The 56,940-nt window shown below is 56.3% G+C and carries 56 protein-coding genes and 3 tRNA genes (2 of these 59 running past the window's edge); 20 read left to right on the forward strand and 39 right to left on the reverse strand.

The window, feature by feature from the left end:
- A protein-coding gene (gene tamB, locus N5C09_RS16615) for an autotransporter assembly complex protein TamB (protein WP_279749477.1) crosses the window boundary here: on the reverse strand, positions 1-1,229 show its 5' portion. 2,548 nt of this gene lie to the left of the window's left edge; the window shows 1,229 of its 3,777 coding nt (coding positions 1-1,229); it begins with the start codon at positions 1,227-1,229; the stop codon falls past the left edge of the window.
- Positions 1,226-2,959, reverse strand: coding sequence for an autotransporter assembly complex protein TamA (gene tamA, locus N5C09_RS16620; protein WP_279749478.1), 1,734 nt, complete (start codon positions 2,957-2,959; stop codon positions 1,226-1,228). Before tamA ends, tamB begins: the two co-directional genes overlap by 4 nt.
- A 224-nt stretch (positions 2,960-3,183) precedes the next feature.
- Here tamA and msrA point away from each other — a divergent pair, with 224 nt between their 5' ends.
- On the forward strand, positions 3,184-3,825 hold the full coding sequence (msrA, locus tag N5C09_RS16625) for a peptide-methionine (S)-S-oxide reductase MsrA (RefSeq protein ID WP_063867179.1): 642 nt from the start codon (positions 3,184-3,186) through the stop codon (positions 3,823-3,825).
- A gap of 225 nt (positions 3,826-4,050) precedes the next feature.
- Positions 4,051-5,388 (forward strand): hemolysin family protein, encoded by a 1,338-nt coding sequence (locus N5C09_RS16630; RefSeq protein ID WP_006810357.1) that lies wholly within the window; start codon positions 4,051-4,053, stop codon positions 5,386-5,388.
- Positions 5,389-5,464: 76 nt separating this feature from the next.
- Here the strand turns inward: N5C09_RS16630 and N5C09_RS16635 are convergent, their stop codons facing one another.
- A complete protein-coding gene (locus N5C09_RS16635; protein ID WP_003856054.1) occupies positions 5,465-5,671 on the reverse strand; it encodes a DUF1107 domain-containing protein in 207 nt (68 codons plus the stop codon).
- Positions 5,672-5,995: 324 nt separating this feature from the next.
- Between N5C09_RS16635 and N5C09_RS16640 the strand changes: the two genes are divergently transcribed.
- Positions 5,996-6,553, forward strand: coding sequence for a YtfJ family protein (locus N5C09_RS16640; RefSeq protein ID WP_236329454.1), 558 nt, complete (start codon positions 5,996-5,998; stop codon positions 6,551-6,553).
- Here N5C09_RS16640 and cysQ read toward each other — a convergent pair.
- Positions 6,547-7,287 (reverse strand): 3'(2'),5'-bisphosphate nucleotidase CysQ, encoded by a 741-nt coding sequence (cysQ, locus tag N5C09_RS16645; protein WP_015572488.1) that lies wholly within the window; start codon positions 7,285-7,287, stop codon positions 6,547-6,549. The genes N5C09_RS16640 and cysQ overlap by 7 nt on opposite strands.
- A gap of 190 nt (positions 7,288-7,477) precedes the next feature.
- On the opposite strand from cysQ, the gene N5C09_RS16650 reads away from it, so the two are divergent.
- Positions 7,478-9,421, forward strand: coding sequence for a bifunctional 2',3'-cyclic-nucleotide 2'-phosphodiesterase/3'-nucleotidase (locus N5C09_RS16650; protein WP_279749479.1), 1,944 nt, complete (start codon positions 7,478-7,480; stop codon positions 9,419-9,421).
- Between the two features lie 68 nt (positions 9,422-9,489).
- Here the strand turns inward: N5C09_RS16650 and N5C09_RS16655 are convergent, their stop codons facing one another.
- The gene (locus N5C09_RS16655; protein WP_063867172.1) at positions 9,490-9,876 is read right to left on the reverse strand and encodes a helix-turn-helix domain-containing protein; all 387 of its coding nucleotides are present in this window, start codon (positions 9,874-9,876) and stop codon (positions 9,490-9,492) included.
- Positions 9,877-9,960: 84 nt separating this feature from the next.
- Between N5C09_RS16655 and N5C09_RS16660 the strand changes: the two genes are divergently transcribed.
- From N5C09_RS16660 to N5C09_RS16670, 3 genes are all read left to right on the forward strand, one after another.
- Positions 9,961-10,809, forward strand: coding sequence for an SDR family oxidoreductase (locus N5C09_RS16660; protein ID WP_131637444.1), 849 nt, complete (start codon positions 9,961-9,963; stop codon positions 10,807-10,809).
- A gap of 81 nt (positions 10,810-10,890) precedes the next feature.
- Complete coding sequence (locus N5C09_RS16665) at positions 10,891-11,715, forward strand: AraC family transcriptional regulator (protein WP_063867169.1); 825 nt, start codon at positions 10,891-10,893, stop codon at positions 11,713-11,715.
- Between the two features lie 75 nt (positions 11,716-11,790).
- A complete protein-coding gene (locus tag N5C09_RS16670) occupies positions 11,791-12,756 on the forward strand; it encodes a DMT family transporter (RefSeq protein ID WP_279749480.1) in 966 nt (321 codons plus the stop codon).
- Positions 12,757-12,836: 80 nt separating this feature from the next.
- Here the strand turns inward: N5C09_RS16670 and N5C09_RS16675 are convergent, their stop codons facing one another.
- Positions 12,837-14,486, reverse strand: a complete 1,650-nt coding sequence (locus N5C09_RS16675; RefSeq protein ID WP_279749482.1) for a methyl-accepting chemotaxis protein — start codon at positions 14,484-14,486, stop codon at positions 12,837-12,839.
- 244 nt (positions 14,487-14,730) lie between these two features.
- Between N5C09_RS16675 and ytfE the strand changes: the two genes are divergently transcribed.
- On the forward strand, positions 14,731-15,393 hold the full coding sequence (ytfE, locus tag N5C09_RS16680; RefSeq protein ID WP_279749483.1) for an iron-sulfur cluster repair protein YtfE: 663 nt from the start codon (positions 14,731-14,733) through the stop codon (positions 15,391-15,393).
- 86 nt (positions 15,394-15,479) lie between these two features.
- On the opposite strand, the gene cycA is transcribed toward ytfE, so the two are convergent.
- On the reverse strand, positions 15,480-16,889 hold the full coding sequence (gene cycA, locus N5C09_RS16685; RefSeq protein WP_063450909.1) for a D-serine/D-alanine/glycine transporter: 1,410 nt from the start codon (positions 16,887-16,889) through the stop codon (positions 15,480-15,482).
- Between the two features lie 314 nt (positions 16,890-17,203).
- Positions 17,204-17,824 carry an FKBP-type peptidyl-prolyl cis-trans isomerase gene (gene fklB, locus N5C09_RS16690; protein ID WP_063450910.1) on the reverse strand — a complete coding sequence of 207 codons (621 nt, stop codon included), beginning with the start codon at positions 17,822-17,824 and terminating at the stop codon, positions 17,204-17,206.
- 231 nt (positions 17,825-18,055) lie between these two features.
- Between fklB and N5C09_RS16695 the strand changes: the two genes are divergently transcribed.
- Positions 18,056-18,694 carry an OapA family protein gene (locus N5C09_RS16695; RefSeq protein ID WP_063450911.1) on the forward strand — a complete coding sequence of 213 codons (639 nt, stop codon included), beginning with the start codon at positions 18,056-18,058 and terminating at the stop codon, positions 18,692-18,694.
- A gap of 47 nt (positions 18,695-18,741) precedes the next feature.
- On the opposite strand, the gene N5C09_RS16700 is transcribed toward N5C09_RS16695, so the two are convergent.
- The 5 genes from N5C09_RS16700 to rpsF form a co-directional block, all read right to left on the reverse strand.
- The gene (locus N5C09_RS16700) at positions 18,742-19,671 is read right to left on the reverse strand and encodes a DMT family transporter (RefSeq protein WP_279749484.1); all 930 of its coding nucleotides are present in this window, start codon (positions 19,669-19,671) and stop codon (positions 18,742-18,744) included.
- Between the two features lie 152 nt (positions 19,672-19,823).
- Complete coding sequence (gene rplI / locus N5C09_RS16705) at positions 19,824-20,273, reverse strand: 50S ribosomal protein L9 (protein ID WP_006810372.1); 450 nt, start codon at positions 20,271-20,273, stop codon at positions 19,824-19,826.
- 41 nt (positions 20,274-20,314) lie between these two features.
- Entirely contained in the window at positions 20,315-20,542 is a 228-nt protein-coding gene (gene rpsR / locus N5C09_RS16710; RefSeq protein WP_000135199.1) for a 30S ribosomal protein S18, read from the reverse strand.
- 4 nt (positions 20,543-20,546) lie between these two features.
- Positions 20,547-20,861, reverse strand: coding sequence for a primosomal replication protein N (priB, locus tag N5C09_RS16715; protein WP_022646836.1), 315 nt, complete (start codon positions 20,859-20,861; stop codon positions 20,547-20,549).
- A gap of 6 nt (positions 20,862-20,867) precedes the next feature.
- Entirely contained in the window at positions 20,868-21,263 is a 396-nt protein-coding gene (gene rpsF, locus N5C09_RS16720) for a 30S ribosomal protein S6 (protein WP_003856034.1), read from the reverse strand.
- A gap of 341 nt (positions 21,264-21,604) precedes the next feature.
- On the opposite strand from rpsF, the gene yjfY reads away from it, so the two are divergent.
- Positions 21,605-21,880 (forward strand): DUF1471 family protein YjfY, encoded by a 276-nt coding sequence (yjfY, locus tag N5C09_RS16725; protein WP_279749485.1) that lies wholly within the window; start codon positions 21,605-21,607, stop codon positions 21,878-21,880.
- Between the two features lie 135 nt (positions 21,881-22,015).
- On the opposite strand, the gene N5C09_RS16730 is transcribed toward yjfY, so the two are convergent.
- Genes N5C09_RS16730 through ulaA form a run of 6 tightly spaced genes read right to left on the reverse strand, consistent with a single transcriptional unit; the run spans position 22,016 to position 26,424 of the window.
- The gene (locus tag N5C09_RS16730; RefSeq protein ID WP_279749486.1) at positions 22,016-22,702 is read right to left on the reverse strand and encodes an L-ribulose-5-phosphate 4-epimerase; all 687 of its coding nucleotides are present in this window, start codon (positions 22,700-22,702) and stop codon (positions 22,016-22,018) included.
- Entirely contained in the window at positions 22,695-23,555 is an 861-nt protein-coding gene (locus N5C09_RS16735) for an L-ribulose-5-phosphate 3-epimerase (protein ID WP_063867157.1), read from the reverse strand. The genes N5C09_RS16730 and N5C09_RS16735 overlap by 8 nt, the downstream gene beginning before the upstream one ends.
- 9 nt (positions 23,556-23,564) lie before the next feature.
- The gene (ulaD, locus tag N5C09_RS16740) at positions 23,565-24,215 is read right to left on the reverse strand and encodes a 3-keto-L-gulonate-6-phosphate decarboxylase UlaD (RefSeq protein ID WP_063867155.1); all 651 of its coding nucleotides are present in this window, start codon (positions 24,213-24,215) and stop codon (positions 23,565-23,567) included.
- A gap of 13 nt (positions 24,216-24,228) precedes the next feature.
- A complete protein-coding gene (ulaC, locus tag N5C09_RS16745; RefSeq protein WP_131637464.1) occupies positions 24,229-24,696 on the reverse strand; it encodes a PTS ascorbate transporter subunit IIA in 468 nt (155 codons plus the stop codon).
- A gap of 9 nt (positions 24,697-24,705) precedes the next feature.
- Positions 24,706-25,011 carry a PTS ascorbate transporter subunit IIB gene (gene ulaB, locus N5C09_RS16750; RefSeq protein ID WP_025758276.1) on the reverse strand — a complete coding sequence of 102 codons (306 nt, stop codon included), beginning with the start codon at positions 25,009-25,011 and terminating at the stop codon, positions 24,706-24,708.
- A gap of 12 nt (positions 25,012-25,023) precedes the next feature.
- Positions 25,024-26,424, reverse strand: coding sequence for a PTS ascorbate transporter subunit IIC (ulaA, locus tag N5C09_RS16755; RefSeq protein ID WP_279749487.1), 1,401 nt, complete (start codon positions 26,422-26,424; stop codon positions 25,024-25,026).
- A 359-nt stretch (positions 26,425-26,783) separates the two neighbouring features.
- Between ulaA and ulaG the strand changes: the two genes are divergently transcribed.
- Together ulaG and ulaR are read left to right on the forward strand one after the other, a co-directional pair.
- A complete protein-coding gene (gene ulaG / locus N5C09_RS16760; protein WP_063450919.1) occupies positions 26,784-27,848 on the forward strand; it encodes an L-ascorbate 6-phosphate lactonase in 1,065 nt (354 codons plus the stop codon).
- Positions 27,849-27,958: 110 nt separating this feature from the next.
- On the forward strand, positions 27,959-28,714 hold the full coding sequence (gene ulaR / locus N5C09_RS16765) for an HTH-type transcriptional regulator UlaR (RefSeq protein WP_063867148.1): 756 nt from the start codon (positions 27,959-27,961) through the stop codon (positions 28,712-28,714).
- Here the strand turns inward: ulaR and yjfP are convergent.
- A complete protein-coding gene (gene yjfP, locus N5C09_RS16770; protein ID WP_279749488.1) occupies positions 28,711-29,433 on the reverse strand; it encodes an esterase in 723 nt (240 codons plus the stop codon). The two genes, ulaR and yjfP, sit on opposite strands and share 4 nt — an antisense overlap.
- A 137-nt stretch (positions 29,434-29,570) precedes the next feature.
- Here yjfP and bsmA point away from each other — a divergent pair, with 137 nt between their 5' ends.
- The 3 genes from bsmA (at position 29,571) to N5C09_RS16785 (ending at position 32,426) form a co-directional block, all read left to right on the forward strand.
- Positions 29,571-29,900: a biofilm peroxide resistance protein BsmA gene (bsmA, locus tag N5C09_RS16775; RefSeq protein ID WP_063450922.1), complete on the forward strand. Its 330-nt coding sequence runs from the start codon at positions 29,571-29,573 to the stop codon at positions 29,898-29,900.
- A gap of 148 nt (positions 29,901-30,048) precedes the next feature.
- On the forward strand, positions 30,049-30,324 hold the full coding sequence (gene yjfN, locus N5C09_RS16780) for a DUF1471 family protease activator YjfN (RefSeq protein ID WP_279749489.1): 276 nt from the start codon (positions 30,049-30,051) through the stop codon (positions 30,322-30,324).
- 170 nt (positions 30,325-30,494) lie between these two features.
- Positions 30,495-32,426, forward strand: coding sequence for a methyl-accepting chemotaxis protein (locus N5C09_RS16785; protein WP_279749490.1), 1,932 nt, complete (start codon positions 30,495-30,497; stop codon positions 32,424-32,426).
- Here N5C09_RS16785 and N5C09_RS16790 read toward each other — a convergent pair.
- The gene (locus N5C09_RS16790) at positions 32,423-34,045 is read right to left on the reverse strand and encodes an isovaleryl-CoA dehydrogenase (RefSeq protein ID WP_279749491.1); all 1,623 of its coding nucleotides are present in this window, start codon (positions 34,043-34,045) and stop codon (positions 32,423-32,425) included. The two genes, N5C09_RS16785 and N5C09_RS16790, sit on opposite strands and share 4 nt — an antisense overlap.
- Before the next feature lie 195 nt (positions 34,046-34,240).
- Between N5C09_RS16790 and N5C09_RS16795 the strand changes: the two genes are divergently transcribed.
- Positions 34,241-35,515: an MFS transporter gene (locus N5C09_RS16795; protein ID WP_279749492.1), complete on the forward strand. Its 1,275-nt coding sequence runs from the start codon at positions 34,241-34,243 to the stop codon at positions 35,513-35,515.
- A gap of 91 nt (positions 35,516-35,606) precedes the next feature.
- On the opposite strand, the gene rlmB is transcribed toward N5C09_RS16795, so the two are convergent.
- The 14 genes from rlmB to nnr all read right to left on the reverse strand — a co-directional run bounded on the left by rlmB (position 35,607) and on the right by nnr (position 51,378).
- On the reverse strand, positions 35,607-36,338 hold the full coding sequence (rlmB, locus tag N5C09_RS16800) for a 23S rRNA (guanosine(2251)-2'-O)-methyltransferase RlmB (protein WP_003856001.1): 732 nt from the start codon (positions 36,336-36,338) through the stop codon (positions 35,607-35,609).
- A 63-nt stretch (positions 36,339-36,401) separates the two neighbouring features.
- The gene (gene rnr / locus N5C09_RS16805; RefSeq protein ID WP_064910249.1) at positions 36,402-38,843 is read right to left on the reverse strand and encodes a ribonuclease R; all 2,442 of its coding nucleotides are present in this window, start codon (positions 38,841-38,843) and stop codon (positions 36,402-36,404) included.
- A gap of 38 nt (positions 38,844-38,881) precedes the next feature.
- Complete coding sequence (nsrR, locus tag N5C09_RS16810; RefSeq protein WP_063450982.1) at positions 38,882-39,307, reverse strand: nitric oxide-sensing transcriptional repressor NsrR; 426 nt, start codon at positions 39,305-39,307, stop codon at positions 38,882-38,884.
- A 192-nt stretch (positions 39,308-39,499) separates the two neighbouring features.
- Positions 39,500-40,798 carry an adenylosuccinate synthase gene (locus N5C09_RS16815; RefSeq protein WP_006178975.1) on the reverse strand — a complete coding sequence of 433 codons (1,299 nt, stop codon included), beginning with the start codon at positions 40,796-40,798 and terminating at the stop codon, positions 39,500-39,502.
- 104 nt (positions 40,799-40,902) lie between these two features.
- Complete coding sequence (locus tag N5C09_RS16820; RefSeq protein WP_063450929.1) at positions 40,903-41,100, reverse strand: DUF2065 domain-containing protein; 198 nt, start codon at positions 41,098-41,100, stop codon at positions 40,903-40,905.
- A 71-nt stretch (positions 41,101-41,171) separates the two neighbouring features.
- Entirely contained in the window at positions 41,172-42,176 is a 1,005-nt protein-coding gene (gene hflC, locus N5C09_RS16825) for a protease modulator HflC (protein WP_063450930.1), read from the reverse strand.
- Between the two features lie 2 nt (positions 42,177-42,178).
- A complete protein-coding gene (gene hflK, locus N5C09_RS16830; RefSeq protein ID WP_063450931.1) occupies positions 42,179-43,438 on the reverse strand; it encodes an FtsH protease activity modulator HflK in 1,260 nt (419 codons plus the stop codon).
- A 56-nt stretch (positions 43,439-43,494) separates the two neighbouring features.
- Positions 43,495-44,775, reverse strand: coding sequence for a ribosome rescue GTPase HflX (gene hflX / locus N5C09_RS16835; RefSeq protein ID WP_003855991.1), 1,281 nt, complete (start codon positions 44,773-44,775; stop codon positions 43,495-43,497).
- A gap of 74 nt (positions 44,776-44,849) precedes the next feature.
- Positions 44,850-45,161 carry an RNA chaperone Hfq gene (hfq, locus tag N5C09_RS16840; RefSeq protein WP_006810391.1) on the reverse strand — a complete coding sequence of 104 codons (312 nt, stop codon included), beginning with the start codon at positions 45,159-45,161 and terminating at the stop codon, positions 44,850-44,852.
- 85 nt (positions 45,162-45,246) lie between these two features.
- The gene (gene miaA / locus N5C09_RS16845) at positions 45,247-46,197 is read right to left on the reverse strand and encodes a tRNA (adenosine(37)-N6)-dimethylallyltransferase MiaA (RefSeq protein WP_063450932.1); all 951 of its coding nucleotides are present in this window, start codon (positions 46,195-46,197) and stop codon (positions 45,247-45,249) included.
- Positions 46,190-48,034 (reverse strand): DNA mismatch repair endonuclease MutL, encoded by a 1,845-nt coding sequence (gene mutL / locus N5C09_RS16850; protein ID WP_279749493.1) that lies wholly within the window; start codon positions 48,032-48,034, stop codon positions 46,190-46,192. Before mutL ends, miaA begins: the two co-directional genes overlap by 8 nt.
- A 9-nt stretch (positions 48,035-48,043) precedes the next feature.
- A complete protein-coding gene (amiB, locus tag N5C09_RS16855) occupies positions 48,044-49,384 on the reverse strand; it encodes an N-acetylmuramoyl-L-alanine amidase AmiB (RefSeq protein ID WP_112792416.1) in 1,341 nt (446 codons plus the stop codon).
- A 16-nt stretch (positions 49,385-49,400) separates the two neighbouring features.
- Positions 49,401-49,862, reverse strand: a complete 462-nt coding sequence (gene tsaE, locus N5C09_RS16860) for a tRNA (adenosine(37)-N6)-threonylcarbamoyltransferase complex ATPase subunit type 1 TsaE (protein ID WP_063450935.1) — start codon at positions 49,860-49,862, stop codon at positions 49,401-49,403.
- The gene (gene nnr, locus N5C09_RS16865) at positions 49,855-51,378 is read right to left on the reverse strand and encodes a bifunctional ADP-dependent NAD(P)H-hydrate dehydratase/NAD(P)H-hydrate epimerase (protein WP_279749494.1); all 1,524 of its coding nucleotides are present in this window, start codon (positions 51,376-51,378) and stop codon (positions 49,855-49,857) included. The genes tsaE and nnr overlap by 8 nt, the downstream gene beginning before the upstream one ends.
- Here nnr and queG point away from each other — a divergent pair.
- Entirely contained in the window at positions 51,377-52,516 is a 1,140-nt protein-coding gene (gene queG, locus N5C09_RS16870; protein ID WP_279749495.1) for a tRNA epoxyqueuosine(34) reductase QueG, read from the forward strand. The two genes, nnr and queG, sit on opposite strands and share 2 nt — an antisense overlap.
- 270 nt (positions 52,517-52,786) lie before the next feature.
- Here queG and N5C09_RS16875 read toward each other — a convergent pair.
- The 4 genes from N5C09_RS16875 to orn form a co-directional block, all read right to left on the reverse strand.
- Positions 52,787-52,862: transfer RNA gene (locus tag N5C09_RS16875), tRNA-Gly, on the reverse strand.
- Between the two features lie 45 nt (positions 52,863-52,907).
- Positions 52,908-52,983: transfer RNA gene (locus tag N5C09_RS16880), tRNA-Gly, on the reverse strand.
- 45 nt (positions 52,984-53,028) lie between these two features.
- A tRNA-Gly gene (locus tag N5C09_RS16885) sits at positions 53,029-53,104 on the reverse strand.
- A 196-nt stretch (positions 53,105-53,300) separates the two neighbouring features.
- Positions 53,301-53,846 carry an oligoribonuclease gene (gene orn, locus N5C09_RS16890; protein ID WP_003855965.1) on the reverse strand — a complete coding sequence of 182 codons (546 nt, stop codon included), beginning with the start codon at positions 53,844-53,846 and terminating at the stop codon, positions 53,301-53,303.
- 107 nt (positions 53,847-53,953) lie between these two features.
- Between orn and rsgA the strand changes: the two genes are divergently transcribed.
- From rsgA to mscM, 3 genes are all read left to right on the forward strand, one after another.
- Complete coding sequence (gene rsgA, locus N5C09_RS16895) at positions 53,954-55,006, forward strand: small ribosomal subunit biogenesis GTPase RsgA (protein ID WP_003855964.1); 1,053 nt, start codon at positions 53,954-53,956, stop codon at positions 55,004-55,006.
- 97 nt (positions 55,007-55,103) lie between these two features.
- Complete coding sequence (gene asd / locus N5C09_RS16900) at positions 55,104-56,072, forward strand: archaetidylserine decarboxylase (RefSeq protein ID WP_279749497.1); 969 nt, start codon at positions 55,104-55,106, stop codon at positions 56,070-56,072.
- Positions 56,073-56,091: 19 nt separating this feature from the next.
- Positions 56,092-56,940, forward strand: partial view of a miniconductance mechanosensitive channel MscM gene (gene mscM / locus N5C09_RS16905; protein ID WP_279749498.1) — the 5' end (the start) only. It continues 2,475 nt past the right edge of the window; only the first 849 of its 3,324 coding nucleotides appear in the window; it begins with the start codon at positions 56,092-56,094; its stop codon lies beyond the right edge, outside the window.

Below are 56,940 nucleotides of genomic sequence, written 5' to 3' on the forward strand. Positions count from 1 at the left end.
CCCTTCGCATCCAGGGTGATATCGGCGGGCGGTACCCCCTGCCCCTTCACTGCCGTGCGGAACGACAGCGTGTAATCGGTCATTTTGCCACTCAGCTTCAGCTTCAGATCGTCGGCCTGGAACTGCTTTTCCCCGGTGAATGGCCAGTAAAGCTGCTTGCTGACAATCTCAAGGTTGAGCGGTAAACCGGCCTCTGCCAGCTGGGTTTGCCCGCGCAGCACCATATCCACCGGGCCGGACAGGTTCACGCCGAACTCAAGCTTCTCGCGCAGCGCACCGCCGACCTTCACCTTCACCTTTTCGCCCTTCAGCGGATCGATGTTCAGGGCGCTGTTCAGCGTAATATCTACCGGCCAGTTGTCGCGCAGCTGCGCGTTGCCTGAGGCGTTCACCGAGCCCTGACTGGAGTCGATATCCAGCGCGTCGAGCTTCATGTTGCCGTCGATGCTGCTGACTTTAAGCAGCATGTTGTAGACCGTCAGATCGGTGTCACCCGTCAGACGCAGCTGCTCGCCCTTAAACTCTTCGATATTGAGGTTCAGCGGCAGATGCACGTCGGTCATCTCCGGCAGCACCGGTTTCGAGAAGAGATGTTTCAGCGTTTCACCCAGCGGTTTTTCTTCCGGCTGCGGGTTCTGGATCTTCGGCTCGACGATCTCTTCCTGCGCCACGTCGGCCACCTTCGGCAGCGCAATCAGCAGCCCTTGCAGGGAGGTTGGGGTCAGGGTGAGGTTTTTCTCCTGCCAGCGCAGACCGGAGGTGAAATCCATCACCGATACCGTCGTATCGTCGATTTTGATGTTGACGTTATCCAGTGCAACCCGGTAGAGCGCAATCGGGTACGGCGTGGAGAGGTTAAGCGGGCCGCTATCCTCTTCCTCGACGGGCTCAGACTTCGGCATTTTTTTGGAATCTATCGCCACGTTTACGTCTTTTAACGACAGATCGTTTACGCACAGCCTGCTGTCCCGCAGGCAGCCCAGCTTCACCGCCAGATGAAACTCGCCCGCGTTCACCGCCACGCCGGGCTGTTCATAGCGGATATTTTTCAGGCGCAGATCGCGCCATCCGCCCGTCACCTGGCCGATTTCCAGCCCCGGCACCCAGCGGTTCGCGGCGTTAAACAGCAGATGCAGGCCCGTGGTGGTGCCCACCAGAAACGACACCGTGCCCAGCAGCAATACGATAAAAATCAGCACTCCGAGGCTTATCTTCTTCCATAAACTCATAATTCAGGCCCCAGACCGATGTAAAACTGTAAACCGTGTTCTTCTTTGTCACCCACCGGAACGGCGAAATCGAGCTTGATCGGCCCGACCGGTGACTGCCAGCGCACGCCTACGCCCGCGCCGGTTTTGAAATCGCTGCGGCGGATGTCGTTTACCGCTTCCCCGCTGTCGACAAACATGGCGCCCCACCATTTGCCGCTGACGTTGTACTGGTATTCCAGCGAGCCGGTCGCCAGTTTGGATGCCCCGGTCAGCTGGCCTTTTTCGTTTTCAGGTGAGATCGATTTGTACTTATACCCGCGAATGCTGCGGTCGCCCCCGGCGAAGAAGCGCAGGTCCGGCGGAACGCGCTCGAAATCACCCGTCTCAATCCAGCCGAGATTGCCGCGCATCACAAAGCGGTGTTTGTCATACAGCGTGCGGATCCAGACGTTTTGCGCCTGAAAGACGGAGAAGTCCACGTCGGATCCCCAGGCGGTGTTGGAATAATCGATGGAGTAGCGCTGGGAATCGCCCCAGGTTGGCATCAGGCCGCCGCGCGAGCGGGTGCGGCTGATCATCACCCCCGGATAAAGCAGCATGGTGGTGTTGGTGACGTTGGCCTGGGTAAAGTGATCGAGGCTCCAGCGCAGGTTAATGGCGCGCTGCCAGCCGCTGGAGAGATCCCAGAAGCGTGAGACCGCAAGCGTTGTCGAGTCCTGCTCGGTATCGTTCAAATCGGTACGCTTAAAGCCGCCCTGCACCAGGTAATATTGCTCAAGCGGGTTTTTCAGGAGCGGCATTTTGTAGCTGAAGTCCAGCTGCTGTTCAGGCGCAGAGAGGCTGACGCTGGTGGTCAGGCTGTGGCCGTAGGAGTTCATCCACGGTTTTCTCCACGAGGCCTTCACGCGCGGGCCGACGTCCGTGGAGTAGCCGACACCGGTCTCAATGGTGTTCTCGGTGCGCGGAGAGACTACGCCATGCAGCGGTAATACCTTCGTTTTACGGGATTTTTCAAATTCAGGCGCCACCACCACGGAGTTAAACCAGCCGGTAGCGGACAAACGACGGTTCAGCTCGCCGAGGTCGCTGGACTGGTAGTAGTCGCCCTTTTTGAACGGCACCAGGTTTTGCAGATACTCGTCACGGATCTGCGATCCTTCGAAGGTTACTTCGCCAAACCGATAGCGTTCGCCGCTGTCGTAGTCGATATCCCAGAATGCCTGACGTCGCTCAAGCGCAACGCCCAGCTGGCTTTTGTTGAACTTGCTGTCGAAATAGCCTTTACGCAGGGAAACGTTGGTCAACGACTTTTTAAAGCGATCGTAATCCCCGTGATTGAGCACGGTGCCCACTTTCGGGCGGTTGCTGAGCAGATCCAGGTAGTCCCGATCCGTGCGCGCACCGCCGCGCAGCACCACGTTCGTGCCGCCAATCAGAACGGGTTCGCCCGGCGAAACGCGGGCAATCAATACCTGACGCCCCTTCGCCGGCGGCGGGCGTAAGTCGAAATCGATGGTGGGTTCGTAGTAACCCAACGCCTTTAAGCCTTCGCGAATGGAGTCATCCACGCGCGCGCGAAAACGCCGATCCGGCGTCACTTCATCGCTCTGGATGGTAGAAAGCTGCGCACGCACGTTTTTTTCCAGCGCCCCGGATAACCCCTCAACCTGCAAACGGACATTCGCCGCGCTGGCAATCCCGCTTGTCAGCATTAAACTGACTAAACATAACTGGCGGATCTTTGTCACGTTTTCTCCTGAATATCCCTGTTTCCACCCTGGAAGCAAATGCAGTGCCGCTCCGCGGCAAAATACGGCCTGCTGGCCAAAAACCCAAATTACGGGTTGAAAAAGGGTGCAACACCCAAATATTTCTTATGATTAAATCTAGACTCATTCATCGCATTTATTGTGTTCAATTAAACGCTTCGTGACAACCTTAACCGAAACAACGCTACCCGGGAGGCCCCACCGTGAGTTTATTCGATAAAAAGCATCTGGTATCACAAGCCGATGCGTTACCGGGACGCAACACCCCTATGCCAGTGGCGACATTACACGCCGTAAACAACCATTCAATGACAAATGTTCCTGATGGAATGGAGATCGCCCTGTTTGCCATGGGCTGCTTCTGGGGCGTAGAGCGCCTGTTCTGGCAGCTGCCGGGCGTTTACAGTACCGCTGCGGGCTACACCGGAGGGTATACGCCTAACCCAACCTACCGCGAAGTCTGTTCCGGCGAAACCGGGCATGCCGAGGCGGTCCGTGTGGTGTATGACCCGAGCGTTATCAGCTATGAACAGCTGCTCCAGGTGTTCTGGGAAAACCATGACCCGGCGCAGGGCATGCGTCAGGGTAACGATCACGGCACCCAATACCGTTCGGCTATTTATCCGCTCACCCCAGAGCAGGAGGCCGCGGCCCACGCCAGCCTGACGCGTTTCCAGGAAGCAATGCAGGCGGCCGGCGATAAACGCCAGGTGACGACCGAAATCGCTACCGCGAAACCGTTCTACTATGCCGAAGACGATCACCAGCAGTATCTGCATAAAAATCCGTACGGCTACTGCGGGATTGGCGGCATCGGCGTTTGCCTGCCTCCACAGCACGCCTGATTACTGCATCAGCGCCACGCGAGCCGCGTGGCGCATAACTCAACCACACTCCCCGCCGCAGGCCCACCTTATTTGTCGAAAACGTGACCTCTGGCAGATTTACACGCCTTTACGCTATACTACCGCTGAAATAATCGGCTCAACGCTACGAGCTGACTTCAATGTGTCTTCACACGAATGGTATCAACTCCCCTTCTGAGGATCTGGCGAGAAGCCGGATAAACTATGTTAAACAGTATTTTAGTAATACTTTGTCTTATTGCCGTCAGTGCATTTTTCTCGATATCGGAGATCTCGCTGGCTGCCTCCCGTAAAATCAAACTGAAGCTGCTTGCCGACGAGGGCAACATCAACGCATCACGCATTTTGAAAATGCAGGAAAATCCCGGCATGTTCTTTACCGTGGTGCAGATTGGCCTGAACGCGGTCGCCATTCTTGGCGGTATCGTGGGCGATGCAGCGTTTTCTCCGGCGTTTTATAGCCTCTTTGTAAAGTACATGTCCGTAGAGCTGGCCGAGCAGTTGAGCTTCATCCTCTCCTTCTCGCTGGTCACCGGTTTGTTCATTTTATTCGCGGACCTGACCCCGAAACGCATCGGTATGATTGCGCCAGAAGCTGTGGCTTTGCGTATCATCAACCCGATGCGCTTCTGTCTGTACGTCTTCCGCCCGCTGGTGTGGTTCTTTAACGGCCTGGCGAACGTCATTTTCCGCATCTTCAAGCTGCCGATGGTGCGTAAAGACGACATCACATCCGATGATATTTACGCCGTGGTGGAAGCCGGGGCGCTGGCAGGCGTGCTGCGCAAGCAGGAACACGAGCTGATTGAAAACGTTTTCGAACTGGAATCCCGTACCGTTCCCTCTTCCATGACCGGCCGTGAGAACATCATTTGGTTCGATCTGCATGAAGATGAGCAGAGCCTGAAGACCAAAGTGGCGCAGCATCCGCACTCCAAATTCCTGGTCTGTAACGAAGATATCGACCATATCATCGGCTATGTGGACTCCAAAGACCTGCTGAACCGCGTGCTGGCAAACCAGAGCCTGGCGCTGAACAGCGGCGTACAGATCCGCAACACCCTGATTGTGCCGGACACCCTGACGCTCTCCGAAGCGCTGGAAAGCTTCAAAACTGCGGGTGAAGACTTCGCGGTGATCATGAACGAATATGCGCTGGTGGTGGGGATTATCACCCTCAACGACGTCATGACGACGCTGATGGGCGACCTGGTCGGCCAGGGGCTGGAAGAGCAAATTGTGCAGCGTGACGAGAACTCATGGCTGATTGACGGCGGTACACCTATTGAGGACGTGATGCGCGTGCTGGATATCGACGAGTTCCCGCAGTCCGGAAACTACGAGACCATCGGCGGCTTTATGATGTTTATGCTGCGTAAGATCCCGAAACGTACCGACTCGGTGAAGTTCTCCGGCTTCAAGTTTGAAGTGGTGGATATTGATAACTACCGCATCGACCAGCTGCTGGTGACACGCATTGATAGTAAACCGACCGTGCTGGTACCGAAACTGCCAGATGCGGAAGAGAAGGTGTCGGCGTAATCCTTCGCCTGCCCCACAAACATCAACGGCTCCCATCGGGAGCCGTCTTTTTAACGACTACTGCATAGCACGTTGGTTAAGCCATCTCAGTTTGCAGACGCATAACCTGACGGTTGACTTCGGACATCACAGACAAGTGCTGTTTGTCCTTCACTTTTGGGATAAGTATTTTGCCCTTATCGAACTCAAAAGCGCCAACATCCTTGATATACAACCGTCCACGGAACAGGATCTTCACGTACTTCGCCACCTGAAGCGGGTTGTAGCGTTGGAAAATTTTCATTCTTGTATCTCCTGCGAATCATACGCCCTTGCGGTGCCACAATCGGCCCGACTGTCCTGAGCGCAAATTTTGATGCCCAATGACTATAGACCAGAACCTCGTACTTACCCAGTGTGCATAAGTTTATTTACCGTTTGATTACAATTATTCAGAATAATCTTTGCAAAGCGTGATGCAGAGCAGTATATGCCGTCGTTTTTGCGTGGATATGTGCGTTCGCCCGCAAACTGGCATCGGGATTGCGGGAAAAGCCCATTGATCGCACTTATGATTAAAAGCGCATGACCAAGTGGTCGGATCACCTGCTCACAATAAGGAAACACCATGACCCTACGTAATCTCCTGGCAGCAGCTTGCCTGTTCCTGCCGCTGATGGCTTCCGCACACAACATTGAAAAAGGAGAACGTGTTCCGCCGGTCGGTATTGCTGACCGGGGAGAATTGATTCTCGACAATGATAAGTTTAGCTATAAAGCCTGGAATAGCGCGCAGCTCGCGGGCAAAGTGAGAGTTGTACAACATATTGCCGGACGTACATCCGCAAAAGAGAAAAACGCGACCCTTGTGGAGGCGATCAAGACCGCAAAACTCCCGCACGATCGCTACCAGACCACCACCATCGTGAATACCGACGATGCGATTCCCGGCTCCGGGATGTTTGTGCGCTCAAGCCTTGAGAGCAATAAGAAGCTCTATCCGTGGTCGCAGTTTATTGTCGACAGCAACGGCGTGACGCGTAAGGCGTGGCAGCTGGAAGAGGAGAGCTCAGCGATTATCGTGCTGGATAAAGCGGGCCGCGTGCAGTGGGTTAAAGACGGGGCGCTGACGCAGGATGAGGTGCAGCAGGTGGTTGCCCTGCTGCACAAGCTGCTGGATCAGTAGAGTGACACCCGGAAGCCCGGGTTCAGGAATGACTCGCGCGGGGTATAGTCCAGCGGCTTACCCTGCCAGTCATGCACATGCGCGCCCGCCGCTGCGGCAACGGCGTGGCCTGCTGCGGTATCCCAGACGTTAGTCGGCCCAAAACGGGGGTACAGCTGCGCCTGCCCTTCTGCCACCAGGCAGAACTTCAGCGACGATCCGATCGACGTCGTCTGGTGTTCGCCCAGCTGTTGCAGGTACTCTTCCAGCTCGCTGTCGCTATGCGAGCGGCTGATCACCACCAGCGGAGGACGGGCATCGCGCACCTGGATCTGCTTACGTACGCCGCACTCTTCCTTCCAGGCTTTGCCTTCCGCCGCGCTGTACATCACCTTCATCACCGGGGCGTAGACCACGCCGAGCACCGCCTTTCCTTTTTCAATCAGGGCGATGTTGACGGTGAACTCACCGTTACGCTTGATGAACTCTTTCGTGCCGTCCAGCGGATCGACCAGCCAGTAACGCTGCCAGTGCTGACGTTCGTCCCAGCTCTGGGGCGCTTCTTCAGAAAGAACCGGAATATCCGGCGTCAGGGCCTGCAAGCCTTTCAGGATCACCGCATGCGCCGCGATATCCGCCGCCGTCACCGGAGAGTCGTCCGCTTTGCTGACAACGTCCATCGGTTTTGCACCGTCGTACACCTGCATAATGGCATCACCCGCATCCCGTGCAAGCTGACAAATTTTATCTAACATTCTCCACCTCTTCGTTAACGCAGTGGGCATAACTTATTGTTTTAGTTATATCGTAATGTGAACAATTCCGCTATCTGTGAAGCAATTCTGGTTTCAGCGCTCTTTTTTCTGGCAGCATTCACACTTCTGTAAGCAACAAATACTACATACATATTCTTTTGTGGCTTGGATCGAAAAAAGGACTCCTCAGATGATTAAGTTTAGCGCAACGCTCCTGGCAACGCTGATTGCGGCCAGCGTTCAGGCAGCGACGGTGGATCTCCGTATTCTGGAAACGACCGATCTGCACGGCAACATGATGGACTTCGATTACTACAAAGATACGCCTGTCGAAAAATTCGGACTGGTACGTACGGCAAGTTTAATCAACGCCGCCCGCGGTGAAGTAAAAAACAGCGTGCTGGTGGACAACGGCGATCTCATTCAGGGCAGCCCGCTCGGCGACTATATGGCGGCGAAGGGGCTGAAGAAAGGCGAGATCCATCCTGTTTATAAGGCAATGAATACGCTGGACTATGCCGTCGGCAACCTCGGCAATCACGAATTTAACTACGGTCTGAAATACCTGCACGACGCGCTGGCAGGCGCAACGTTCCCGTACGTTAACGCCAATATCATCGACGTTAAGACGGAGAAGCCGCTTTTTACCCCTTACGTGATTAAAGAGACCGAGGTGGTCGATAAGGACGGTAAAAAACAGACGCTGAAAATAGGCTATATCGGCTTTGTACCGCCGCAAATCATGACGTGGGATAAAGCCAACCTCGACGGGAAAGTGACCGTCAACGACATTACCGAAACGGCGCGCAAGTACGTGCCGGAAATGCGTGCGAAAGGCGCGGACGTGGTGGTGGTGGTGGCCCACTCAGGCCTGTCGGCAGATCCGTATCGGGCGATGGCTGAGAACTCGGTGTATTACCTCAGCCAGGTACCGGGCGTCGATGCGATCCTGTTCGGCCACGCCCACGCCGTCTTCCCGGGTAAAGACTTCGCCAGCATCAAAGGCGCAGATATTGAAAAAGGCACGCTCAACGGCGTGCCAGCGGTGATGCCGGGGATGTGGGGCGATCACCTCGGGGTGGTGGATCTGGTGTTGAACAACGACAGCGGAAGCTGGAAAGTCACCCAGTCGAAGGCGGAAGCGCGCCCGATCTACGACGCGGTGGCCAAAAAATCACTCGCGAATGAAGACAAAGCGCTGGTCGACGTCCTGAAGCACGATCACGACGCCACGCGTGAATTTGTCAGCAAGCCGATCGGTAAATCCGCCGACAACATGTATAGCTTCCTGGCGCTGGTACAGGACGATCCGACCGTGCAGGTAGTCAACATGGCGCAGAAAGCCTACGTCGAGGACTATATTCAGGGCGATCCGGACCTGGCCAATCTGCCGGTACTGTCTGCCGCGGCGCCATTCAAAGTGGGCGGACGTAAGAACGATCCGGCCAGCTACGTTGAGGTGGAAAAAGGCCAGCTGACCTTCCGTAATGCCGCGGATCTCTACCTCTATCCCAACACCCTCGTGGTGGTGAAAGCCACGGGAAAAGAGGTGAAGGAGTGGCTGGAGTGCTCTGCCGGGCAGTTCAATCAGATCGATCCGCACAGCAGCAAGCCGCAGTCGCTGATTAACTGGGACGGTTTTCGCACCTACAACTTCGACGTGATCGACGGCGTGAAGTATCAGATTGATGTTACCCAGCCCGCGAAATATGACGGCGAATGCCAGGCCATTGATCCGCAGGCGGAGCGCATTAAAAACCTGACCTTCAACGGCAAGGCCATTGACCCGAATGCCACCTTCCTGGTGGTGACCAACAACTACCGTGCCTACGGCGGTAAGTTTGCCGGTACGGGTGACAGCCACATCGCCTTTGCCTCGCCGGACGAGAACCGCTCGGTGCTGGCGGCGTGGATTAGCGCAGAGTCGAAAAAGGCGGGTGAAATTCATCCGGCGGTGGACAACAACTGGCGTCTGGCGCCAATCCACAGCGACACGACGCTGGATATTCGCTTTGAGACATCACCGTCCGATAAAGCAGCCGCATTTATCAGGGATAACGCGCAGTATCCGATGAAAAAGGTCGCGACGGATGATATTGGGTTCGCGATTTATCAGGTGGATTTGAGCAAGTAGCGAAATTGCCGGGTGGCCGCTTCGCCTTACCCGGCCTACGGGATCGAGGTTTGCGCGCCACCCGGCTTTTACGCCGCACGCTCATCCCGATTCGCCATCACCTGCGGCGTATTCACCTCAATCCAGTCCGCCAGCGCGGCGACTTTCTCGCTGACCTCGATACCCATCGGGGTCAGACTATACTCCACGTGCGGCGGCACAACCGGATAAGAAACGCGGTTAACAAACCCGTCCTGCTCCAGCGCCTGGAGCGACTGGGCCAGCATTTTCTCGCTGACGCCGCCCATCTTGCGGCGCAGGTCGCTGAAGCGATGCGTGCCCTGACGCAATGCCACCAGGATCAGCACGCCCCAGCGGCTGGTAACGTGTTTGAGCACCTCCCTTGACGGACACTGTTCCGCAAAGAGATTGCCATCACGCATTTGCTCGCTGAGCGTCGGTACCGTTGTTTTCATACTTACCTTTTTGTACGTACTTACTAAAAGTTAGTGATGGTGATAGTGTGCCACAACACCAGACAAACACGAAGGAGATTCATCATGATCGCGATTACCGGCGCAACCGGCCAGCTTGGCCAACTCGTTATTGAAGAACTGCTGAAAACCGTTCCGGCCAGCCAGATCGTGGCTATTGTGCGTAACCCGGCAAAAGCCGACGCCTTAAGCCAGCGGGGAATGGTGGTACGTCAGGCGGACTATACCGACCAGGCCGCGTTCACCACCGCCCTGAACGGCGTGGATAAGCTGCTGCTTATCTCCTCCAGCGAAGTGGGCCAGCGCGCCGCACAGCATCAGAACGTGATTAACGCCGCCAAAGCCGCTGGGGTGAAACTTATCGCCTACACCAGCCTGCTGCATGCGGATACCTCCCCGCTGGGTCTACACGTTGAGCACGTAGAAACCGAGAAAGCGCTGGCTGAATCCGGCGTGCCTTATACCCTGCTGCGCAACGGCTGGTATACCGAAAACTATCTTGCGAGCGTGCCGCCTGCCCTGGAGCACGGCGTATTTATTGGTGCCGCAGGTGAAGGCAAAATTGCCTCGGCGACCCGTGCGGATTACGCGGCGGCGGCAGCGAAAGTGATTTCTGAAGAGGGTCATGCCGGCAAGGTGTATGAACTGGCGGGCGACAGTGCCTGGACGCTGAGCGAACTGACGGCGGAGCTGAGCAGACTGAGCGGCAAGCCGGTGGCGTATCAGAACCTGAGCGAAGCGGATTTCGCCGCCGCGCTGAAGGGCGCAGGCCTGCCTGCCGGGCTGGCGGATATGCTGGCGGATTCCGATACCGGCGCGTCCAAAGGCGGCCTGTTTGACGACAGCCGTACCCTGAGCAAACTGATCGGTCGCCCGACCACGCCGCTGGCGGAGAGCATCAAAGCGATTCTGTAATTGTTAAGAATTGGTTATTTTTGGTGGCATCCCTTCGGGTCATCTCTGATAATGAGGCGATGACCCACGAGGAGGCTCACCGTGCAAGGCGTACCGGAACAGTTTACTGATGAGAGAGACAGCGCGCGCTTTCGCCATCTGGCGCAGCTGCCGGGTCTGGAGCTTTATCACGCCCATATCTCTGACTACGCCTTCGAGCCGCACACTCACGAAGCGTTTGGCATCGGCACCATTGAAACCGGCGCCGAACGCTTCCGCTATCGCGGTACCCAGCATCTTGCCGCGGAAAAATCCGTCGTGACCATGAACCCGGACGAGATCCACACCGGAGAATCCGCCACCGAAGGCGGCTGGCGCTACCGGATGGTCTATATCGAACCCGACCTGCTGGAAGAAGTCACCGGCCTGCGCCACTGGTGGTTTAGCGACGTCACGCGTCACGATCCGCTGCGCTCGCAACAGATAGGCCAGTTGATTTATGGCCTGTGGCACACGGACGATCCGCTGGCACAGAAAGGATTGCTGCTGGATCTGATTGAGACGTTCCAGCCGCTGGCCCGTCATGCGCCGGTAGCCCGGGAGGGCGCGCACCGCTTCGAGCGCGTTCGCGACTATCTGCATGACAACTATATGCGCGCGCTCACCCTGGACGAGCTGGCGAGCGTCGTTTCGCTCAGTCCGTACCATTTCCAGCGCCAGTTTAAGGCCCATTTTCACGTCACCCCACATCAGATGCTGATGGCCATCCGACTATGGCGCGCAAAGGCGTTTCTCACTCACGGCATGCCTGCCGCCGAAGTCGCCGCCGCAACGGGGCTGACCGATCAGTCTCACCTGACCCGCGCCTTTACCCACCGCTACGGCATTACGCCCGTGCGTTACCAGAAGCAGGTTTCGCCGCGCTAATGCGCAACCTCATACAATACGCACGCATCTGTGCCTCCTACACTGGCTACAACATGTATTACTGTGGATGGAAAGATGATTAGCGGCGTGTTGTATGCCCTGCTTGCAGGGTTGATGTGGGGGCTGATTTTCGTCGGCCCGCTGATAGTGCCGGAGTACCCGGCGATATTGCAGTCGACCGGACGCTATCTGGCGCTGGGGCTGATTGCCGTGCCGCTGGCGTGGCTGGGGCGTGCGCGCCTGCGCCAGCTGAGTCGCCAGGACTGGCTCACCGCGCTGGCGCTGACGATGATGGGCAACCTGATCTACTACGTCTGCCTGGCCAGCGCCATTCAGCGCACCGGCGCGCCGGTTTCCACCATGATTATCGGCACGCTGCCGGTCGTCATTCCTGTGTTCGCGAACCTGCTGTACAGCCAGCGTGACGGCAAACTGGCGTGGTCAAAAATGGTGCCCGCGCTGGTATGCATCGCCGTGGGGCTGGCTTGCGTGAATATTGCCGAACTACGCCGTGGTCTGGAAAATTTCAGCATGTGGCGTTACGGTTCAGGGATCTTTCTGGCGGTTATTTCGGTGGTCTGCTGGGCCTGGTATGCCCTGCGCAACGCACGCTGGCTGCGGGAAAACCCGGATAAGCATCCAATGATGTGGGCCACGGCGCAGGCGCTGGTCACGCTTCCCGTCTCGCTGCTGGGCTATGCGGGTGCGTGTGTCTGGCTGGGTAGCGAGCATCCGGATTTCGCCCTGCCCTTCGGACCGCGCCCGTGGGTATACGTCGGGTTAATGGTTGCGATTGCTGTGCTGTGTTCGTGGGTGGGCGCGCTGTGCTGGAACATTGCCAGCCAGAAGCTGCCGACGGTGATATTAGGGCCGCTGATTGTCTTTGAGACGCTGGCCGGGCTGCTCTATACCTTCCTGATGCGCCAGAGCGTGCCGCCGCTATTAACGGCCTGCGGGATCGCGCTGCTGGTCGTTGGGGTAGTGATTGCGGTGAGAGCGAAGCCGGAAAAACCGAGGGTTGTTCCAGCGTCGGAGGGGTGAGCTTTTCGCCCAGCGGCGCTTCGCTTGCAGGGCCTACAAAACCGTAGGCCGGGTAAGCGTCAGCGCCACCCGGCACAATGTCAGAACGTTTCCCAGTTCGCTTCAGACGCCGTTGCTACGGGCTGCGCCTTAGCCGCGTAAGCCTTCACGGGCGCGGCTTTAACCGCCTGGTTGCGGGTGATCTTAAATACCGCCACCGCTTCGTTCAGGCGCGCGGCCTGATCTTCCAGCGCCGCTGCCGCTGCCGCAGACTCTTCCACCAGCGAAGCGTTCTGCTGGGTAACGCGATCCATCTCCGCTACCGCCTGGCCCACCTGATCGATACCGCGGCTCTGCTCGTCGGAGGCTGAGGCAATCTCGCCCATGATGTCCGTCACGTGCGTAACCGCATTGACGATTTCCGCCATCGTCGCCCCCGCTTCATTCACCAACTGAGAGCCCGCGTTAACGCGCTCGCCGGAATCATCGATCAGCGCTTTGATCTCTTTCGCCGCCTGCGCGCTGCGCTGAGCAAGGGTTCGCACTTCGCCCGCGACAACCGCGAAGCCCCGCCCCTGCTCGCCCGCACGCGCCGCTTCGACCGCCGCGTTCAGCGCCAGAATGTTGGTCTGGAAGGCGATACCGTCAATCACGTTGGTGATCTGCGCAATCTTGCTGGAGCTGGTGGCGATTTCATCCATCGTGCGCACTACGCCCTCGACCACGTTTCCGCCCTTCTTCGCGGTGGAAGAGGCATCCAGCGCCAAACGCGACGCCTGACGCGCGTTATCGGCGTTTTGCTTCACGGTAGCGGTTAGCTGCTCCATGCTGGCTGCCGTCTCTTCCAGGGAGGCGGCCTGCTGCTCGGTACGGGACGAGAGATCATTACTGCCCGCCGAGATTTCACCCGCGCCGGTGTAGATTGTATCTGCGCCTTCGCGCACCACGCCCACCGTATTCGCCAGCGCGGTTTGCATCTCCTGAACGTTACGCGCCAGGATCGCCATTTCGTTTTTACCCTCAGCGTGAATCGGCTGGGTTAAATCGCCTGCCGCAATGGCGCGGATGTGGTTGATCACCTCTTCCAGCGGCAGCAGCAGCACGCGGCGCATGGCAATCCAGCTGGAGATAATGACGGCTACCACCAGCAGCATGACCGCAGAAAGGATCCACAGAATTCGCTTGTAGTCGCTTTCATTGTCCTTGATGCCTTTGTCGGTGAGCGCGGCCTGCGCCTCGCGCCATTCGCGGTAGACCTTTTGCATCGCGGTCTGCTTGTGTTCGGCATTTTGTTTGAACATCTCTTCCAGGTTGCCCTGACTCAGCAGAACGTTCATCTGCGTCAGCGTGGCGGAGTAGATGCGATACTGCTCTTCAAGCCTGTCGGCCAGGTGCTCGTCCATGCCCGGCGTTTCCGGCAGCGCGTAGTATTTATCGTAATGGGTCTGGGCATCGGCCAGCAGGTTTTTCGCGGTATTGACCAGCTCGTTCAGCTGCCCGCCGTTAATCTGAGATGCCATGCTGCTTTGCAGACGCAGCATGCCGCGGTTGAGGGTAACGCGCGCCTGGTTAAGGCTGATCCAGGCGTCGGTCAACTCCGCGACGTTCTGGCTGGAAAGCTGAGAAACGGTGAAGTTCTCTTTATCGTTATTGAGCGCATTAATGAAAATGCCGGCTGAGATCAGCTGCATGATGCCGAGCACGAGCAGCACCGAGATGAGAAGAGTAATGACTTTTATACGTTTGAACATGCGTTGCCTTTTGATATGCAGGTATTGTCTGACCTGTATCTATCGGCACGTGCGGCAGGTTGTTTACTGTTTCTCCACCTTTAAAAACTTTCGAAAGCTTTTTTCTGCATTCAATCAGCAGGTTAAAAGCACGCTTTTTTTGTGATCGCCCTCTCACTTTTACCCTTGCCTCTAAAGGGTTATAGTATCGTCTTAAAGATGCATTTAAAATGCATCTTATATTTCTGATGATGAGGTAACTCCTATGGCCTTCCGCGACCAACCCCTGGGCGAGCTGGCGCTCTCCATCCCTCGCGCTTCTGCGCTGTTCCGTAAATACGATATGGATTACTGCTGCGGCGGTAAGCAAACGCTGGCGCGCGCAGCGTCGCGTAAAGAGCTGGATGTAGAAGCTATCGAAGCGGAGCTGGCTAAGCTGGCAGAACAGCCTGTCGACAAAGACTGGCGCACCGCGCCGCTGGCTGAAATCATCGACCACATCATCGTACGTTACCACGACCGTCACCGTGAACAGCTGCCGGAGCTGATTTTACAGGCCACCAAAGTAGAGCGCGTTCACGCCGATAAACCTTCCGTACCGCGCGGCCTGGCGAAATACCTGACCATGCTGCACGAAGAACTTTCCAGCCACATGATGAAAGAAGAGCAGATCCTCTTCCCGATGATTAAACAGGGCATGGGGAGCCAGGCGATGGGGCCCATCAGCGTGATGGAAAGCGAACATGATGACGCCGGCGAACTGCTGGAGGTGATCAAACACACCACCAACAACGTCACGCCGCCGCCTGAGGCGTGCACCACCTGGAAAGCCATGTACAACGGCATTAATGAGATGATTGACGATCTGATGGAGCACATCAGTCTTGAGAATAACGTGCTGTTCCCGCGGGCATTGGCTGATAGATAAAAAAGCCCGGTAGCGCTAGCGCTTACCGGGCCTACAACGTCCTCGAACGTAGGCCGGGTAAGCGTCAGCGCCACCCGGCAACATGCTTAACGCATGCCTGCCATACGTTTCTTACCGATAAACAGCCAGCCCAGCCCCAGCGCGATAAACCACAATGGCGTGACGATCAGCGCCTGACGGGTATCGTCTTCCAGCGTCAGCAACACCAGCACAAAGACGAAGAACGCCATGCACACCCAGCACATCAGCTTGCCCAGCGGCATCTTGTAGATCGACTTCTCGTGCAGGTGTGGACGCTGCTTGCGGTACACCAGGTACGAGCAGAGGATGATGGTCCAGACGAACATGAACAGGATCGCCGACACCGTGGTGATCATGGTGAACGCGCCGATTACGCTCGGGTTGACGTAAAGCATCACCACGCCGCCCAGCAGGCAGATACAGGAGAAGGTCAGCCCTTTTGCCGGCACCGCGCGTTTTGAGAGTTTGGCAAACGCGCTCGGGGCAACGCCCTCCTGCGCCAGTCCGAACAGCATACGGCTGGTGGAGAACACGCCGCTGTTCGCAGACGACGCCGCAGAGGTAAGCACCACGAAGTTAATCAGGCTTGCCGCCGCCGGCAGACCGACCAGCACAAACAGCTCAACGAACGGGCTCTTGGTTGGCACCACCGAGCTCCACGGCGTCACGGACATAATGATAATCAACGCGAATACGTAGAACATAATGATACGCAACGGGATGGAGTTAATCGCGCGCGGCAGGGATTTCTCCGGATCTTTGGTTTCCGCCGCCGTAGTGCCGACCAGCTCAATCCCCACGAATGCGAACACCGCAATCTGGAAGCCGGCAAAGAAGCCGCTGATGCCTTTCGGGAACCAGCCGCCGTCATTCCACAGGTGGGCAAACGACGCCTGAACGCCGGTTGGCGACTGGAAGTGCGTCAGCACCATCACCAGCCCGACGACAATCAGCGCGATGATGGCAACGATTTTGATCATCGCGAACCAGAACTCCATCTCACCGAACATTTTTACGGTGGCGAGGTTAAGGCTCAGCAGCAGGATAATCACCGCCAGCGAGGCCACCCAGTCCGACAGCCCGGGGAACCAGAACTGCGCGTAGGCCGTGATGGCGACAACGTCCGCCATACCGGTGACCACCCAGCAGAACCAGTAGGTCCAGCCGGTGAAATAGCCTGCCCAAGGACCGAGCAGGTCGGACGCGAAATCGCTGAAGGATTTATATTCGAGGTTCGAGAGCAGCAGTTCACCCATTGCACGCATCACGAAGAAGAGCATAAAACCGATGATCATATAAACGAAGATGATCGACGGGCCGGCAAGACTGATGGTTTTGCCCGATCCCATAAACAGCCCGGTGCCGATGGCGCCCCCAATGGCAATGAGCTGAATGTGACGGTTTGTGAGATTTCGCCGTAGCGACTGTTCAGACGTCGCCTCTTCCGCGGCGGCGACTTTGACCTGATCTACCATGTGATATTTTCCTGTTTATGCCTGTCTGTGTTGTTACGGCTCTTCTGGCCTTTAAATACGCCAAATAAATGACGGTCCCTTTGTAAGGACTAATCGATAGTAGGTAAGAATCGGCGGGATGAATACTATGATTTGGATATTATGTTAATAATATGTTGAAAGTGAGTGTCATATCACTCATACAGCGCGAAACAGCTCACAAAAATACACGTAACAGTTTCGTTTGCAATACAAAATATTGATTCTGTCGTAACTCCAGGTTTTATCGCTATTTTCCCCTCCCCGACTGGAGAGAGGAAAATAAGAAAAACCGATTACAGGATTTCCAGCAGCTCGACTTCAAACACCAGGGTGCTGAATGGCGGAATGGATGCGCCAGCGCCGCGCTCGCCGTAAGCCAGGTTGTGCGGGATGGTCAGTTCCCACTTTGAGCCTACCGGCATCAGGGTCAGGGCTTCTATCCAGCCTGGGATAACGCCGTTAACCGGGAACTCAGCCGGTTCGCCACGCGCAACGGAGCTGTCAAACACGGTACCGTCGATCAGCTTACCGGTGTAGTGCACGCGAACGTGGTCGGTACGCGCCGGGATGGCACCATCTCCCTGATTGATTACGCGGAACTGCAAGCCGGACTCGGTGCTGTTCACGCCTTCACGCTCGCGGTTCTCTTCCAGATATTTAACGCCTTCTGCCGCCATCTCTTCGAAACGCGCGCGACGCACGGCGTCAGCACGTTCGTGAATTTCACGCAGCGCACGGTGCACAACGTCAACCGGCACGGCGGGTTGCTTGCCTTCCAGCGCATCAGCGATACCCGCCACCAGCGCTTCCGGTAACAGACCTTCCAGGCCGGATTCGCTCAGCTGCTGTCCTACCTGCAAGCCGATGCCGTAGCTTGCCTGCGCTTCGATAGTGTCAAAAGTCGGGGTGGTCATGGGTTTTCCTTCCATCACATTTAAAGTAGCGGGCAGCATATCAGCCATGCCCTTATGGGTAAAACTTTGTCTTAAGTAAAGGTGACAAACAGCGGCGAAACGGAAACAATAGTAGCCGTCAGGATTTTCCCAAATATATGTCACGAAAGCTGGCTTTGTTACGCCCATCAGGCAGTTAGCAAACTACACTTCTCAGGACAGGATAAAAAGACGCGGAGCAGGAGGAGAGCCATGCCCGGGCGATTTGAACTGAAACCTACCCTGGCGAAAATCTGGCATGCGCCGGATAACTTTCGCATCATGGACCCGCTGCCGCCTTTGCACCGCAGAGGCATTATCATTGGCGCGCTGCTGATCGTCATCGGCTTCCTGCTTCCTTCCGGCAGTGACAACGTTGATACCGCGCCGGTCAGCCGGAATGCGGAGCTGGATATCCAGTCGCAAAGCCAGCCGCAGCCGGATTCACAGCCGATGCAGACGCAGCTGGTCACGCCCTCTAACGATCCGGGCCAGGTTGCGCCGGTTGAACCTGAACCCGTTCAGGAAGATCAGGAGCAGGCCGCCGCTCCTTCAGAGCCGCAGGCGCAACAGCCGACCGGCATTGAGCAGCAGTGGCGTTCGTATCGCGTAGAGTCAGGGAAAACCCTTGCCCAGCTGTTCCGCGACCACAATCTGCCGGCAACGGATGTGTATGCCATGGCGCAGGTTGAAGGGGCAGGCAAACCGCTCAGCAACCTGCAAAATGGTCAGATGGTGCAGATCCGCCAGAATGCCAGCGGCGTAGTGACGGGGCTGACCATTGACACGGGGAATGGTCAGCAGGTGCTGTTTACCCGTCAGCCGGACGGCAGTTTTATCCGGGCACGCTAGTTCCCGTAGGCCGGGTCAGGCGAAGCCGCCTCCCGGCACGTCATTTCTCAGGCGCTCCGCTTGTTCACCCACCCGATCCCCGAACAGACCAGCACCAGGGCAATCGCGTATTTGATGTCCAGAATGTTTTCGCCGAGGAAGATGGCGGAAAGCACCGTCCCTGCAACAGGAATGACAAAGTTGAACGGAGCAATCATGCTCACGCGGTTCACCTTCAGCAGCGCGCTCCACAGGGCGAACGCCACGGATGAGAGCAGGGTCAGGTAACCCAGCACGGCGACGGCCTTCATGCTGTGCACCTCCAGCGTCCCGCCCGTGATATAGCCTCCCGCAACCAGTGCCGCCCCGCCTATCGCCAGCTGCCAGCCCGTCATCACCGTCGGGTCAACGGTCTGGGAAATGCGTTTCCCGTAAAGCGTGGCGGCAGAGAGAATAAAGGCCGCCAGCACGACAAATCCGTCACCCTGCCAGACAAACTGGAAATCACGTAACCCGCCGTGGAAATTCACCAGCATCACCCCGGCGAAGCCCAGAACGCAGCCCAGCGTTTTGTTGTAGCTGAGTTTGTCATTGTGGTAGATAAAGTGCGCCAGCAGCACGCTGAAGAAGGTGCCGGTGGCATTCATGATCGAGCCGTTCACCCCGGTGGTGTAGGCCAGGCCGATATAAAAGAAGGTGTACTGGATGGTGGTCTGGGTAAGCCCGAGGATCGTGAGCTGGCCAAACTGCGTGGGCGTGAGCCTGCCAATCGGTTTTCGCTGGGCCAGGGCAAAGAGCAGCAGCAGCGCACCGGCAAACAGAAAACGGTATCCGGCAAAGACGACTTTGGACGGGATATCATCGGTCGCGATCTGAAAGAGTTCGTAGCCGCTTTTAATGGCCGGGTAAGAGCTTCCCCAAAGCAGACAGCAGAGCGTGGCGCAGGCATAGGCCACATTTCGACGGGCAAAGACGGGCGTGGGCAGAGCGGTATCCATGACAAATCTCATAAATAAAATTGCGTTTCAATTTATTATCAGAAAATGCGTCAGGAATAGCGACCTTACAATAGCAAAACATGACGTAGGGTCACGCTAAAAAGCAAAACGCCGGCACAAGGCCGGCGCTTCGACGTGAGCAGAGTAAAAAATTACTCAGCTACTACGTTAACAACCAGTTTAGCGAACACTTCGCTGTGAACCTGGAAGTCAACTTCGTGCTCACCAGTGGTACGCAGAACGCCGTTCGGCATGCGAACTTCGCTCTTAGCCACTTTAACGCCTGCCGCAGTGACTGCATCAGCGATATCGCGGGTACCGATGGAACCGAACAGTTTACCTTCGTCGCCAGCTTTAGACGCGATGGTAACGGTGCCCAGTGCGTTGATTGCTTCAGCGCGAGCGTTAGCAGCCGCCAGAACGTCAGCCAGTTTGGCTTCCAGTTCAGCACGACGTGCTTCGAAAAACTCTACGTTTTTCTTAGTAGCTGGAACAGCTTTACCCTGTGGTACCAGGAAGTTACGAGCGTAACCCGCTTTAACGTTTACCTGATCACCCAGGCTGCCCAGGTTTGCTACTTTATCAAGCAGAATAACTTGCATTACCTTATCCTCTTAAAGTCGTATTAATGGACCGTGCCCGATTACTGATGACGATCAGTGTACGGCAGCAGAGACAGGTAGCGAGCGCGTTTGATAGCGCGAGCCAGCTGACGCTGATATTTTGCACGAGTACCGGTGATACGGCTTGGGACAATCTTACCGCTTTCGGTGATGTAGTTTTTCAGCGTTGCGATATCTTTATAGTCGATCTCTTGAACGCCTTCCGCGGTGAAACGGCAGAACTTGCGACGACGGAAATAACGTGCCATTTGGCTAGTCTCCAGTATCTATCAAATCAATCTGCTCGGCATGCAGAACCATTTTGCTCAGGCCGTTCTTTGCCTTGTGGCAAGAGATGAACCCCTGAACGATTACTGCGCTACCGACCGTTAAACTGTGAGTAATGGCCTGGTTTTCGTGTCCGCTAATAATAACGGGCATTTGGCACCACGCCTGCCGGTGAAACCCGGCTTCCTCTTGCACAGAACGATGCTCAAGCACGAACTGGCAATGCGGAATTCCTGATGGGCTGACCTTTCGAAGGGGGGTCCTGCACACGGTGCCGGACAACACCAGACGGTTGGTCATCAGAAATTACTCTTCAGAATCCCCAGCATCAGAATCATCTGCGGTTTCGTTTGCGAAATCATCGCGACGCTCACGGCGCTCGTCTTTCGCTTTAACCATCGGAGATGCTTCGGTCACTGCGTGTTTGGTACGCATAACCATGCTGCGGATAACGGCATCGTTGAAGCGGAAGGTAGTTTCCAGCTCATCAATCACTTCCTGCGGCGCTTCAACGTTCATCAGAACGTAGTGAGCTTTGTGCAGTTTGTTGATTGGGTAAGCCAGCTGACGGCGGCCCCAGTCTTCCAGACGGTGGATCGTGCCTTCTGCACCAGTGATGGCAGCAGAGTAACGCTCGATCATACCCGGAACCTGTTCGCTCTGGTCAGGATGGACCATAAAAACGATTTCGTAATGACGCATCGAATTGCTCCTTACGGATTATTCAGCCTCCTGTCTGGGTCAGCCGAGGCCCGGGGAGGCAAGGAACGTGTTAAAGGTCGGCTGAAAAATTGACGCGTCATAATACTTGCGCCCCCCGCTAAACACAAGGTGATTGCACAAATAATTCGCACAAAGCGTAAAGCTGATCTAAGTGGGTGATTTAAAATCACTCGCATCAGAAGCGCTGTTTTTTTGAACAACACCATCAGAAATGGTCACCCATCGCAACCAGAGGAGCGATTACACTTTAATCAGAATCCCTTAAACAGAGAAGGAGCGCATTACCCCGTATCACCGCACGCAGTCGTGGAGCGCATATCATGAAAAGAATCGCAATCGCCATTTTGGCTGCGCTTTTGCTCAGTGCAAACGCAATGGCAGCCATCAGGATAGACAGCCGACAGGCCAGAAACATGGATAATGTGCACAGCTTAGGCGTAATTTACATCAATCATAACTTCGCCACTGAAAGTGAAGCAGATCGGGCGCTGAATGAAGAAACCGACGCGCGGGGCGCAAAATACTATCACGTCATCCTGACACGTGAGCCCGGCAGCAACGGCAATATGCACGCCAGTGCAGATATTTACCAGTAACGCTTTATCGCCAGCACCAGGAAAGCCAACCAAAATCAAAGCAATATATGACTTGCCCCCTGCGCGGGGGCTTTTTTTATGAATGGCCCCGGAATACCACCGGTTACAGCTGTTTCGGTATTCCAGAGCACATATTCACTTCTGCCCGTAATAAGCATTGGGTCCGTGCTTACGCATGAAATGCTTGTTCATCAGGTAATCATCAATGCCCTGAAGCTGCGGGTTAATGCCGCGCGCAATCCACGCCATTCGAGCCACTTCTTCCATGACCACCGCGTTATGCACGGCGTCATGCGCATCTTTACCCCACGAGAACGGACCATGCTGGTACACCACAATCCCCGGCGTGTGCAGTGGTTCCGTCTCACCCAGCGTGTCGATAATGACCCTGCCGGTGTTGAGTTCGTACTCACCTTCGACTTCAGCCTGCGTTAACGCGCGCGTGCAGGGAATATCACCGAAGAAGTAGTCCGCATGGGTTGTGCCCAGCGCCGGAATTGCCAGCCCAGCCTGCGCCCAGGCGGTCGCGTGCGTGGAGTGGGTGTGAACAACGCCCCCCAGAGACGGATAACGCTGGTACAGCGCCAGATGGGTTGCCGTATCTGAAGAAGGACGCCATTTGCCCTCAACGACGTGTCCTTCGAGGTCAACCACCACCATATCTTCAGCGCGCATGGCGTCATAGGCTACGCCGCTCGGCTTAATCACCACCAGCCCCTGCTCGCGATCGATGGCGCTCACGTTGCCCCAGGTGAACGTCACCAGGCCATAGCGCGGCAGATCCATATTGGCCTCAAAGACCTGCTGTTTTAGCTTAAGCATGTTCCGCCTCCAGCAGGCCTGCCCGCGCCATCCGCTCGCGCACCCAGTCCCTGGCTTTCGCCACTTCTGCCGCCGGGTCGTCCGCAGTTTCGCTCCACATCTCAATCAGATAAGGCCCACAATAGCCGGTCTGTTTGAGCGTCTGGAAGCACCGTTCGAAATCCACCACCCCGGTGCCGAACGGCACGTTTTTAAACACGCCGGGACGGGTATCTTTAACGTGCACCGCCACGATATGCCCGATGCCCGCCTGAAGCTCCATCTGTACGTCGTTATCCCATGCCGACAGGTTGCCGATATCCGGATACAGCTGGAACCACGGGTTGTTCAGGTAGTGTGCATAGCCCAGCGCCTTGCTGATGGAGTTCATCAACGGGTAGTCCATGATCTCCATCGCCAGCGTCACCTGCGCGCGGCTTGCCATCTCAACGCTCTCTTTCAGGCCGTCCCGGAAACGACGGCGCGTTTCATCGTTGGCGTCCTGATAGTAAACGTCGTAACCCGCCAGCTGGATCACGCGGATGCCGACATCCTGCGCAAAACGAATGGCTTTGCGCATGATCTCCAGCCCTTCAGCGCGCACGGCATCGTCTTCACTGCCAAGCGGAAAACGACGGTGCGCGCTCAGGCACATGGATGGCACCCGCACGCCGGTTTCGGCAATGGCGCTCACCAGCGCCAGACGCTGCTCGCGGGTCCAGTCCAGGCGAGAAAGGCGCTCGTCCGTCTCATCTACCGACATTTCGACAAAATCAAAACCCAGCTGCTTCGCCAGCTGTAACCGCTCCAGCCAGCACTCCCCCGCAGGGAGTGCCTTTTCATAGATGCCAAGCGGGACCTGTTTTGACAACATACCCGCTCCTTAGCCCCAAAGCTGAGCGATGGAGCGTTTGAACTGACGCGCCGCTTCCACCGGAGATGCCGCGTCGCGAATGCTGCGGCCGGCAATAAAGACGTGGATTGGAATACCCTTGAACAGCGGCAGATCTTCCAGCGCCAGGCCACCGGTAACGGTGACTTTGAAGCCCATATCGGCCAGGCGTTTGATCGCGCTGATATCGGCCTCGCCCCACGCCACGCCTGCGGCCTGCGCATCGCGGCTGCGGTGATACACCACCTGCTGAATACCCGCGTCGCGCCACGCCTGCGCCTGCTCCCAGGTCCAGAAACCGGTCAGCTCTATCTGCACGTCGCCGTTAAACTCTTTTGCCACATCCAGGGCACCTTTCGCGGTGTTGATATCCGCACAGCAAATCACGGTGACCCAGTCAGCGTTGGCTTCGAAGCACATGCGAGAGAGAATTTTGCCCGCATCGGCGATTTTGGCATCTGCGAGCACGATTTTATGCGGGTAGAGCGCTTTCAGGTCACGAACGGCGCGCACGCCTTCGCCTACGCACAGAATGGTGCCCACTTCGATGATGTCGACTTCTTCCGCAATCAGGCGGGTGGTTTCGTAGGCGTGAGACAGCGTCTGGTTATCCAGCGCGACCTGCAACATTGGTAATGACATATTCAATTCCCTCTTAAACTGCCGCCGCAGTGGCGTGATCAATTAAATCCAGTACTTCCTGCGCGGTACGGCAGGCGCGTAAACGGTCGAAATTGGCTTCGTCCTCAAACAGATTGACGATTTGCATGATTCCCACCTCCTGGTGGGTGTTGGCATCGACAGCCGCCATGGTGATGAGGATATCGACCGGGTCGTTATCTTCGTGGTTGAACACCAGCGGCGTTTTCAGCGTCACCAGCGAAAAACCGGTTTTCCTGACGCCCTCTTCCGGACGTCCATGCGGCATGGCCAGCCCCGGGGCAATCACAAAATAGGGGCCGTGCTGCGCCACGCCGTCCAGAATGGCCTGGTAATAACGCGGCTCGACAACGTCCGCCTTAACCAGCAGATCCACGCTCAGCTTCACCGCGTCCTGCCAGGTGCTGGCGTCGGCCTGTAGAAGGATGGAGTTATTCTCTGCCAGCGAATCACGTAGTTTCATGTGGCGTCCTTACTTCACGTCCTGTGGGAAGTGTTCTTTGATCACGTCCAGCAGTTTTGGTCCAAAATCCGCAGGCGACAGCATGTTGCGCACGCCTACCACGTATTTGTTACCCGAGACGCTAATCTCACCGGCAATGTGCGTTGAGGCGATGATGATGTCCGCGCCGTTCAGTTCACTTTTGTATTCACCCACTGCGCAGCTGTTCACCGTGTGGTCAATGTTTGACTGGGTTAAAAACTGGTCCACTTTCATTTTCATGATCATGGAGCTTCCTTGCCCATTGCCACACACAGCCAGGATACGTACGGTCATAATCGAAACTCCTTAGTGAGCAGAAACTTCTGCTGTTTGTTTTTCCGCATCTTCTTCAGCCCGCAGCGAACGGCCAGCGAAGAACATATAAGTCAATGCAATCAGGATGATGACGGCCATAAAGACCAGCCCGACGGAGGCAAAGCCCTGCATCATCGGCGGTGCCAGAATTGACCAGTCCGCCATGCCCATCCAGGCGCTCATACCGGTGAGCTTGACCGCCCACACGCAGCCGAAGATTTCAACCATGCCCATCGTCAGGCAGATCTTGAGCGCGGCGCGCCATCCGCCGAAGTGGTTCGCAAACACGCCGATGGTGGCGTTGGAGAAGAACATCGGGATAAAGCCGGGAATAATCAGGATGGAGGAGCCACAGCCCACCAGGATGCCGACCGCAATCAGCTGGCCGATGGTGCCCCACATAAAGCCCCAGACCACGGCGTTTGGCGCAAAGCTATAGATAGCCGCACAGTCAATCGCCAGTACCGCGCCAGGGATCAGGCGCTGGGAGATACCGTTGAACGCCTCAGAGAGTTCGGCGACGAACATGCGCACGCCCTGGGTGATGATGAAAATGGCCACGGCGAAAGAGAAGCCGGTTTGCAGGATATAGACCGTCCAGTGGGTTTTAACCGCCATGGCCTGCACCACGTCAATGCCGAAGGAGAGCAGAATGGCACCGAAGAAAAGGGTCATCACAATCGCCGTTGAGACGATGTTGTCGTGGAAGATATTCAACCAGCCAGGCAGCTTGAGGTCTTCGACACTCTCCTCTTTTTTGCCCAGATAAGGCGCAACTTTGTAGGCAATCCAGGAGGCGAACTGCTGCTGGTGACCGATGGAAAAGCCGCAGCCATCCGTGACGTCCTGCGTGGGCTTGTACATCATGTTGGAGGTGATGCCCCAGTAAAGCGAGACCAGCACTGCCGTGCAGATGACCGTGGTCCACATTGGGTAGCCAAAGATATAGAGAGAAACGGCAATCAGCCCCGCCTGCTGGAACATGATGTGCCCGGTAAGCATGATGGTTCGAATGCCGGTGATGCGACGCAGGAGCACGTAAATGATGTTCAGCGCCAGCGCGAGCAGTACCGCATACCCAACCCAACTGTACGCATCACCCATGCGATCGATAGTGGCCATCATGGACGCGTAAGTGTCAGAGATGGCGCCGTTAATGCCGTACACCTCGGACATTTTGGCAACGACCGGCTTAAACGTGCTGGTCAGAATGCCAGACCCCGCCTGCAACAGCATAAAACCAATGATGGTTTTGATGGTGCCTTTGATAATCACGCTGACGCTTTTGCGCAGCAGGATGTAACCCAGGCACGTCACGATACCCAGCAACAGCGGGGCGTTGGTCATTACCTGATTAAAGAACACGGTAAAGACGTTGTAGAGGATCTCCATAACTCTCTCCAGAAAGTGAGAACACAAGGGGTAATCCCTGTGTGGTTGGTGCCATCACTCTATTAATCACAAATAATCATCACAAGATTGAATTTGATTATTTGTGACGGATCACGCAATTTATTTCCATAGCTTTTGTAATGATTTTCACTACCGATGAAACACAGCAAATTAATTCTTAAAATTCATCATGTTAATGATATATAGCGGTTATCTTAACAACGAACAGACGGTTTTTCTGTGATGTGATGAGGGGAATTTTCCGCACACCAGCCATTGCAAATCGATGCAAACAGTGCCAGCATTAATCACAACAAATCACATAATGATTATTTTTGATTAAAAGCAGGAGTCAAACGATGAGTAAAGTGGAAACCATCACCCGTGAATCATGGATCCTGAGCACCTTTCCAGAGTGGGGTAGCTGGCTGAACGAAGAGATCGAGCAGGAACAGGTTGCTCCTGGCACCTTTGCGATGTGGTGGCTGGGCTGCACCGGCATCTGGCTGAAGTCAGAAGGCGGCGCCAACATTTGCGTCGATTTCTGGTGCGGCACCGGCAAGCAGAGCCACGGCAATCCGCTGATGAAAAAAGGCCACCAGATGCAGCGTATGGCCGGGGTGGAAAAACTTCAGCCGAACCTGCGCACCACGCCTTTTGTGCTTGATCCTTTTGCCATTCGCCAGATCGACGCCGTGCTCTCTACCCACGATCACAACGATCACATTGACGTAAACGTGGCGGCCGCGGTGATGCAAAACTGCGCGGACGACGTACCGTTCATCGGGCCGCAGACCTGCGTGGATTTGTGGATCGGCTGGGGCGTACCAAAAGAGCGCTGCATCGTGATGAAGCCGGGCGACGTAGTGAAAATCAAAGACATTGAAATTCACGCGCTGGATGCTTTTGACCGCACCGCGCTGATTACCCTGCCTGCCGACCAGAAAGCCGCAGGCGTACTGCCAGACGGGATGGACGAGCGCGCGGTGAATTACCTGTTCAAAACGCCTGGCGGCTCCCTGTATCACAGCGGAGATTCCCACTACTCTAACTACTACGCGAAGCACGGCAACGAGCATCAGATTGACGTGGCGCTCGGCTCCTACGGGGAAAACCCGCGCGGTATCACGGACAAAATGACCAGCGCGGATATGCTGCGCATGGCGGAAGCGCTGAACACCAAAGTGGTGATCCCGTTCCATCACGATATCTGGTCAAACTTCCAGGCCGATCCGCAAGAGATCCGCGTCCTGTGGGAGATGAAAAAAGACCGCCTCAAGTATGGCTTCAAGCCTTTCATCTGGCAGGTTGGCGGCAAATTCACCTGGCCGCTGGATAAAGACAATCTTGAGTACCACTACCCGCGTGGCTTCGATGATTGCTTTACTATTGAGCCAGACCTGCCGTTTAAATCCTTCCTCTGATTGTGAAGCCCAGTCGCCAGACCCTGCGTCTGGCGATGTCATTTTTATTTTAGTAATTTCACGCTATTTCAAATATTATCTTTTCAAATCAATTCTTATCGGAATAGCTCATGACGGAAGCGCAACGGCATCAAATTTTACTGGAACTCCTGGCGCAAACAGGGTTTATCACCGTCGAGAAAGTGATCGAACGTTTAGGGATCTCACCCGCCACCGCGCGGCGGGACATCAACAAGCTGGATGAGAGCGGCAAGCTGAAAAAAGTCCGCAACGGCGCAGAGGCCATCAGCCAGCAGCGTCCACGCTGGACGCCAATGAACATCCACCAGGCGCAGAATCACGATGAAAAGGTGCGGATTGCCCGAGCGGCGTCACAGCTGGTGAATCCCGGCGAGAGCGTGGTGATCAACTGCGGCTCGACGGCGTTTCTGCTGGGCCGCGAGATGTGCGGCAAACCGGTGCAAATCATTACTAACTACCTGCCGCTGGCCAACTATCTCATTGACCAGGAACATGAAAGCGTGGTGATCATGGGCGGCCAGTACAACAAGAGCCAGTCCATTACCCTCAGCCCGCAGGACAGTGAAAATAGCCTTTATGCCGGGCACTGGATGTTTACCAGCGGCAAGGGCCTGACGGCGGATGGCCTGTATAAAACCGATATGCTCACCGCAATGGCGGAACAAAACATGCTTAACGTGGTAGGCAAGCTGGTGGTGCTGGTCGACAGCAGCAAGGTCGGTGAACGCGCCGGCATGCTTTTCAGCCGCGCCGAGCAAATCAGCATGGTGATCACCGGCAAAAACGCCAACCCTGAGATCCTCAGCAAGCTTGAGGATCAGGGTGTTAAGGTGCTCCGCGTTTAAAGATGCTGGCGGAAAAACGCCACCGTTGCCTCCAGTGCTGCCGGGGTAATGCGGTGCCGGACGCCGGCTCCCCACTGGCAGGTCAGATTGCTGTCCAGCCCTTCGCGCTGTAGCGCCTGTTGCAGACGGAACGTTTCACCGGGCGGTACAACGTCGTCGGCATCTCCATGCCAGAGCAGCAGCGGACGATCGGCCAGCCGCGAAAGCGCGTGGCTGACGTCCCATTCAGACAACAGAGCCTCAATCTCCTGAGGTGCCTGCGGCGGAAACAGCGTCTTTGCCAGTGACGTAAAGTAGCCCGACCCCATCAGGCAAGCCACGGACGCTACCTCAGGATGCCTGGCCATGATCCCCAGCGCCGTCATTCCGCCCATTGATGCGCCTGCGACCGCCAGCCGTTTCCCCTCCACCAGCCCCGCCTGTAAGAGCGCGTCACGCAGCCCGGCGAACTCGGTCAGATTGCCGTGCAGCGTTTGCCAGAACAGCCCCAGCCGCGCCTGCTCATCGCCATTAAAGCGTGCACCATGGTTCGGGGCATCAGGCATGACGACGCGAAAACCGGCCTGCGCCAGCGCGACGGCAAAATAGCTGTAGACCAGCTTCGAGGAGAGAAAGCCATGATAGAAAACCACCGCTGGCAGCGGTTGTTCACCTTTACCTGCCGGAAAAGCATGGAGGATTTCATGGTCATTCAGGCGGCGCGTTTCAATTTCAATCATTGTCGATCCTGTGCTGATGAATGATTCATAATGTTGAGAGCTGGATTACGGTTTCACGATATTTTCATTCGAAATCTACGTTCCAGATAACACTTCGGGAACATTCCCCCAAAACTAAATTCACAGACAACTACACTATGGCTATCAGGAAAAGAGACAGGGCTATGCGCAGGCTTACCGCTTTATTGCTGGTCACACTGCTCGGCGGATGTTCCGTATTGCAGGGTACGCCAGAACCGGCACCGCCGGTTACCGATCATCCCCAGGAAATACGTCGTAATCAGACGGAAGGATTACAACGCCTGGGAACCGTATCCGCGATGGTTCGCGGTTCACCGGATGATGCAGAAGACGCAATTGAAGCGCAGGCCGTTGCCGCAAAAGCAGATTATTACGTCATCATTATGATTGATGAAACCATTATTACGGGACAGTGGTACGCGCAGGGAATTTTGTACCGTAAGTAGGCATCATCATTTGAACGACCTTTACACTGCTTTTCGTCCGTAGACATTTTCCTGTCCACAATAAACTGCATGCCAGCAACAATGGAAATGCGTTTATTCGCGAAGGATTGCCCGGCGGATACCGGAGACACGTGAAAAGGAGCTGACGATGAAACGAACCCTTGCTTTAACGACGCTATTACTTTCAGCAGGCCTGCTGAGCACCACGGCGCAGTCAGCCGAATTTGCCAGCGCGGATTGCGTCACGGGCCTGAACGAGATTGGTCAGATCTCCGTTAGCAATATAACGGGGAGTCCGCAAGACGTGGAACGTGTCGTCGCCCTGAAGGCTGATGAACAGGGTGCCTCCTGGTATCGCATCGTCCAGATGCAGGAAGATCACCATGTTAATCTCTGGCGCGTGCAGGCCATTCTTTATGCATAATCCCTTCCGATAAAAGCCACTTAATTTTAGTGGCTTTTCACTTTTGCAAATTTTTTATCTCTCCAGAAACGCAATAAAAACAATTCTGTAACATTCGGTTACAGTAAAAAGATAAACGTTCTCTCCGCTCTGCCGTTGAACAGCCATACCTTTTCAATGATGAGCAATTTATGATCACTTTTTTCCGTCGGGCAGGTCTGGGCACGAAGCTATCGCTGCTTACAGGTGCAAGTGTCGCCACGCTTTTTTTGCTGTTCACTTTCCTGTTGAGCCACAACGCCAGCCAGCAGCTTGAAGATCTTGCGGTTGAAGACCTGCATAACCAGTCTACCGGCATGGTGGATATGGTAGAGATGTTCAACACCAGCCTGAGCGAAGAGGTCGAGAGCTATACCCGTCTGTTCACCACCTTTTTGCCACAGCCACTGAACAGCGACAGCAGCCAGAGCCGGACCATTAACGGCCTTACCGTTCCTCTGCTGAAGGGCGGTGAAACGGAGTTGCATGAAAACAATACGCTTTCTGATGACTTCCTGAGCCGAACGGGGGCTATCTCGACGCTGTTTGTCCGCAGCGGTAACGATTTTATTCGCGTGGCAACGTCGCTGCGCAAAGAGAACGGTGACCGCGCGATCGGAACCGTTCTGGATACCACCAGCCCGGCATTTGCCGCCGTCACGAAAGGGGAAGTCTATCGTGGTCTCGCTCTGCTGTTCGGCAAGCGTTACATCACGCAATATCAGCCTGTTAAGAACGCGGAAGGTCAGGTTATCGGGATTATCTTTGTCGGCGTGGACATCACCCATTCGTGGAACGTCATGCGCGAGAAAATCCTTAACCGTCGTCTGGGCGAGAGCGGTCATTTCTACGTGCTGGACCGCAGCAGCGGTAAAACGCGCGGACAGTACCTGTTCCACGCCAGCGAAGAGGGCAAACTGCCCGCCTGGGACGCCGCGACGCAGCAGCAGCTTCTGAGTGATAAACCCGGCACGCTGGAACGCGTGAGCGCGGATGGCCGTACGCTCAAAGTCGCCTACACGCCGCTGGCGGGCTGGAACTGGACCATCGTGGGTGAAGTGGACAAGGCCTTACTGCTTTCAAGCGTCACCACCCTGCGCGATCGCTTCCTGATGGCGGGCGTGGTGTTATCCGCGCTCTTCGCGGGCCTGTTCGTTATCCTCATTCGCCGGATGCTGACCCGCCCGCTGCGCGCGGTAATCGAGCTTGCCCGGCAGTATGCCGCAGGCGATCTGCGTGCCAGCCTGCCGGTCACGCGACAGGATGAAGTCGGCCAGCTGGTTGACGCCATTAACGGCATCGGCGGCGGTCTGCAAAAAATCGTGTTGCAGGTCCGCGAGGCCGCAGGCGAGATCCATCTGGGAACTAACGCGCTGGCTTCAGACACCGGCGAGATCTCTGAGCAGATCAACAAGCAGGCCAGCAGCGTTGAGGAGACATCCGCCAGCATGGAGCAGTTAGCCGCGACCGTGCAGCAAAACGCCGCTAACATGGAACAAACGCAGCAGCTGGTGGGTGAAACCTCGCGCGCGGTGCATCAGGGTGGAGAGACGGTGACCCACGCGGTATCCACCATGGATGATATTCGCGACGCATCAAAACGCATTGAAGACATCACCCGCGTGATTGAGTCCATCGCTTTCCAGACCAATATTCTGGCGCTCAATGCGGCGGTAGAAGCGGCGCGGGCGGGCGAACACGGCAAAGGTTTCGCCGTGGTGGCGCAGGAAGTGCGCGCCCTGGCGGCACGCAGCGCCAACGCGGTTAAAGAGATTGAACAGCTGATTGGCGACACGCTGAACAAGGTAAGCGAAGGCCACGCGCTGTCTGAAAAAACGCGCCTGGCGATGGACTCCATCATTGTTCATATCGATAACATCAGCCAGCTTGTCACCGAGATCAATCACGCGTCCCGCGAGCAGTCTGCGGGGATTCGCCAGGTGAATCTGGCGATGACGCACATCGGTGAGGCATCGCATATTAATGCCGATCGTATCTCACGCAGCGAGCAGACGGCACAGACGCTGCGCGAGAAGGGGTCGCACCTCACCCGGCTGGTGAGCCTGTTCCAGCTGAAGGCTTAACCGACCCGGCCCGTGGCGCGCAGCAGCAGGTCGTTTTGCACCTGCTCGCTCATCAGCGTGCCGCCCCGGGCATCCAGCATCATGCGGCACCACGCCTGCGCCACGGGCGGCGATGCGTGCCGCAGCATCTGGCTTCCGGCGCCCAGTAAAAAGAGCTGCTGCGCGATCTCCCTGCCCTGCGCTTCCTGTGGTTTGCGTAGCTTCTGCTGTAGCTGCCGCCAGCTGCGATCGAAGTGCCTGTCCTGGCCTTTTACCTGCGCAAAATCATCGGCGAGCAGGTCGAGAATGCCTGGCTGCTTCGCCAGCACGCGCAGGACATCGAGGCACATAATATTGCCAGAGCCTTCCCAGATGCTGTTAACGGGCATTTCACGGTACAACCGCGGAAGCTCACTCTCTTCGCAATAGCCTGCGCCACCCAGCACCTCCATTGCCTCTGCCACAAACGGTATGCCCGCTTTGCAGACGCTGTATTTTGCCGCCGGCGTGAAAAGCCGCGCCCATGCGGCTTCCTGCGGATCGGTACGGTTGTCCCACGCCCGGGCGAGTCGGAACAGCAGCGCCGTCTGCCCTTCCAGTACCAGCGCCATCCGGCTTAGCACCTCGCGCATTAACGGTTGGTCGATCAGATTCTTGCCGAAGGTCTGCCGCTGATGGGCATGATAAAGCGCCACCGAGAGCGCACGGCGCATCAGTCCGTGGCTGCCAAGCGCGCAGTCGACGCGCGTCAGCCCGCCCATCTTCAGAATTTGCCGGACGCCTTCTCCCTCTTCGCCCAGCAGCCAGCCGGAAGCATCGAGAAACTCAGCCTCACTGCTGGCATTCGAGCGGTTGCCGAGCTTGTCCTTCAGACGCTCCAGACGCACCGCGTTGCGCTGCCCGTCGGGCAGGAAACGCGGGACAAAAAAGCAGGACAATCCGCCTTTCGCCTGTGCCAGCACCAGATGCGCATCGCTCTGCGGTACGGAGAAAAACCATTTGTGCCCCACCAGCCGGTAACTGCCATCGCTGCATTTTTCTGCTCTGGTGGTGTTGCTGAGCACGTCCGAACCGCCCTGCTTTTCCGTCATCCCCATGCCGATCAGCAGGCCGCGCTTTTGCGCGCCCGGGGCGAGATGGGGATCGTAACGATCGCTCATCAGCGGGGTTAACCAGTCCTGAAAGGGGTTGGGCAGCAACTGTTGCAGCAGCGGCGTGGCGGCAAAGGTCATGGTCACCGGGCATAGCGTTCCCGCCTCCACCTGAGCATGCAGCACGAAACGCGCGGCCCGGGCGACGAACGATCCTTTTCGCGCCGCCTCTTCCCACGCCAGGTTGTGTACCCGGTTGGCGCAAAGCCCCTGCATCAGAAGATGCCATGCCGGATGAAAGCGGACGTCATCCAGCCGCGCTCCCGTGGCGTCATAACGCAGCAGTTCCGGCGGGTTAACGTTCGCCAGCCTGCCCAGTTCCAGCGACTCCGCCGTGCCCAACTGCTGTCCGATGCTGGCAAGAAGATCCAGATCCCACTCAGCCCCTTCACGCGCTACCGCATCGCGCAGGGCGCAATCAGAGAGGAAAAGGTTGCTGTTCGATAGCGGTGCAGGTTGATTAAAAACGGTATGCGTCTGCCAGTGCATGCTGTCTCCCTCCTTTCATTGGCAATAAAGGTAAGTATGGACAGAGGGCAAACACGCTGCATGGGAGTGGAGTCACACGATGGCGATCGTGTTGATATCATCCGTGAAATAGCTCACAGAACATAAGAATAAACTATTTCATTACTTCGCTAATGCTGAATAATTTATTCTTACCCCGTTTTTGTGAGGATCGTTATGCAACAGGATGCGCACAAGCGTGCATTAATTGCAGGCTCCATCGGCAACTTCATTGAGTGGTATGAATTTGCGGTTTACGGTTTTATGGCAACCGTCATTGCCAGAAACTTCTTCCAGCTTGAAGGGGAAGCGGAGCTGACCAGCCTGATCTTCACCTGGGCCTCGTTCGCCATCGCCTTCTTCTTCCGCCCGCTGGGTGCGGTGGTCTTTGGCCGCATTGGCGACAGGATTGGCCGCAAGCCGACGCTGATTATTGTGCTGATACTGATGACGCTCGCCACCGCCGCTATTGGCATTGTACCGGTCTACGCCAGCATCGGCATTGCCGCGCCGCTGATCGTCACGCTCCTGCGTATTCTCCAGGGACTGTTCGCGGGCGGAGAGTACGGCGGTGCGGTTTCGTTAATGACAGAGTTCGCCCCGCGCGGCAAGCGCGGCCTTTACGGGGCATGGCAGTCCTTCACCGTGGCGCTCGGGCTGTTAGCGGGCGCAGGCATTGTAGCGTTGCTCTCTGCCCTTCTCTCTCCTGACGCCCTGCACGACTGGGGCTGGCGCATTCCGTTCTTCCTGGCGTTGCCGATGGGTGCGGTCGCGCTATGGCTGCGGGTGAGCATGGAAGAGACGCCGAGCTTTGTGCAGCAACGGGAAAACCCGGTTATGACTCAGGCCAGCACCGCCGCCACGTTCAAAACCATTCTGATGGGCATTGGCCGGGTGATGGTCTGGTCTGCGGCGGGGTATACCTATCTGGTGATTATGCCGACCTATCTGCAATCTGCGCTGCACACCGGTTTTAACCAGGCGCTGCTGATTGCGGTGATTTCTAACATTGGATTTGCGCTTACTATCATTCCGTCGGGCATGCTGAGCGACAGGATCGGGCGGCGAACGGTGATGATTATCGCCACCGTGCTCCTGCTGATCCTCGCCCTGCCGCTGCTGAAAATTTTGCAGGCAGAATCGAGTACGCTGGCAGTTAAAGCGATGGTGGTACTGATTGCGGGCGGTCTGGTGGGGATGCTGGCAGGGCCGGGACCGGCAATGCTGTCTGAGATGTTCCCCACGCGCGTGCGTTATACCGGGCTGGGGCTGGCCTATTCGTTATCGAACGCGATTTTTTCGGGCTGTGCGGGGTTAATCATTACCGGGCTGATTAAGCAGACGGGCAACCTGGACATTCCGGCCTACTACGTGATGGCAACGGCGGTGGTGAGTATTTTCGCGCTGATGACGCTGAGGAAGGATGACCATTTGCGGTCGTTAGAGGAGTGAGGTAAATGCCCGGTGGCGCTGCGCTTACCGGGCCTACGGTACCGTGCCTTTGTAGGCCGGGTAAGGCGAAGCCGCCACCCGGCATAACAGGCTATCCGCGCTGGCGCACCGCTTCAAACAGGCAGATGCCCGTTGCAACGGAAACGTTCAGGGATGACACGCTGCCCGCCATCGGAATGCTGATCAGCTCGTCGCAGTGCTCGCGGGTCAGGCGACGCATGCCTTCACCTTCTGCCCCCATCACCAGCGCCATGCGGCCGGTCATTTTGCTCTGATACAGGGTGTGATCCGCTTCACCGGCCGTGCCGACGATCCAGATATTCTCTTCCTGCAACAGACGCATGGTGCGCGCCAGGTTAGTCACGCGGATCAGCGGAACGTTTTCCGCCGCGCCGCAGGCCACTTTTTTAGCGGTCGCGTTAAGCTGCGCGGAACGATCTCTTGGCACAATCACCGCATGCACGCCTGCTGCATCGGCGCTACGCAGGCACGCGCCCAGGTTGTGCGGGTCGGTTACGCCATCAAGGATCAGGAAGAACGGGTTATCCAGCTCAGCGATCAGATCCGGCAGATCGTTTTCCTGATACTGACGGCCCGGCTTCACGCGGGCAATGATCCCCTGGTGCACCGCGCCTTCGCTTTTCTCATCCAGATACTGGCGGTTCGCCAGCTGGATCACGACGCCCTGCGCTTCCAGCGCGTGGATCAGCGGCATCAGACGTTTGTCCTCGCGCCCTTTCAGAATAAAGACTTCCTGAAAACGCTCCGGTGCGCGCTCCAGCAGGGCCTGCACCGCGTGGATGCCGTAAATCATTTCACTCATTGATGGTTCTCGTAATAAATATTTCCCCTCTCCCGTTGGGGAGAGGGTCAGGGTGAGGGGAAATTACTCCGCCTGCTGTTTCTTCGCCGCGCGCTTCGCTTTGGTCGCGGCCGCTATTTTCTGGGTTTTAGTCGACGGCTTTTTCGCTTTTCGGGCGTCTTTTTTTGCCGCCTTGGGCTTCTGCTTCTTTTCACCACGGAAGGCGCTGTCTGGCTCAAAGTTTACTCTTTTACCTGCCTGACGTCGCTTGCCGCCCGCTTTACCGTTGCCGCCTTTTTTCGCTTTCTCACGCTCGGTTTTGCCGACGTTACGCGGAGCACGCTCGCTGGAGATGAGGCTGAAGTCGATCTTACGGTCGTCCATATTTACGGCTTCAACCTTCACTTCCACCCGATCGCCCAGACGGTAGGTCTGGCCGCCGGATTCGCCGATCAGACGTTGACCGACCTGATCGAAACGGTAGTAATCATTATCGAGGCTGGAAACGTGCACCAGACCGTCGATAAACAGCTCATCCAGACGCACGAAGAAACCAAAGCCGGTGACGCTGGCAATCACGCCTTTAAAGACGTTACCAACCTGATCCAGCATAAAGTCACACTTCAGCCAGTCCGCCACGTCGCGCGTCGCTTCATCCGCACGGCGCTCGGTCATGGAACAGTGCTGACCCAGTTGCAGCATCTCTTCCATGGAGTAGTGATACCCACCGGTTTCAGTCGTGTTGCCTTTATGCCCCTGCTCATGCGCCAGCAGATACTTGATCGCACGGTGCAGCGACAGATCCGGATAACGGCGGATCGGCGAGGTAAAGTGCGCGTAAGACTGCAACGCCAGGCCAAAGTGGCCCCGATTTTCCGGATCGTAAATCGCCTGCTTCATGGAGCGCAGCAGCATGGTTTGCAGCATTTCCGCGTCAGGTCGATCGCTGATGGATTCCAGCAGCTCGGCGTAATCGCGTGGCTCAGGCTTATTGCCGCCAGGCAGCTCCAGGCCGAGTTCAGCCAGTACGGAGCGGAATGAGGTCACGGCTTCCGTGGTTGGCTTGTCGTGGATACGGAACAGCGCAGGCTCTTTGGCTTTCTCAACGAAACGGGCCGCCGAGATGTTCGCCAGGATCATACACTCTTCAATCAGCTTGTGAGCATCGTTACGCTGGGTCTGCTCGATACGCTCGATGCGACGCTCGGCGTTAAAGATGAACTTGGCCTCTTCACTCTCAAACGAGATCCCACCGCGCTCTTCGCGCGCCTGATCCAGCGTTTTATAGAGGTTGTGCAGTTCTTCAATGTGTTTGACCAGCGGCGCGTACTGTTCGCGCAGATCCTGATCGCCCTGCAACATATGCCAGACCTTGGTGTAGGTCAGGCGCGCATGGGAGCTCATCACCGCTTCGTAGAACTTGTAGCCCGTCAGCCGACCTTTGCTGGAGATGGTCATTTCGCAGACCATACACAGGCGGTCCACCTGCGGGTTGAGGGAACAGAGGCCGTTAGAGAGCACTTCCGGTAGCATCGGTACCACCTGCGACGGGAAGTACACCGACGTTCCGCGGCTGCGCGCCTCGTTATCCAGCGGCGTGTGCGGACGCACGTAATAGCTTACGTCAGCGATAGCCACCCACAGACGCCAGCCACCACCGCGTTTTTTCTCACAGTACACGGCGTCATCGAAGTCGCGGGCGTCTTCACCATCAATGGTGACCAGCGGCAGGGAGCGCAGATCGACGCGGCCAGCTTTGGACTCTTCCGGCACTTCTTCACGCAAGTTTTCAATCTGATCTTCAACCGCTTTCGGCCAGACGTACGGAATTTCATGGGTACGCAGCGCCATATCGACGGCCATGCCGGTGCCCATATTATCGCCCAGCACTTCGACGATTTTACCCACCGCTTTGGTGCGACGGGTTGGGCGCTGGGTGAGTTCTACCACCACCACAAAGCCCATGCGCGCGCCCATCACCTCTTCAGGTGGGATCAGAATATCGAAGCTCAGACGGCTGTCGTCCGGCACCACAAAGCCGACGCCCGCATCGGTAAAATAGCGGCCCACAATCTGGCTGGTTTTTGGCACCAGCACGCGCACCACGCGCGCTTCGCGGCGGCCTTTACGGTCAGCGCCCAGCGGCTGCGCCAGGATCTGGTCGCCGTGGATACACATCTTCATCTGTTCAGATGAGAGGTACAGATCGTCTTTACGGCCTTCCACGCGCAGGAAGCCAAAGCCGTCGCGGTGACCAATAACGGTGCCTTTCAGCAGGTCGAGGCGTTCCGGCAGCGCGTAGCACTGGCGGCGGGTAAAGACCAGTTGGCCGTCGCGCTCCATGGCGCGCAGGCGGCGGCGAAGGGCTTCAATTTGCTCTTCACCTTCAATGTTTAATTCAACGGCAAGTTCTTCACGATTGGCGGGTTTTTCGCGTTTTGTTAAGTGTTCAATGATGAACTCGCGGCTGGGGATAGGATTCGCGTATTTTTCGGCTTCGCGTTCCTGGAAAGGATCTTGTGACATGTCGGTTCCTCCGTTGTCAGCTCCGGTGGAAATTTTCTTCATTCCACCAGCAATAATTTATAAAGTGGTTGATTCTCTTCAACCAAATCAGCCAGCGTGTAGTTATCCAGTTCCATGAGAAAACTTTGCACGGCCTTTGAAAGCGCCTGTTTCAGGCGGCAAGCGGGCGTAATGTGGCAGAACGCGCTGCTACAGTTCACCAGAGATAGTGGCTCCAGTTCACGTACCACATCGCCAATACGGATACTCTGTGCCGGTTTACCGAGACGGATCCCTCCATTCTTCCCGCGGACGGCAGCAACGTATCCGGCACGACTAAGTTGATTGATTATTTTGACCATATGATTACGGGACACACCGTATACCTCTGTGACTTCAGAGATACTGGTCATCTTCCCATCGGGTAACGACGCCATATAAATCAGCGCGCGTAAGCCGTAATCGGTGAAACTTGTTAACTGCACATCAACCTCAGGAAAAAGGGAAAACGCGGTTAAACCGCAGAGATATTCATTAATGATGATAAACCAGCCAGATAGTTAGCGGCTAATTTATTTGACAGACGGGGCGAAAAAGCGGAGATCCAGGAGCGGTCGCCGGATGGCGCTGCGCTTATCCGGCCTACGGGTCTCCCCGCAGGCCAGCAGTCACGAAGATTATGCGTCGAACGGGTCGCGCAGGATCATCGTTTCAGTACGATCCGGGCCGGTAGAAATAATATCGATCGGCACTTCGGTCAGTTCTTCAATACGCTTGATGTAATCCAGCGCAGCTTGTGGCAGGCCGCTACGCTCTTTCACACCGAAGGTGGTCTCAGACCAGCCCGGCATGGTTTCGTAGATTGGCTCAATGCCTTCCCAGTCGTCAGCGGCCAGCGGCGTGGTGGTCACTTCGCGGCCATCCGGCATACGGTAGCCTACGCAGATTTTCACTTCTTTCAGGCCGTCCAGTACGTCCAGCTTGGTCAGGCAGAAGCCAGACAGGGAGTTGATCTGCACGGCGCGACGCACAGCAACCGCGTCCAGCCAGCCGGTACGACGACGACGACCGGTAGTCGCGCCAAACTCGTTACCCTGCTTGCACAGGAACTCGCCGGTTTCATCAAACAGCTCGGTCGGGAATGGACCCGCACCCACGCGAGTGGAGTACGCTTTGATGATGCCCAGAACGTAATCCACATAACGTGGGCCCAGGCCGGAGCCGGTTGCCACGCCACCCGCGGTGGTATTAGAGGACGTTACGTACGGATAGGTACCGTGGTCGATGTCCAGCAGCGTACCCTGCGCACCTTCAAACATGACGAAATCGCCACGCTTGCGCGCCTGGTCCAGCAGATCGGACACATCAACAACCATACCGGTCAGAATGTCTGCGATCGCCATGACGTCATCCAGCACTTTCTGGTAGTCAACAGCGTCAGCTTTGTAGAAGTTCACCAGCTGGAAGTTGTGATATTCCATCACTTCTTTCAGTTTTTCAGCGAAGGTCGCTTTGTCGAAGAGGTCGCCCACGCGCAGACCGCGACGTGCAACTTTGTCTTCGTAAGCCGGGCCGATACCACGACCGGTGGTGCCGATGGCTTTCGCGCCACGCGCTTTTTCACGCGCCACGTCCAGCGCCACATGATAGTCCAGGATCAGCGGGCAGGCTTCGGAGAGCAGCAGACGCTCACGAACAGGGATACCACGGTCTTCCAGACCTTTCATCTCTTTCATCAGCGCAGCGGGAGACAGCACAACGCCGTTACCGATGATGCTGGTGACGTTTTCGCGAAGAATGCCTGATGGAATAAGATGGAGGACGGTTTTTTCACCGTTGATTACGAGAGTATGGCCTGCGTTGTGACCGCCCTGGTAGCGTACAACATATTTAGCCCGTTCAGTCAGAAGATCGACAATCTTCCCTTTACCTTCGTCACCCCATTGGGTGCCCAGTACGACGACGTTGTTACCCATTTTTTTCAAAATCACCGTTTGCTTAAAAATGGATTCTACCATCGCTTTTTCAGATATACAGCACTTTTTGACCCTAAAATATGCCAATTGCGGTTAGTTTTTGATCAGCCAATCGTTTTCCTCAACATGTAGTAGATAACGATACCGGCAACCACAAGACCGCCGCCGAAACGACGCAAAATAGTGTCCGGCAGTTGGCTCATTGTCGCGATCATCCGACGCCAGGCGCGCGGATAGAGCATCGGGCCGAGGCCTTCCAGCACCAAAACCAGAGCCAGCGCGAGCCAGATCGTAGAATTCATTTTTCATCCTCATAAAAGAAAACCACCGCTCCGTGAAGAGCGGTGGTTTGAATACTCAAACGAGCCTGAGTTTATCGCGTTGCGTTGGCCGGCGTCTTCATATAACGGAAGAAATCGCTGTCCGGGCTGAGCACCATCACATCCTGGTTGCTCTTGAAGCTATTCTCGTAAGCACGCAGGCTACGGATAAAGGCGTAGAAGTCTGGATCCTGACTGAATGCATCGGCAAACAGCTTCGCCGCTTCGGCATCACCTTCACCGCGCAGGATACGACCCTGACGCTCAGATTCCGCCAGCGTCTTGGTGACTTCATAGTCCGCTGCCGCGCGCAGTTTTTCCGCTTCTTCCTGACCCTGTGAACGGTGACGACGGGCTACCGCTTCACGCTCGGCGCGCATACGGTTGTAGATCGCCTCGGATACTTCCGCTGGCAGGTTGATCTGCTTGATACGCACGTCAACCACTTCGATACCCAGTGCCGCCATACTGTTCGGGTTGATCACCGGCACTTTACCGTTGGTTTCAGCCTGAACGCGTTCAGCCGCTTTGGCAATCGCATCATCAGCCGCCGGGGTTTCGACTTCATCTTCAGTGCCCGCAGAACCGGAGTTCAGCGCATCACGCACTTCCAGCGTCAGACGACCGCGAGAGTCTGTCACGATGTCTTTCACATCCAGACGACCAATCTCAGAACGCAGACGGTCAGAGAACTTACGTTTCAGCAGCACTTCTGCCTGAGAAACGTCACCACCGCCCGTTGCCAGGAAGTAGCGGCTGAAATCGCTGATGCGCCATTTGATGTAGGAATCAACGATCAGGTCTTTTTTCTCTTTGGTCACGAAACGGTCGGCCTGGTTATCCATGGTCTGGATACGCGCATCGAGCGTTTTCACTGACTGAATGAACGGGATCTTGAAGTGCAGACCCGGCTCATAAATCACCGGACGCTTGTCACCGTCACGCACGACGCTGCTGAACTGGAACTTGATCCCACGCTCGCCCTCTTTCACCACAAAGATTGAGGTGTAGAGCACGACCAGTGCGATGATGATGATCGCAATAACTGACTTACGCATCCTTATTCCCCCTGACGCTGGTAGTCGTTACGCTGCGCGTTAGCGCGGCGTTGGTCCATAATGTCACCATCGTTCGAAGAAGGCGTTGTGTTCGCGCTGGTGCTGCCAGACGAGGCTGGCGGCAGACGCAGCAGGTTGTTCGCACCGCTGTTGTCTTTCGCTGCCGGTGCAGAACCGCCTTTCAGCATCTGATCCAGCGGCAGAACCATCAGGTTTCCGCCCTTGCTGTCATTAACCAGCACTTTGCGGGTGTGGCTCAGCACTTTTTCCATGGTCTCGATATAGAGACGCTCACGGGTAATTTCCGGAGCCGCTTTATATTCCGGCAGGATGCGCGCGAAGCGAGCCACTTCACCCTGTGCTTCCAGGATGGTCTGGGTCTTATACGCACGCGCTTCTTCCAGAATACGCTGCGCCTGACCGTTAGCACGCGGCTGAACTTCGTTGGTGTACGCTTCCGCTTCACGGATGTACTGCTGTTCGTTTTCACGTGCTGCAATCGCATCGTCAAACGCGGCCTTCACCTCTTCCGGCGGACGTGCAGCCTGGAAGTTGACGTCCAGCAGAGTAATACCCATGTTGTACGGACGGATGGTCTCTTCCAGCTCGCGCTGGGTATCGCTACGAATAACGGTACGACCTTCGGTCAGAATACGGTCCATGGTGTATTTACCGATCACACCGCGCAGGGCGCTGTCGGTCGCCTGACGCAGGCTGTCATCCGCGCTGGTCACGCTAAACAGATAACGTTCTGGATCGGTCACGCGGTACTGCACGTTCATTTCAACGCGCACCACGTTCTCGTCAGACGTCAGCATCACGCCGGAGGCGGCCAGTTCACGGACGGACTCCACGTTAACCGCGGTCACGTCATCAATGAAGGTCGGCTTCCAGTTCAGGCCCGGCTCAACCAGATGGCTGAACTTACCGAAACGGGTTACCACGCCGCGTTCTGCTTCTTTAATGGTGTAGAACCCGCTGGCTGCCCAGATGATTACCACCGCAGCGGCGACAATGCCCACCACGCGGCCACCCATCGGCGGGCGCGGACTCTGAGTGGAATTACCACCCGAGCCAGAACCTTTTCCTCCGCCAAGGCCACCAAGCTTTTTGCTCAGTTTGCGGAAGATATCATCCAGATCCGGCGGCCCCTGCTCGCGACCACCTTTGTTGCCATTTCCCCCAGAGTTGCCGCCTTGATTATTGCTGCTTCCCCACGGGTCGCGGTCTTGTCCGTTATTACCGGGCTGATTCCACGCCATGTATATGCTCCATATTTGTTATGCAAGGGCGAATTTTTCAGGCTTCCCCTTTCTGATCAGACGATATAGTCCGCCAGCGCAGGTTCTTGTTTACAGAGGCGACGCCAGTCAACGATCGGCATACGCACCTGCATCCCCACGCTGCCGTCATCCTCCATCCACTCTTTTTCTATCGCCTGAAGCTGATAAAACCGGCTGCGCAGCCTGCCTTCCTGTGGCGGCAGGCGCAGCGTGTGCTGAGCTACCTCACCGGAAAGACGTTCTGTCAAAGCCTGGAAAAGCAGTGGCACACCAATCCCGGCCTGAGCAGACAGCCAGACCCGAATCGGTTTGTTCTCTTCATCTCGGTCGATACGCGGCTCGAAATCGTCCAGCATATCGATCTTGTTCATCACCAACAGGGTGGGAATTTCGTGGGCGTCGATCTCTTCGAGCACCACGTTCACCGCGTCGATGTTTTCCTGCACGCGTACGTCAGCCGCATCAATCACGTGCAGCAGCAGGGTCGCCTGGCGCGTCTCCTGCAACGTCGCTTTAAACGCCGCAACCAGATCGTGCGGCAGATGGCGGATAAACCCGACGGTATCCGCCAGCACCGTTTCACCGACGTCTGCAACGTCAATACGGCGCAGCGTTGGGTCCAGGGTCGCAAACAACTGGTCTGCGGCATACACCTGGGCCTCGGTTATCTGGTTAAACAGGGTGGATTTACCGGCGTTGGTATAGCCCACCAGCGACACCGTTGGAATGTCGGCTTTGGTTCGCGCCCGACGCCCCTGCTCGCGCTGTTTCTCTACACGTTCCAGACGTGAAAGGATCTGGGTAATACGCCCACGCAGTAAACGGCGGTCGGTTTCGAGCTGGGTTTCACCCGGGCCGCGCAAACCAATCCCGCCTTTTTGTCTTTCAAGGTGTGTCCAGCCACGCACCAGACGCGTCGCCAGATGGCGCAACTGCGCCAGCTCAACCTGCAACTTACCCTCGTGGGTACGCGCACGCTGAGCAAAAATATCTAAGATCAACCCCGTGCGATCGATAACACGGCATTCGCAGAGAGCTTCCAGGTTACGTTCCTGAGCCGGAGACAGCGCATGATCAAACAGCACAACAGATGCGCCGGTTGCTTTTACGGCATCCGCAATTTCTACTGCTTTACCTTCACCAACAAAATACTTCGGGTGCGGCGCTTTACGGCTACCGGTAATCACCTGCATTGCTTCGACACCGGCGGAAGAGACCAGAGATTCAAACTCCTGGAGGTCTTCCATATCTTTGTCTTGCGAAAAATAGATGTGTACCAGCACCGCCTGCTCACCGGCGTCATAACGGTCAAACAAGCGTAAACCTCTCTAAAAAGATCAGCGGGGAACGCAGGATCCCTGGCTCCCCGTGTGGAAAACAGCCCAAAACCTTATTCGGTTTCTTCGCTGTCCTGCGCAGGAGCAGATGAACCCTGCGCGTTGCTGCCATGATGGTAGTTACTGCCAGTGCCGCCGCCAGCGTTATTGCTGTGATGAGATACCGGACGGGACGGAACAACAGTAGAAATCGCGTGCTTGTAGACCATCTGGCTGACCGTGTTTTTCAACAGGATCACGAACTGATCGAAAGACTCAATCTGACCTTGCAGCTTAATACCATTCACCAAATAAATAGAAACTGGAACACGTTCCCGACGCAATGCGTTCAGGAACGGATCTTGTAAAGATTGCCCCTTAGCCATTCTATCTTTTCCTTATATGCTTGTTTTGTACTTAGAACCTTGCGATTCTGAAAAATTGCGCACGATACGGCTTAATTGTACACATTCAGTCAGCGATATCACCAATAACCTCAATCACTTCGTTTAACGCCTGTTGTGGTTTTTCACTGTCTAACCAGTGAACGCCCTCCCAACCGCGCAACCAGGTGATCTGGCGCTTCGCTAACTGTCTCGTGGCGCAAACACCTCGATAAACCATTTCATCGTATGAAATCTCGCCTTCAAGGTACGACCACATCTGGCGGTATCCCACACAACGAATGGAAGGCATGTCCGTATGCAAATCTCCACGGGCAAAAAGCGCCCGCACTTCTGCTTCAAAATCTGAAGCCAACATCTGATGAAAACGCTGCTCAATTCGTTGATGGAGCAGTTCACGGCTCGCCGGGGCGATGGCGAACTGATGCACCTGATACGGCAGAGCGTCTCCTGACGTTTGCGTCAGTTCCGTTAAAGTTTTACCCGAAATGAAAAAAACTTCCAGTGCCCGGGAAAGCCTTTGCGGATCGTTTGGGTGGATCCGCGCTGCGGCAACCGGGTCAATCTCTTCCAGTTGCTTGTGCAAAACGTCCCACCCCTGCTCAGCCGCCTGCTGCTCAATCTTCGCTCTTACTTCCGGATCGGCCGATGGCAGAGGCGATAACCCCTCCAGCAGCGCCTTGAAGTAGAGCATCGTGCCGCCCACCAGCAGCGGTATGCGTCCCGCAGCGGTAATCTCGGCCATCTCGGCCAGGGCGTCGCGGCGAAAATCTGCTGCGGAATACGCCTGTGCCGGGTCGAGAATATCCAGTAAACGGTGCGGCGCCGCACGCAGTTCGTCTGCGTTGGGCTTCGCCGTGCCGATGTCCATCCCTCGGTAAATGAGGGCTGAATCTACGCTAATCAACTCTACTGGCAAAACTTTACGTAACTCAATGGCTAACGCCGTTTTGCCGGAGGCCGTTGGCCCCATCAAAAAAATCGCCTTTGGCAGGCTCGCCTTACTTACGTCAGTCATGTTTCAGGGCGGTCATCGCCGTTTGTAAATCAACAGGTTGTAACAAACCACCCGGCGGCGCTTTCACCAGCTGCGGGCAGAGGCGTTCTACCTCCGCCAGCACGGTAATCGCCTGCGCCATACTCCACGGTGAATGTTCGCTGGCCAAATGGCGGGAGATCCACTGCGCGGTGTCGGCGGCATCAAACGTCGTTTGCTGCGCCAGGTAGCCTATCAGTTCAGGAATCAAGTTTTGTAAATTTTGTTGGCGTAAGGGTAAAGGCACTGCGCGAATTGTCACATGCTGCGCGTCCAGTACGATTTCTATCCCCATTTCAGCCAGCTGAGACTGTACGCGCCGCAAAACCCCTGTTTCTTCAGGGGATACTTTCAGGCGCACGGGGATCAGCAGCGGCTGCGCGCAGGCGGCATTGACCCCCGGGGTTAGCTGCGCCTGTTTGAGCCAGCGCTCCGCCACGGAAAGCGCCAGCAGCAGCAGTTTGCCCTCGCGTTCAAGCAGCGCCATGTCGGGAGCAACAATGGTCAGAACCCGACCAAAACTCTGGCTATGTCCATCCAGCGAAGGCGTTGAAACTGTAATGTGCTCTTTATGCTCAACGGACGGGGTATCCAGCAGCTTGCGGTACAGCGCCCCCTGCTGTTTTTGATAGCCCGGCTGGGCGTTGGGATAGTTAGCGCCGGTCGGTCGCGGCGCGTTGCCCGTCGAGGCTAAACGCGGCGCAGCCGGCTCGCGCGCTACCGCCGGTTCGGCAAAATGGTTACGTCCCGCCGCCACGCGGTTTTCCGGCAACGGACGCGGCGCGGGCGCTTCTTCTGCCAGCGGCAACGCCGGCTCGCCCCGCTGCTGCAATACCGCAGCAACGCCCTGATAGATAAAATCGTGCACCAGGCGCGACTGGTGGAAGCGCACCTCATGCTTGGCGGGGTGTACGTTCACGTCGACCTGATGCGGGTCGATCTCCAGATAAAGCACAAAGGCGGGCTGCTGATCGGCGCCAAGCTTGTCTTCGCAGGCCTGGCGAATGGCGTGGTTAATCAGGCGGTCTCGCATCATGCGACCGTTGACGTAGCAATACTGGATCTCAGCAAAGGCGGCGCTGTTGGCGTTCGGATCGGCAACCCAGCCGCGAAGAGCCAGATCGCCATGCTGCCACTCAATGGCCAGCGCTTTTTCCAGGAACGGTGCGCCGCAGATAGCGCCCAGCCGACGCTCTTTTTGCCCGCCTTCCGCCACCGCGCGATACTGGCGCATCACCTTGCCGTTATGGCTAAGGTTGATCGTGACATCAAAGCGCGCCAGCGCGATGCGGCGGATGATCTCGTCGATATGTCCGAATTCGGTCTTCTCGGTTCGCATAAACTTGCGGCGAGCGGGCGTGTTATAGAAGAGATCCAGCACTTCCAGCGTGGTGCCGACCGGGTGCGCCGCAGGTTTAACCGTGACGTCCATATCGCGCCCTTCGGCGTAGGCCTGCCAGGCTTCCTGCTGGTCGGCCGTGCGGGAGGTCAACGTTAAGCGAGAAACGGAGCTGATACTGGCCAGCGCTTCGCCGCGAAAACCCAGGCTGATAATCGCTTCCAGATCGTCAAGGGAAGCAATTTTGCTGGTGGCATGACGCGCCAGCGCCAGCGCCAGCTCGTCCTTTTTGATGCCACAGCCGTTATCACGAATGCGGATGAGCTTAGCGCCCCCGCGTTCAATATCGATATCAATGCGGGTCGCCCCGGCATCAAGGCTGTTTTCTACCAGCTCTTTCACCACCGATGCAGGGCGTTCAACCACCTCACCGGCGGCGATTTGGTTCGCGAGCTGCGGCGGTAGAACCTGAATCGGCATGAACTCTCCTTAATTAGTCGCGGTCATCTCACCCGGCAGCGCGGCGCTCGCCGTCTGGGCTGCCCCACCCTGCGGCGCAGACTGAAGCGGATGCGCGTCAAAGTATTTACGCAGACCGTTGTAAATCGCTTCGGCAATTTGCTGCTGATAGCTGTCGCTGCCCAGTAAACGCTCTTCACCGTGATTACTGATAAAGCCCGTCTCGACCAGGATCGACGGAATATCCGGGGAGCGCAGCACGCCGAGGCTTGCATGTTCCGGACGACGCTTATGTAGCGATCCGACGCTTTGCAGCTGGTTCAGTACGTTAGTGGCGACATCATACCCGACGCGCTGAGAATGACCGAACTGTAAATCCAGTACCGCCTGGCTGAGATACGGATCGGCCTGGCTGTTTGCCAGCACATCGCCCGCCCCGCCTAACAGTTCTGACTGCTTCTCGTGCTCTTCAAGCCAGTTCGCCATTTCACTGTTGGCGCGGCGGTTGGACAGCACCCAGACCGACGCGCCGGTGGCGTTACGGTTCGGCGCAGCATCCGCATGAATCGAGACCAGGAAGTTGGCGTTTTGCTTACGCGCCACATCCGAGCGTCCCATCACCGAAATAAAGTAATCTCCATCGCGGGTCATCACCCCTTTAAACATCGGATCGTCATTCAGAAGCGCACGCAGCTTACGGGCAATGGCGATGGTGACATTTTTCTCCCGCGTACCGCCCGGGCCAATCGCGCCAGGATCTTGCCCGCCGTGTCCGGCATCGATGGCGATAATCACCTTATCGCCACTCACCGGCGTACGCCGCGCGCTAACCGCCGGACGCGTCACCGTGTTGCTGCTGGTCACCGCGGTAAGACGATCATTCTGTGATTTGAACGGATTACGGGCCGGCTCAGACGGCCTTGGGGTATAAACCGGCGCTTCCACGCGTTTTGCCACAACGGGTGCAGGCGGAGGCGGCGGCGGAACGTCAGCATTAATGGTAAAGACCACCGTATAATTCGCGCCGTTTTGCTGCTTAACCGCCTTCGTTTTGCCTTTTTCGGTGAGATCGACCACCAGCCGCAGAGACTGCGCATCTTTCGGCGTTCCCGAACGGATGCTTTTCACCAGATTGTTGCCGCTGAACTGGAGCGGCAGCCCCTGGATCACCCCGGACTGTTTAATATCGAGCGCCACGCTGCGGCTGTCGATTTGTGAGAAAGCATATTCAGGATCGCCCATAAAGCTGAACGTAATGCGGGCCTGGCTATCGCCGTTCGACACCTGAATATCCGAGAGGCTGGCCGCCCCGGCCTGCGCGCACAGCAGGACCGTGGCAGCAAACACCCAACCTTTAACGCGATTAATCATCCCGTTATCCCTACGCTCAACCGGCTAAACGCGCCAGTAAGGAACAGCCTGATGAGGAAACCGCACTGATGCGCGCCTCACGCCCTTGTGCCTGGTAATCTAAGTGAATTTCGACATCCGGGTCAGGCAGCACACCCGCACCTTGTTGCGGCCACTCCACCAGGCAAATGGCGTCGTTGGCAAAGTAATCGCGGATCCCCATAAATTCCAGCTCCTCCGGGTCCGCAAGACGATATAAATCAAAGTGGTACACCATGATATTTTCAAGCGTGTACGGTTCTACCAGCGTATAGGTCGGGCTTTTTACGTTCCCGTTATGGCCTAACGCCTGCAAAAAGCCACGGCTGAAGGTTGTTTTACCCGCGCCTAAATCTCCATACAGATAAATGACGGTCGCCCCCTGACAGGCCTGCGCCACGCGCGTGCCGAGATCTAAAGTGGCTTGTTCATCAGGTAAAGGAATCGCTCGATTAGTCATTTTCTACGTCAATCACATCCGGGTTAACAACACGCCGCAGCGTGCAAAAAAGATCGGTGGCCAGCATACCGCGCGTTCCATAACGAGCAGCCAGGCCGTCAGCCGCCGCACCATGGGCCACGCAGCCAGCACAGGCTGCATCATAAAGGGGAAGTTTCTGTCCGAGCAATGCGCCAATGATGCCGGAGAGCACATCGCCCATGCCACCGCTCGCCATGCCTGCATTACCGGCATCAATAATGCCCATGGCATCATCGCTGGCGATAACGGTCCCCGCCCCTTTCAAAACGGCAACACCTCCGTAACGTTTTACCAGACGTTGGGCAGAAAGTAAGCGATCGCTTTCAATTTCTGCCACGCTACAGTTAAGCAGCCGTGCGGCTTCGCCGGGGTGCGGCGTCAGAATGCGATTGTGACGCTTATCCGGATTTATTGCCAGAAGGTTAAGCGCGTCGGCATCCCATAACATCGGTTTACGAAAATTCTCGGCCTTTTGCAGGGCCTGTTTACCCCAGCTCTGTTGCCCAAGCCCCGGACCAATCACCACCACGTCCGCCCACTCCAGGCCCTCTTCAATCGCCTGCGGGGTAAGCTCGTGGACCATCAGCTCCGGCCGCGCAGTAATAATGGGGGGAATGTTTTCGCTGCGGGTCAGCACGCGCACTAATCCGGCGCCGCTGCGCAACGCGGCCTCTCCTGTCATACGAATCGCACCCGCCGTACCATGATCGCCACCAATAATCAGCAGTCGGCCATGGTCACCCTTATGGGAGGTAGGACGACGCGGCGGTAGCCACTGTGCAAGCTGAGACGCATCAAAGCGGGTGATGCGGGTATCCTGTCCCGCCAGCCAGTTTTCAAGCCCCAGGGCGTTGTGGTGTAACGTGCCCACGACATCCCGCGCTTTTCCGGTAAGCAGCCCCGGCTTCAGGGCGATAAAGGTCACGGTGCGCGCAGCCTCAATCGACACGCCCGGCGTCGCGCCGGTTTGCGCCATCAGGCCGGAGGGAATATCCAGCGCCACCACCGGTGCGGGGTGCGCGTTGGCGCGCGTAATCAGCGCGGCGACGTCATCGCGAGGCGCGCGCATCAGTCCCGTCCCCAGCAGACCATCAACAATCACGTCTACGTCATCGGGCCAGACGATATCAGGCGCATGGATAACGCCTCCCGCATTCAGCCAGGCTTCTCTCGCCATGCCTGCTTCTTCCGGTAGCGGCTTGTCGCTCTCCAGCGCCAGCAGGGTGACGCGCAGCCCCGCCGCTACGGCAAGGCGCGCCACCACGTAGCCGTCGCCACCGTTATTGCCATGACCGCACAGTATCAGGTAGTGCGAGGCATCCGGGTAAGCCGTGCGCGCCACGTTAAATGCCGCCTCGCCTGCACGCTGCATCAGTTCGTAAAGGGTAATGCCCAGGCTGTCTGCGGCCTCTTTCTCGGCCCGACGAAGGTCATCCGCATGCCAGATGGAGTGTGGTATACTTGCGGGGTTTTTCTTCACAGTATGGTCCGTCATGTCACAGCCCCTCGATCTCAATGAATTAGCGCAAAAAATAAAACAGTGGGGTGCTGAACTGGGCTTCCAGAAGGTCGGTATTACTGACACCGATCTCTCTGCCAGCGAGCCTAAGCTACACGCATGGCTGGATAAACAATACCACGGCGAGATGGAGTGGATGGCGCGTCACGGTATGATGCGTGCCCGCCCCCACGAGCTGTTGCCGGGTACGTTGCGCGTCATTAGCGTACGCATGAACTATCTGCCCGCTAACGCGGCCTTTGCGCGCACGCTAAAAAATCCCTCACTGGGTTACGTCAGCCGGTACGCTCTGGGACGTGATTACCATAAACTTCTGCGCAATCGTCTAAAAAAGCTCGGGGAAACCATCCAGCAGCACTGTGTTTCGCTGAATTTTAGACCCTTTGTTGATTCTGCGCCTATTCTTGAGCGTCCGATCGCTGAAAAAGCAGGGCTTGGCTGGACAGGTAAGCACTCACTTATCTTAAGCCGCGACGCGGGGTCATTCTTTTTCCTGGGTGAGCTGCTGATTGATTTACCCCTGCCGGTAGACGGTCCGGTGGAAGAAGGCTGTGGCCGCTGCGTGGCCTGTATGACCATCTGCCCTACGGGCGCGATTGTTGAACCCTACACCGTTGATGCGCGCCGCTGTATCTCTTACCTCACTATCGAGCTGGAAGGCGCCATTCCAGAGGAATTTCGCCCGCTTATCGGCAACCGCATCTACGGCTGCGATGACTGCCAGCTGATTTGTCCGTGGAACCGCTATTCACAGCTGACGGACGAAGAGGACTTCAGCCCGCGTAAAGCGCTGCATGCGCCACAGCTTATTGAACTGTTCGCCTGGACCGAAGCCTGGTTCCTGAAGGTAACGGAAGGGTCCGCCATACGTCGTATCGGCCATCTGCGCTGGCTGCGTAATGTGGCCGTTGCGCTGGGTAATGCCCCGTGGGATGAAGCCAATCTTCAGGCGCTCGAAAGCCGCAGAGGTGAGCACCCACTTCTTGATGAGCACATAGAATGGGCGATTGCGCAGCAAATTGAGAAGCGAAATGCCGGCGTGGTTGAAGTCCAGTTACCGAAGAAACAGCGTCTGGTCAGGGTGATTGAAAAAGGGCTTACGCGGGATGCGTGATATATTCACAGCCTGTGAATAAAAATAAAAAGTGAGGCGCCATAAGGCTTAGCAAACAGGTCAAGTGATCTCAATAACATTTTGAAATCAAAATTTCTTCATATAATACAGACAATTACGAAGATATTATTCACCCTGCTAACATTTTGTACAGACTGGTTTGATCGTGGTTTCTGTGGATAACTCTGTTTACAAGAGTAATTCAGATACAACAGAAAACGTCCCCAACGAAGCATTTCGCTGTGGATAGTTTGAATATGAAGAAGAATTTGGAGCGGGAAACGAGACTCGAACTCGCGACCCCGACCTTGGCAAGGTCGTGCTCTACCAACTGAGCTATTCCCGCTTGGGTGTTCTGGTGCTGTGCGTATCTTGCGATACTTTCAAATTTTGGAGCGGGAAACGAGACTCGAACTCGCGACCCCGACCTTGGCAAGGTCGTGCTCTACCAACTGAGCTATTCCCGCTTGGGTGTTCTGGTGCTGGCGTATCTTGCGATACTATTCAAATTTTGGAGCGGGAAACGAGACTCGAACTCGCGACCCCGACCTTGGCAAGGTCGTGCTCTACCAACTGAGCTATTCCCGCAAATCTGTACTGCTTTTGTTGCTGTCGTAACGTGTAATTCTCTGTCGTTACGGGAGGCGCATTATACGAGAAATCCGTTTAGCTGCAACCCCCCTCAAAGCGATTTTTTTGAAATTCAGTTCAAGTGCTTATTAAATCGGCAAGCTGAACAATTTAACGACAAAATACAGGCCGCGCAACGCGCCGGATCGCAAAATCAGAGCTTAATAAAGTTTTCGCGATAGTACGCCAGCTCCGCAACAGACTCGCGGATGTCATCCATCGCCTGGTGCGTCCCCTGCTTTGTGAAGCCGTCGAGAATTTCCGGTTTCCAGCGACGGGCCAGCTCTTTCAGGGTGCTCACATCCAGATAGCGGTAGTGGAAGTAGGACTCCAGCTCCGGCATGTACTTAAACAGGAAACGACGATCCTGACCAATGCTGTTGCCACAGATAGGCGATTTTCCTGCCGGCACCCACTGCTTCAGAAACTCAAGCGTCGCCAGCTCCGCTTCGCGGTCGCCCAGGGTGCTGGCCTTCACGCGTTCCACCAGCCCGCTGCCGGTATGGGTACGCACGTTCCACTCATCCATCAGCGCAAGCTGATCGTCCGACTGGTGCACGGCAATCGTTGGGCCTTCCGCCAGAATATTGAGGTTGGCATCGGTGACCAGTGTGGCGATCTCAATAATGCGATCGCGCTCGGGATCCAGGCCGGTCATCTCCAGATCGATCCAAATCAGGTTGTTTTCGTCCGCGCTCATGTTATTTTCCACCCTTCTCGCTTAACCGGCAGTAGCAGGTTAACTAGTATTAATTAGAGTGTATCATAGAGGTTTTGCCCGCTATGGGCGACCAGGAGCCAGCGCGATTGAGTAAAAATAAACTCTCCAAAGGGCAGCAGCGCCGTGTGAATGCAAATCACCAGCGCCGTCTTAAAACCACTACGGAGAAGCCCGATTACGACGACAACCTGTTTGGCGAAGCGACAGAAGGCGTTGTGATCAGCCGCTTCGGCATGCACGCCGATGTCGAATCCGCCGACGGGGATATCCACCGTTGCAATATCCGTCGCACCATCCGTTCACTGGTGACCGGGGACCGCGTGGTCTGGCGTCCGGGCAAGGAGGCGGCGGAAGGGGTAACGGTTAAAGGTATCGTTGAAGCCGTGCATGAACGCACGTCGGTCCTTACCCGCCCTGATTTCTATGACGGCGTGAAGCCCATTGCCGCCAACATTAACCAGATCGTGATCGTTTCGGCGATTTTACCCGAACTTTCTCTCAATATTATCGACCGTTACCTGGTGGCCTGCGAAACGCTACAGGTTGAGCCGCTCATCGTGCTGAATAAAATCGATCTTCTGGATGACGAGGCCATGGCCTTTGTGAATGAGCAGATGGATATCTACCGCAACATTGGCTATCGCGTTTTGATGGTTTCCAGCCGCACCAAAGACGGCCTGAAGCCGCTGGAAGATGCGCTGACCGACCGCATCAGCATCTTTGCAGGGCAGTCCGGCGTGGGTAAATCCAGCCTGCTTAACAATCTGCTCGGCCTTCAGCAGGAGATCCTGACCAACGATGTGTCGGACGTCTCCGGGCTGGGCCAGCACACCACCACCGCCTCACGTCTCTATCATTTCCCGCACGGTGGCGATGTGATTGACTCCCCGGGCGTGCGCGAATTTGGTCTCTGGCACCTCGAGCCGGAACAAATCTTTAACGGATTTGTCGAATTCCATGACTATTTAGGCGCTTGCAAATACCGCGACTGTAAACATGACAACGATCCGGGCTGCGCCATCCGTGAAGCGGTGGAGAACGGTGAAATTGCGGAAACCCGTTTCGAAAATTATCACCGCATTCTCGAAAGCATGGATCAGGTAAAAACGCGTAAAAACTTTTCTGATTCTGATAACTGACAACTAAGCTAAGCGTCGCTAAAATCGTCCCCTTTTTTCAGGTTCCGGCAGCGCGCTGCCGGATCAGGAACGACAAAACAATGGCCTGGAGGCTACCTTGTTAAACTCATTTAAACTTTCGCGTCAATACATTCTGCCTAAACTGTGGCTCACTCGCCTGGCGGGCTGGGGCGCGAGCAAACGAGCGGGCTGGCTGACCAAACTGGTCATCGACCTGTTTGTGAAATACTACAAGGTCGACATGAAAGAAGCGCAGAAGCCGGATACGGCAAGCTACCGCACCTTCAACGAATTTTTTGTGCGTCCGCTGCGCGACGAAGTGCGTCCGCTGAATACCGACCCGAACGTGCTGGTGATGCCTGCTGACGGCGTGATCAGCCAGCTGGGTAAAATTGAAGACGACAAAATTTTGCAGGCGAAAGGCCATAACTACAGCCTGGAAGCGCTGCTGGCCGGTAACTACCTGATGGCGGATCTGTTCCGCAACGGTACGTTCGCCACCACCTATCTCTCCCCGCGCGACTATCACCGCGTTCATATGCCGTGTAACGGTATCCTGCGCGAGATGATCTACGTGCCGGGCGATCTGTTCTCCGTAAACCACCTGACGGCGCAAAACGTCCCGAATCTGTTTGCCCGCAATGAGCGCGTCATCTGCCTGTTTGATACTGAATTTGGCCCAATGGCGCAGATTCTGGTAGGTGCGACCATCGTAGGCAGCATCGAAACCGTCTGGGCGGGCACCATTACGCCGCCGCGCGAAGGCGTGATCAAGCGCTGGACCTGGCCTGCTGGCGAAGAAGAAGGTTCTGTGGCCCTGCTGAAAGGTCAGGAGATGGGCCGCTTCAAGCTGGGCTCAACGGTAATCAACCTGTTCGCACCGGGCAAAGTTAACCTGGTCGAGGAGCTGAAAAGCCTGTCCGTGACCAAACTTGGCCAGCCTCTGGCCGTATCGACTGAAATCTTTGCAACGCCAGACGTTGCGCCAGCTCCATTGCCGGAAGAAGAGATTAAGGCCGAGCACGACGCCAGCCCGCTGGTTGACGACAAAAAAGACGAAGGCTAACAACAGAAGGATCGCTGACGTGCGCCCGATTATCGTATTACTGATGGCCTGGTGCCTCAGCATGGGGGCGTACGCAGCGACAGCCCCCGACGCCAAACAGATAACCCAGGAGCTGGAGCAGGCAAAAGCGGCGAAACCCGCTCAGCCGGAGGCCGTTGAGTCGCTCCAGTCTGCACTGAACGCGCTTGAGGAGCGGAAAGGCTCCCTTGAGCGCGCACAGCAGTATCAGCAGGTTATCGACAACTTCCCCAAACTCTCTCAGACCCTGCGCTCGCAGTTAAACAACCTGCGCGATGAACCGCGCCAGGTACCCGCAGGGATGACGTCCGAGGCGCTGAATCAGGAGATCCTGCAAGTCAGCAGCCAGCTTCTGGAAAAGAGCCGCCTGGCTCAGCAGGAGCAGGAGCGGGCGCGTGAAATTGCCGACTCCCTCAGCCAGCTTCCACAGCAGCAAACCGACGCCCGCCGTCAGTTAAATGAGGTGGAACGCCGCATCGGGACGCAGACGGGCAACACGCCGCAGAATCAGGCGCAAAATCTTGGGCTACAGGCTGAATCCGCCAGACTGAAAGCGCTGGTCGATGAACTGGAGCTGGCACAGCTTTCTGCCAACAACCGCCAGGAGCTGTCGCGGATGCGTTCCGAACTGGCGCAGAAGCAGAGCGAACAGCTTGATGCGTATCTCCAGGCGCTGAGAAATCAGCTCAACAGCCAGCGTCAGCGTGAAGCTGAACGTGCGCTGGAAAGCACCGAGCTATTGGCCGAAAACAGCGATAACCTGCCTGAAGGCATCGTCGCCCAGTTTAAGGTTAACCGCGAACTTTCTGCGGCGCTGAATCAGCAGGCGCAGCGTATGGATTTGGTCGCG

It is taken from the genome of Enterobacter sp. GD03975 (assembly GCF_029838645.1).
GTDB lineage: Bacteria > Pseudomonadota > Gammaproteobacteria > Enterobacterales > Enterobacteriaceae > Enterobacter > Enterobacter quasihormaechei.

Bases quoted from the DNA above. Each gene is read 5' to 3' on its own strand.
- N5C09_RS16630 (WP_006810357.1), top strand. From the start codon at position 4,051: ATGTTAAACAGTATTTTAGTAATACTTTGTCTTATTGCCGTCAGTGCA.
- N5C09_RS16635 (WP_003856054.1), bottom strand. From the start codon at position 5,671: ATGAAAATTTTCCAACGCTACAACCCGCTTCAGGTGGCGAAGTACGTG.
- N5C09_RS16640 (WP_236329454.1), top strand. From the start codon at position 5,996: ATGACCCTACGTAATCTCCTGGCAGCAGCTTGCCTGTTCCTGCCGCTG.
- cysQ (WP_015572488.1), bottom strand. From the start codon at position 7,287: ATGTTAGATAAAATTTGTCAGCTTGCACGGGATGCGGGTGATGCCATT.
- N5C09_RS16650 (WP_279749479.1), top strand. From the start codon at position 7,478: ATGATTAAGTTTAGCGCAACGCTCCTGGCAACGCTGATTGCGGCCAGC.
- N5C09_RS16655 (WP_063867172.1), bottom strand. From the start codon at position 9,876: ATGAAAACAACGGTACCGACGCTCAGCGAGCAAATGCGTGATGGCAAT.
- N5C09_RS16660 (WP_131637444.1), top strand. From the start codon at position 9,961: ATGATCGCGATTACCGGCGCAACCGGCCAGCTTGGCCAACTCGTTATT.
- N5C09_RS16670 (WP_279749480.1), top strand. From the start codon at position 11,791: ATGATTAGCGGCGTGTTGTATGCCCTGCTTGCAGGGTTGATGTGGGGG.
- N5C09_RS16675 (WP_279749482.1), bottom strand. From the start codon at position 14,486: ATGTTCAAACGTATAAAAGTCATTACTCTTCTCATCTCGGTGCTGCTC.
- ytfE (WP_279749483.1), top strand. From the start codon at position 14,731: ATGGCCTTCCGCGACCAACCCCTGGGCGAGCTGGCGCTCTCCATCCCT.
- cycA (WP_063450909.1), bottom strand. From the start codon at position 16,889: ATGGTAGATCAGGTCAAAGTCGCCGCCGCGGAAGAGGCGACGTCTGAA.
- fklB (WP_063450910.1), bottom strand. From the start codon at position 17,824: ATGACCACCCCGACTTTTGACACTATCGAAGCGCAGGCAAGCTACGGC.
- N5C09_RS16695 (WP_063450911.1), top strand. From the start codon at position 18,056: ATGCCCGGGCGATTTGAACTGAAACCTACCCTGGCGAAAATCTGGCAT.
- N5C09_RS16700 (WP_279749484.1), bottom strand. From the start codon at position 19,671: ATGGATACCGCTCTGCCCACGCCCGTCTTTGCCCGTCGAAATGTGGCC.
- rplI (WP_006810372.1), bottom strand. From the start codon at position 20,273: ATGCAAGTTATTCTGCTTGATAAAGTAGCAAACCTGGGCAGCCTGGGT.
- rpsR (WP_000135199.1), bottom strand. From the start codon at position 20,542: ATGGCACGTTATTTCCGTCGTCGCAAGTTCTGCCGTTTCACCGCGGAA.
- priB (WP_022646836.1), bottom strand. From the start codon at position 20,861: ATGACCAACCGTCTGGTGTTGTCCGGCACCGTGTGCAGGACCCCCCTT.
- rpsF (WP_003856034.1), bottom strand. From the start codon at position 21,263: ATGCGTCATTACGAAATCGTTTTTATGGTCCATCCTGACCAGAGCGAA.
- yjfY (WP_279749485.1), top strand. From the start codon at position 21,605: ATGAAAAGAATCGCAATCGCCATTTTGGCTGCGCTTTTGCTCAGTGCA.
- N5C09_RS16730 (WP_279749486.1), bottom strand. From the start codon at position 22,702: ATGCTTAAGCTAAAACAGCAGGTCTTTGAGGCCAATATGGATCTGCCG.
- N5C09_RS16735 (WP_063867157.1), bottom strand. From the start codon at position 23,555: ATGTTGTCAAAACAGGTCCCGCTTGGCATCTATGAAAAGGCACTCCCT.
- ulaD (WP_063867155.1), bottom strand. From the start codon at position 24,215: ATGTCATTACCAATGTTGCAGGTCGCGCTGGATAACCAGACGCTGTCT.
- ulaC (WP_131637464.1), bottom strand. From the start codon at position 24,696: ATGAAACTACGTGATTCGCTGGCAGAGAATAACTCCATCCTTCTACAG.
- ulaB (WP_025758276.1), bottom strand. From the start codon at position 25,011: ATGACCGTACGTATCCTGGCTGTGTGTGGCAATGGGCAAGGAAGCTCC.
- ulaA (WP_279749487.1), bottom strand. From the start codon at position 26,424: ATGGAGATCCTCTACAACGTCTTTACCGTGTTCTTTAATCAGGTAATG.
- ulaG (WP_063450919.1), top strand. From the start codon at position 26,784: ATGAGTAAAGTGGAAACCATCACCCGTGAATCATGGATCCTGAGCACC.
- ulaR (WP_063867148.1), top strand. From the start codon at position 27,959: ATGACGGAAGCGCAACGGCATCAAATTTTACTGGAACTCCTGGCGCAA.
- yjfP (WP_279749488.1), bottom strand. From the start codon at position 29,433: ATGATTGAAATTGAAACGCGCCGCCTGAATGACCATGAAATCCTCCAT.
- bsmA (WP_063450922.1), top strand. From the start codon at position 29,571: ATGGCTATCAGGAAAAGAGACAGGGCTATGCGCAGGCTTACCGCTTTA.
- yjfN (WP_279749489.1), top strand. From the start codon at position 30,049: ATGAAACGAACCCTTGCTTTAACGACGCTATTACTTTCAGCAGGCCTG.
- N5C09_RS16785 (WP_279749490.1), top strand. From the start codon at position 30,495: ATGATCACTTTTTTCCGTCGGGCAGGTCTGGGCACGAAGCTATCGCTG.
- N5C09_RS16790 (WP_279749491.1), bottom strand. From the start codon at position 34,045: ATGCACTGGCAGACGCATACCGTTTTTAATCAACCTGCACCGCTATCG.
- N5C09_RS16795 (WP_279749492.1), top strand. From the start codon at position 34,241: ATGCAACAGGATGCGCACAAGCGTGCATTAATTGCAGGCTCCATCGGC.
- rlmB (WP_003856001.1), bottom strand. From the start codon at position 36,338: ATGAGTGAAATGATTTACGGCATCCACGCGGTGCAGGCCCTGCTGGAG.
- rnr (WP_064910249.1), bottom strand. From the start codon at position 38,843: ATGTCACAAGATCCTTTCCAGGAACGCGAAGCCGAAAAATACGCGAAT.
- N5C09_RS16815 (WP_006178975.1), bottom strand. From the start codon at position 40,798: ATGGGTAACAACGTCGTCGTACTGGGCACCCAATGGGGTGACGAAGGT.
- N5C09_RS16820 (WP_063450929.1), bottom strand. From the start codon at position 41,100: ATGAATTCTACGATCTGGCTCGCGCTGGCTCTGGTTTTGGTGCTGGAA.
- hflC (WP_063450930.1), bottom strand. From the start codon at position 42,176: ATGCGTAAGTCAGTTATTGCGATCATCATCATCGCACTGGTCGTGCTC.
- hflK (WP_063450931.1), bottom strand. From the start codon at position 43,438: ATGGCGTGGAATCAGCCCGGTAATAACGGACAAGACCGCGACCCGTGG.
- hfq (WP_006810391.1), bottom strand. From the start codon at position 45,161: ATGGCTAAGGGGCAATCTTTACAAGATCCGTTCCTGAACGCATTGCGT.
- miaA (WP_063450932.1), bottom strand. From the start codon at position 46,197: ATGACTGACGTAAGTAAGGCGAGCCTGCCAAAGGCGATTTTTTTGATG.
- mutL (WP_279749493.1), bottom strand. From the start codon at position 48,034: ATGCCGATTCAGGTTCTACCGCCGCAGCTCGCGAACCAAATCGCCGCC.
- amiB (WP_112792416.1), bottom strand. From the start codon at position 49,384: ATGATTAATCGCGTTAAAGGTTGGGTGTTTGCTGCCACGGTCCTGCTG.
- tsaE (WP_063450935.1), bottom strand. From the start codon at position 49,862: ATGACTAATCGAGCGATTCCTTTACCTGATGAACAAGCCACTTTAGAT.
- queG (WP_279749495.1), top strand. From the start codon at position 51,377: ATGTCACAGCCCCTCGATCTCAATGAATTAGCGCAAAAAATAAAACAG.
- nnr (WP_279749494.1), bottom strand. From the start codon at position 51,378: ATGACGGACCATACTGTGAAGAAAAACCCCGCAAGTATACCACACTCC.
- orn (WP_003855965.1), bottom strand. From the start codon at position 53,846: ATGAGCGCGGACGAAAACAACCTGATTTGGATCGATCTGGAGATGACC.